This window comes from Actinoplanes sp. NPDC051343 (assembly GCF_044455125.1).
Classification (GTDB): Bacteria; Actinomycetota; Actinomycetes; order Mycobacteriales; family Micromonosporaceae; genus Actinoplanes.
Genome location: NZ_JBITEL010000025.1, coordinates 1 through 56,247 on the forward strand (window position 1 = coordinate 1; position 56,247 = coordinate 56,247).

Here is a 56,247-nt window from a genome sequence, read left to right on the forward strand (position 1 = left end):
GCCGGGGTGTGGGTGAGCGCCAGCCCGCAGATCATCGAGCGCATCGCGGTGGACTTGCCGCTCAGCGTCGAGCCGACGATCGCCACGTGCCCGGCGGCGCCGGCCAGCTGCAGCCACATCACGTCGCGCAGCTGTTCGCGGGGTTTGTCGACCAGCGCGATCGGCACCTGCAGCGAGCCGTGCAGCTCCGGGTTGGCGAAGGCGAGGCCGCGGTCCGCGTCGGCGACCACGGGCCCGAGCAGCTCGTCGAGCGTGGGCGACTGGCTCAGCGGGGGCAGCCACACCGGACGGGCCGGGGCGTCGACACCGCTCAGAAGCTCCGCGACCGTCTCGGCGATCGACCGGGTCTCCGCGCCGTCCTCCGCCGGTGCCGGCTGGAACGTGGTGGCGGCCAGCAGCCGGCGCAGGGGCTCGACGCCGGTCTTCAGATAGGCGTGACCGGGCGACCTCGGCAGCTCGTAGGCATCGGGGACGCCGAGGACCGCCCGCGACTCGAGCGCCGAGAACGTCCGCAGGCCGACCCGGTAGGAGAGGTGCGTGTCGAGGCCGCGCAGCCGGCCCTCCTCGAGCCGCTGGCTGGCCAGCAGCAGGTGCACGCCGAGCGACCGGCCGAGGCGTCCGATCTGGACGAACAGGTCGATGAAGTCGGGCTTGGCCGACAGCAGCTCGGAGAACTCGTCGCAGATGACCAGCAGCGACGGCAGCGGCGGAAGGGCCGCCCCGCCCAGCCGGGCCCGCTCGTATTCCCGTCGGCTGGGGTAGTTGCCGGCCCTGCGCAGCAGCTCCTGCCGCCGGATCAGCTCACCCTCGATGGCGTCCACCATGCGGTCGACCAGGCCGAGATCGCCGGCCAGGTTGGTGATCAGGGCCGTCACGTGGGGCAACGAGCTCAGCGCGGAGAAGGCGGCCCCGCCCTTGAAGTCGATCAGGATGAAGTTGAGCGTCGCGGAGTCGTGCATGAGCGCCAGCGAGGTCACCACGCTGCGCAGAAGCTCGGACTTCCCGGAGCCGGTCGCCCCCACGATCAGGCCGTGCGGACCCATGCCGTCCAGGGCCGACTCGTTCAGGTCGAGCACGACCGGCTGATCGCGAGGATCCATCCCGATCGGCACGCGCAGCCGTTCACCGGCCGGCACACCGGAGCGGTATCGCGCGACCACGTCGGCCGACAGCGTCCCCAGCCCGAGCAGGTCGAGAACCGACCGGGCGACGGTCAACGGCGCGGTCACGCGCGTGACCGCCGTTTCGGGCCGGGTCACCTCCGGCCAGGTGGGCCGGATCCGTTCGACCAGCTCGAGCGCCCCGTCGTCGAACTGCCCACCGGACAGGCCGTCGGCCTCCGGAGCACCGTTGTCCGGGCCGAGGTGCGGCAGCGCGACCAGGAACCGGCTGCCCCGGCGGATGGCCCAGCCGGGCAGATCATTCAGGGAGCGCTCCGCCAGGCGGGGGTCGACCCGGGACTCCTCGGCCGAGTCGAGGTTCAGCTCGATCTTGCAATGGATCAGCTCGGCCAGTTCGTTCGGCACCTCCCGCCAGCTGCGGGCCGTGACCACGACATGCACGGCATATTCGAGTCCCCGGCTCGCCAGCGACCGGATCCGCTGCAGATAGGGCTGGAAGTCGGGCAGCCGGTCGACGAAGAGGAAGATGTCGGGGTGCCGCTCGTCGGGACGCGTCTCGCGGAAGACCCGGAACCGCCCGGCCGAGTCGATGAAGTGCTCGGCGAAAATCCTCTTACGAGCCGTGACGATCTGGTCGATCTCGTCGAGGATGTCGCCGATCTGCTGTCCCTGATCGTCGCGCGCCATGCTGATCTCGAACGGCAGGCGGCGCAGCGAGCCGAGCTTGTTGCCGCCCGACTCCAGGAAGTAGAACCGGACCCCGGCGGGCGGGTTGGTCAGCGCCAGGCCGGCCACCAGCGTACGCAGCAGCGTGCTCTTGCCGCTGCCGATCTTTCCGACGACGAGGACATGGCCGTCCTGGTGGGCGAGATCGATCCACACCATGCCGGCCGCCTCGGTGCCCCGGAAGGCCTGCCCGATCGGCACGACCAGGCGCCCGGTGCCCCACCACTCGTCGGCGCGCAGGCCCTGCTCGACCGGCTGGCTGAGCCGGCCCAAAAGATCGCCCAGATAGACCCGCTGACCGGAACCGGCCGCCGCCTGCGCGTAGCCCTGCCGGACGTGGGCCAGGTGCACCTCGTCCTCGACGTAGCCGAACTGGGTCGGGGTCTGCGAGGGCGTCCGCCGGGGCACCTCCATGCGTACGTATTCCCAGAGGTCATGCGGCGTGATCCGGCCGATGCCACGCAGGTCGGCGGCGCCGGTGGCGAGCCCGCGCACCACGGCGTCGGTGAACGCCGACAGCTTCCGCGCCTGATCCTCGACCGGGCGTTCGCCGTCGTCGGCGCGCTCGACCGAGCTGGCCGCGGTGATCACGTACGTGCCGCGCCCCGCCCGCAACTCGTTACCGACGTCGACCTGCAGGTCGGCCTTGACCCGGCCGTCCGAGAAGGCGCCGCTGTAGCAGCAGTCGAGCAGGATCACCGTGCTCGACGCGTCCGACTCGTCGATCAGCTCCTTGACGAACGAGGCCGAGATCGAGGTGGCGGCCAGCAGTTCGAGGTCGGTGTTGCTGACCGCGAGATGCAACCGCCCGTTACGGTTGCGCACCCCGTGCCCGGAGAAGTAGAGCAGGACCAGGTCGCCGGGCTGGGCCGAACGGAAGACGCGTTCCATCGCGCGCTCGACCTCGGCCTTGGACTCGTTGAGGAGGATCTCGGCCGGGTCGAAGTTTCCGGTCTCCGGGTCACGCAGCAGCTCGCGCAGGATCTGAGCCTCGTGGCGCGGGGCGAACAGGCGCGTCAGCCGCGGATCCTGATATTGATCGTTGGCGACGATCAGGGCGAGCCGCCGGCTCATCGGTCGTCGTCCGGCCGGGCCAGCAGTTTGTCGATGTTGCGCACCACCTCGGCGACGTCGGCCGCGGCCGCACCGCTGACGATGACCTCGCGGTCGCCGTCGCGAAGCGTGATCTGCCGGGCCCCGCTGCGGGCCAGATAGGCGACGATGACGTCGCTGATCGCTTTGAGCCCGGCCGCCGACAACACCCCGGAGACGACCAGCGCTCCAATGTGCTGCACGGTGCCCGACTTGCCGCCGGCCGCCGGCGCCGTCTCGAGTGGAGTGACCGACAGGCCGCCGACCTGGCGCAGATCCCGTGCCAGCTGCCTGGTCGACTCGTCCTGCCGGCGGGCGTCCCCCGGGCCGTCGACGACAACGTCCATCCGGACCGACCGCATGTGACGCTCCCCTCCGTCGGCTTCGCACTCTAGCCAACGCGGTCGATGTGCGGGCCGATAGGCTGCCGCCATGGACAAGCGGGAATGGACCCTCGTCATGTGGTGCGGCGGCGACCGCACCACCACCCGCATCCGGCGGACCTGGGACGTTTGACTGCTCGGCTGGGGCATCGACTACGACCCGTTCGTCACCGGCGAGGTCCGTATCGACCACTTCCGAGTTGCCAAGCCGGACGGCACCGGCGGCTGCCAATGGGCCTGGTACGTCAAGACCTCAGCCCTGGCCCGACTCGGCATCGCCCCACCGGACGACCCGGCCTTCTGATCAAGAGGCAGTGGAGTTCCCCGATCCCGCCCTCGCCGACCTGACCCCGCACATGGTGGTGAACTGTTCCCTGTACGCCGTCACCGGTGAGGTGTGCTGGGCATGCGATGTCGGTCGGGGAATCGAACCCCTGCGCCTGCCCCCGGCGCGCCAGGAGTGCGCCGGATTGCCCGCCGGCGCTCGGGTCTGTGCACGCTGTCATGTCGGTTACCCGCTCCACTGTGTCCGTTGATCCGCGTCCCTTAATCCGCCAGGTCGGCCTCCCAGTTGGTGCGCTGGATCAGCGTGTCGACCTCGCGTAGCTGCCGGGCCAGGTCGTCGGCCTGGCGGCGCAGGTCGGCGACCGGCAGGGCCGGGATCATCCTCAGCTCGGAGCGCAGCTGGCGATAGCCGCGCTGGCCCTCGCCGGCCGCGGCATCGGCGGCCGCGGTCACGATGCTGTGCCGCAGGCGCAACACGTCCCGCCGCGCCAGGGCATCGGTCAGCGTGCCGCCGTCGACCGGGGTGGCGGCGTTGGTGCGGTTGATGCGGCGGATCAGCGACTCGAGCTCGCCGAGCACCTCACCCGCCTCGGCGAGCAGGGCGGCCGCGTCCTCGGCCGGCGTCTCGCCCTCCTGGTAACGCGCGCTGCCGGTGACCCGGGCGCGCAACTGCTCGGCCCGGCGGGAAGCATCCGCCCGCAGTGCGAGCGCCTCGGCAAGTTTCATGGCCCCGATTGTCGTCTGCCATGATCGGTCGCGCCGCTGATTTATCGGGCGGCGACGCCGTCGAGCGCAACGACCCCGGCCGGCGCCGCTCGACAGTCGCGGCGAGGCGCTGGATCAGCTTGCGCTGTTCTGAAGAGCCTGGCTTCGAAGGGCCCGGCGGTGGGCCCACGCGACGATCGGCAGCAGCAGGCCGAGCAGCTCATCGCCGTCCGGCGTCAGCGCGTAGCGGATCTGGACCGGGGTGCTCGGGATGACCGTCCGCTCGATCAGGCCCTGCGACTCCAGATCCCTGAGACGCTGGGCCAGGACCTTGTCGGAGATGCCGGCGACCGCCGCGCGGTACTCGGTGAAGCGGCGGGCGCCGTGCCGGGCCGCGTTCAGGATGGCGGCCGCCCACCGCTGGCCGACCAGGTCGGCGGCGTGCTGGACCGCGTTGCACGTGCCGGCGTCCTCGGTCGGCGGAATCTCGGAGAACCTCACTTACCCAAGGTTAGCGACTTTCTCGCGGTTTGCGTTTCGGGACCGTACGGCCGGAGAGTGGGACCCATGACCGACTACGGACACGACCTGCTCTTCGGCAGCTTCATCACCCCGGCGGCCGGGCAGGCCGAGGCGGTCGTGGCGCTCAGCCAGATCTCCGAGCGCGAGGGGCTCGACCTGGTCACCTTCCAGGACCACCCCTACCAGGCCGGCTTCCTCGACACGTGGACGCTCATGTCGTACGTGGCGGCGGCGACCGAGACGATCCGGATCAGCGCCAACGTGATCAACCTCCCGCTGCGGCCGCCGGTCGTGCTCGCCCGGAGCGCGGCCAGCCTCGACCTGCTCAGCGGCGGCCGGGTCGAGCTGGGGCTGGGCGCGGGCGCGTTCTGGGATGCCATCGAGGCGGTCGGCGGTCCGCGGCGCACCCGGGCCGAGTCGGTCGAGGCGCTCGACGAGGCGATCACGATCATCCGTGCGGTGTGGGACGACTCGGAGCGCGGGGGAGTGCGGGTCGCCGGGAAGCACTACCGGGTGGCCGGCGCGAAGCGCGGGCCGGCGCCGGCGCACGACATCGGGATCTGGCTCGGCGCCTACAAGCCGCGCATGCTGCGGCTGGTCGGGCGGGCCGCGGACGGCTGGCTGCCCAGCCTGCCCGGACTGAAGGGCGGCCGCGCCGAACTCGCCGCCGGCAACAAGATCATCGACGAGGCGGCGGAAGAGGCCGGCCGGTCGCCGGGGGCCGTGCGGCGGCTGCTCAACATCGGGGCCGACACCGAGCCGGAGGCGCTGGCCGAACTCGCCCTCGAACACGGGATCTCGGCGTTCATCCTGATGGCCGACGACTCCGCGACCATCCAGCGGCTCGGGTCGGAGATCGCGCCGGCGGTGCGGGAACTGGTGTCGAAAGAGCGCTCGGGGACGCGTACGCCGAAAGCGGAGGCTCCCCCGGAGCCGCAGCCGTCCGTCGATCTGGCGAAGCCGACGCCGAAGACCCGGGCGAGCAGGCTGTGGGACGAGGAGGCGAGGCCGGTCGCGCCGCCGGCGCCGACCGGTTTCCGGTACGCGCCGCACGGCCCCGAGATCGGCCGGCACCTGATCGACGTGCACGGCATGCTGCGCGACGAACTGCAACGCATCCACGACGTGATCGCGCAGGTGAAGAGCGGTGCGCTGTCGGTGGCGGGCGCCCGCTCGGCGCTCAACGAGACCGCGTTGCGGCAGAACAACTGGGAGCTGGGCGCGTTCTGCGCCAACTACTGCACCCGGATCACCCAGCACCACGGCCTCGAGGACGGCCAGATCTTCCCGCACCTGCGGCGCTCCGACCCCGGCCTGGTCCCGGTCATCGACCGGCTCCAGGAGGAGCACGTGATCATCCACGAGGTGGTCGAGGGCGTCGACCGGGCACTGATCGAACTGGTCCGCTCGGACGGCGACTTCACCGCCCTGCAGCAGGCGATGGACCTGCTCAGCGACACGTTGCTCTCGCACCTGTCGTACGAGGAGGAGCAGCTGGTCGAGCCGCTGGCCCGCTTCGGCTTCTATCCGGGCCAGGTCTGAGAGCGTTACCTGATGCGGCGGTGGCTGCGGGCGATCATCGCGTCGTACTCGTGGTGCTCCTCCAGCCAGCCGCTGAGGAACGGGCAGATCGGCACGACGGTGCGACCCTTGCTCCGGGCGTCGTCCATGGCGGCCCGGGCCAGCGTCGACCCGACGCCGTGATGCTCGAATTCGGGCTCCACCTTCGTGTGCGTGTACGCGATGATCGGCCCGGTCAGCTGATAGGTCAGCACCCCGGCCGGCGTCCCGTCCTCCGTCCGCGCCTCGAACCGCTCCCGCTCCGGCACGTCGACAACCGTGATCTCCACCCGGCTATCCAACCACTCCCGCGACCGGGCGATCGGGGCCGCCGTCGGAGGATATGTCGTACCGGCGGCATAGGGTCGTTCCGTGCTGGTGCGGATTATCGGAACCGACCTGCCGGGGCGCGGCCCGGGCCCCGAGGCGGGCCGGCTGCGCCTCGGCAACGTCCACGTCGGGGTGCAGCGCAAGGCCGAGGTGGTGTCCCGGGTGCCGGCGACCGCTGACGGTGCCCGCTGGGAGTTCGAGGTCACCAGCCGCGAGGTCGACGGGCTGCTCGACGTGGGCGGGCCGTGGGTGCACGGGCGGCCGGGGGCCCGCTTCCTCTACCTGAGCTGGGGCTCGGTCGACGGCGAGGCGTTCGCGATGTTCCGCCGGGCCAAGCTGCTGTTCGGCGACATCCCGACGGCGCTGCTCCGCCAGGCCCACGAGGGCGCGGGGGTGCTTGTCGCGTCGCTCGGCCTGACCGACCAGGACGGCGGGCCGATCTCTGCCCGCGTCCGCCCGCCCGCCGTCACGTGGACACTGCGGTGACGGCCGGTGCCGAGCTGGTCCGGGCGGGCACCCGGGTGCTGCACGGCTTCGTCGCCCGGGACGGGTCGATCAACCTGTGGGGCGAGACCGACACGGGCAGCGGTGCCAAGAGTCCGGCCCACCCGTTCGCGGTCGAGGCGTCCCGGTTGCCGGGCGGTGAGTCGCGCCGCCCGGCCACCCTCGTGCTGCCCTCGACCGGGGCCGGGCCGCTCCCGTCGCCGCTGCTCGGGCTGCCGCCGCGGCGGGGCAGGCCGCGGCTGCGGGCGTGGGAGGTGCCGGCGGTCACGGTGCCGTTCGTCGACGACGAGGTGGCCGACGAGTTCGACGGGCGGGTGGCGCCCTCGGTGGCCTGGCTGATCGAGCTGTGCGGCTTCGCGGCCGACCTGGTGCGGCGGGGGCGGGTGCTGCCGTCGGTCCGGCCGGGCGGGCCCTGGACCGGGCCGCGGCCGGGCGTCCCCGAAGGAGAGGCGCGGTCGGACGTCTCTGAAAGGGAGGCGCGGCCGGGCGTCCCCGAAGGAGAGGCGCGGTCGGACGTCTCTGAAAGGGAGGCGCGGCTGGGCGTCTCCGAAAGAGAGGCGCGGGCGGGCGTCGCCGAAAGATCTGCGCGGCCGGGTGGTGGGGGGAGAGGTGCCCGGTGGTCGGAGGCCCGATGGCGGCCGGTGGTCACCGGGCTGGACGCGGCGCATCACGGCGAGCTGCTCAAACGGCTGCCGGCCGCGGTGCGGGCCGAGCGGGCGCGGCCCGGTGACGTGGCGCTGCTGCCGCCGGAGGACGTTCTGCACGTGGCGCTGGAGCGGCTGGTCGACACGCTCGTGCGGATGCGGCTGGCCGAGACCGGCGCCGGGATCGGCGACGGGTGGCTTGCGGCGCTCGCCGGGGAGCCCGGCTTCGCGGCGGCGCCGGGGCTGGTCGAGGAGCTGACGGCGCGGCTCGACGCCTGGCACACCGACGCGGTGAGCGGGTCGGCGGTGCGGCTCTGCTTCCGGCTCAGCCACGTCGACGACCAGGGCGACGAGGAGCTGCCGGACGCCATCGACCCCGACCCCGACCCGGCGCGGATCGCGCCCCGCGATGCCTGGCTGCTCGAGTTCCTGCTGCAGGCGGTCGACGAGCCGAGCGCGCTGGTCACGGCCGCGGACATCTGGCAGGACCAGTACGCCCCGCTGCGCCGCTGGACCCGGCACCCGCAGGAGCGGCTGCTCGGGGGGCTCGGGCGGGCGGCCCGGCTGCACCCGGATCTCGACGCCGCTCTGAACGTGCCGCGGCCGGTCGACATGGTGCTCGACACCGAGGAGGCGCACCGGTTCCTCGCGCATGCGGCGGCGCTGGAGGAGGCGGGCTACGGCGTGCTGCTTCCGCGCTGGTGGCGGGAGCGGCGGGGGCTCGGGCTGTCGTTCGAGGTGCGCACCCGTGACCCGATCACCCCGGTGCTGCGCGACCAGACCGCCGATCTGCGATCGCTCGTCGACTACCGCTGGGGGCTCGCGCTGGGCGGCGACCCGCTCACCGAGTCCGAGCTGACCGACCTGGCCAAGGCCAAGGTGCCGCTGGTCCGGCTGCGGGGGCGGTGGGTCTACCTCGACGAGCAGCACCTCGAGGCCGGGCTGCGGTTCCTGGGCCGGGGCGGCGGGTCGATGACCGCGGGCGAGGCGCTGCGGACGGTCCGGCTGCTGCCGCCCGACAGCCTGCCGCTGCCGGTGACCGCCGCGGGCGGGGAGGGCTGGGTCGCCGACCTGCTGACCGGCGAGCTGGAGCAGCGGCTCGAGCTCCTCGATCAGCCGGAGGGCCTGGCCGGTGAGCTCCGCGCGTACCAGAAACGGGGTTTTTCGTGGTTGGCCTTCCTGGACGGGCTCGGGGTGGGTGCCTGTCTCGCCGACGACATGGGGCTCGGCAAGACGGTGCAGCTGCTGGCGCTGCTGCTGCATCGGCGTTCGGGGCCGGCGCTGCTGATCTGCCCGCTGTCGGTGCTCGGCAACTGGCAGCGGGAGGCGGCCCGGTTCGCGCCGTCGCTGAACGTCACCGTGCTGCACGGCTCCGACCGCCCGGCCCCGGCGTCGCTGGCCGGTGCCGACGTCGTCCTCACCACCTACACGACCGCGACGCTCGATGCCGACGAACTGGCCGCGGTCGACTGGGACCGGATCGTGCTCGACGAGGCCCAGCACGTCAAGAACGCCGCCTCGGCGGTGGCCAAGGCCGTCCGGCGCCTTCCGGCCCGCAGTCGCATCGCCTTGACGGGTACGCCTGTGGAAAATCGCCTGGCCGAACTGTGGTCGATCATGGACTTCCTCAATCCGGGGGTGCTGGCCGACGCGCACACGTTCCGGGCCCGGTTCGCGGTGCCGGTCGAGCGGTACGCCGACGAGGACGCGGCGGCCCGTCTGCGCCAGGCGACCCGGCCGTTCCTGCTGCGGCGGGTCAAGTCGGACCCGGCGGTGATCTCCGACCTGCCCGAGAAGCGCCTGGTCCGGCACCTGTGCGGGCTCACCGCCGAGCAGGCCAGCCTCTACCGGGCGGTGCTCGACGAGATGACGACCCGGCTCGGGGAGGGGCACGACAAGTGGTCGAAGGGCATCGTGCTGGCCGCGATGACCAAGCTGAAACAGGCGTGCGTGCATCCGGCGCTGCTGCTCGGCGACGGCTCGCCGCTGCCGGGGCGCTCGGGCAAGCTCGAACGCCTGGAGGAGATCGTCGACGGGGCGCTGGCGGCGGGGGAGAGCATCCTGTGTTTCACGCAGTTCGCGCGGTTCGGGACGATGCTCACCCCGCACCTGGCGGGGCGGTTCGGGGTGCCCGTGCGCTACCTGCACGGCGGCACGTCGCGGGCGGCGCGCGACGAGATGGTGGCCTCGTTCCAGGCCGACGACCGGCCGGGCATCTTCGTGCTGTCGTTGAAAGCCGGCGGGACCGGCATAAATCTGACCGCGGCCAACCACGTGGTGCACGTCGACCGCTGGTGGAACCCGGCCACCGAGGCCCAGGCGACCGACCGGGCCTACCGCATCGGCCAGCGTCGTGACGTGCAGGTGCATACGCTGGTCTGCCTCGGCACGCTCGAGGAACGCATCGACCGGCTCCTGCTCGACAAGGGTGTGCTCGCCGAGCGGGTGGTCGGCAACGGCGAGGGCTGGCTGACGACGCTCTCCACCACCGAACTGCACGACCTGCTCGTGCTGGAACCGGAGGCGATCGGTGACTGATCGTCTCGCCCTGGCCTTCCTGGGCACCTTCGAATCGCTGCGGATGGGGCCGACGTTCGCCCGCGGGCGCCGCGACGAGCGGGCCGGGCACGTCCGCAACCTGATGATCTCGGGCAGTCTGGTCGTCGCCCAGGTGCGCGGGCCGGACGATCCGGCGGCGTTCCGGGCGCGGATCGCGGTGCGGGCGTTCGGGGCGTCCGAATGGGCGCGGGTCGAGCAGGACCTGGCGGGGCAGGCGCGCTTCGCGGCCGACCTGCTGGCCGGGCGCATGCCGCCCGGAATCGGCGAGATCTTCGCCGAGGCACGACTGAGCCTGGTGCCGTTGTCGCTGGACGAGGTGGCGATGGACTGCACGTGCGAGCGGTGGCCGATGCCGTGCGTGCATCTCGCGGCGGCCTGTTACGCGCTGGCCCGGGCCTTCGAGGAGGATCCGTTCGCGGTTTTCGCCTGGCGGGGGCGCCCGCGGGACGAACTGTTGATGCACTTGCGGGAGTTGCGGAGTGCCTCGGCGCTGGAGTCCGCCGGCGCGGCCGTTCCCGGGGGCGCTCCGGCAGGCGGCCCCGATGAGGCGGCGGCCGGGGCTGATGAGCTTGACGTGGCGGCCTTCTGGGGGCTCGGCGGGCCCCCGGCGCTGGTGCCGACCGGGGCGCGGCCGGGGGCGGTCTCGCGGCCCGACGCGCTGCTCGATCAACTCGACCCTCCGCCGCTGGCGCACGACGGGCGCCCGATAGTCGACGTGCTTCGCCCCGCCTACCGGGCCCTGCCCGAAAGATGAGGAAGTCTGTTTTTCCACGATCGTGTTAGACGCCCGGGTACTGGCCAGTCACATAGAGTCACCATGTTTTCCTTCACGAGGCATTAACGCTTTGTCAAGAGAAGGTGTGACATGAACCGAATTACCCGGATGCTTACGATTACTGGCCTCGGCCTGGTCACGGGTGTCACGATCGGTGCCGGCCCCGCAATGGCGGCCACCAACACCGGACAGGGTGCGGTGAAGTCCTCGACCGCCGACGCGACGGCGAAGCCGGGCGACCGGGTGGCTGGCTACTACGACAGCCGCGACGAATGCCGCATGGCCGGCCGGATCGGCGACCGCCTCGGTCGCTGGGACGACTGGAACTGTTACCCGGCGGGCGGTGGCTGGCACCACGGCGACTGGGTGCTGGTCGTCGACTACAGCTGGCACCACGGTGGCTTCCCGTTCGACGACCACCACCACGGCGGTTCCCCGTTCGACGACCATCACCATCATCACGGCGGCGGAGGCCCCTTCCACAGTCAGCACCAGGGGATGAACGGCGCCGACAAGGTGGGCGCCGGCAACAACGTCGGCATGCCGTCGGCGAAGCCGTGATCCGTCCCGGCCGCTGACGTACAGCGCCTCGGCGGCCTCGACCGATCGAACGGGCCATACCCGCGAGGGGTGGCCCGTTCCGGCATGTTGACTTTCCGGAGGTGACTTTCCGTCGGTAAATGGGCAATGCAGGACGGTGCACGTCTCCGTGGTGGACCAGCCCGATGACTCCGTCGTCGTGGTGGTCCGCGGCAACCTCGACATCGACAGCGCGCCGGTTCTCACCACCGCGCTCGACCAGGTGCTGAACGCGCCCGCTCCGCGGGTGGTGGTCGACCTGTCCGGCGTCGAGTTCTGCGACTCGACCGGGCTGAGCGCGTTCGTGGTCGGGCACAACCGGGCGGTCGCGCTCGGTGGATGGCTGAGGCTGGCCGCGCCGGGCGAGTTCCTCTCCCGGCTGCTCGACACAGTCGGGCTGACGCCGGCGGTGCCGGTCTACGGTGACGTCGCCGATGCGCTGGTCGACCGGGGCCCGTACTAATCTTCCCGGCGTGCTCATCCTGCTGCCGCCGTCCGAGGGCAAGACGCCCGCCGTCACCGGTGACCCGGTCGACCCCGCCGCTCTGTGGCTGCCCGAACTGGCCACCGCGCGCAAGCGTGTGCTCACCCGGCTCGTGACGCTCTGCAAGCGGACCAGCGCGCGGTCGGTGGCCGAGTCGCTGCGTACGCTCGGGCTGACCGAGGGGCAGCGGTCGGAGATCACCCGAAACGGTGGCCTGGGCTCGGCGCCGGCGGCGCCGGCCTGGAAGATCTACACCGGAGTTCTGTACGAGGCGTTGGACGCAGCCGGCCTTTCCCCGGCGGCGCGCGCGTGGCTCGGCGACCGGGCGGTCGTGTTCTCGGGGCTGTGGGGCGTCCTGCGCCTGGACGATCGCATTCCCGCCTACCGGTGCGCGATCGGCTCGACGCTCGCTGCACCGGTCGGCGGGCTCACCGCGTACTGGAAAAGGGCGCTGAAAGCGCCCCTCGATCGCGCCGCCGGTGACCAGCCGGTTCTTGATTTTCGCTCGGGTTCCTACGCGGCGATGTGGACGCCGCCCGCCGCGACCTCGGCGAGCGTGCGGGTGCTGCACGAGCGAACGGTCGGTGGCCGCACCCGGCGTTCGGTGGTCAGCCACTTCAACAAAGCGACGAAGGGCCGCATCGTGCGGTCCCTGGCCGAGGCCCGGGCGACGCCCGCGACCGTCGATGAGCTGGTCATGGCCCTGCGAGATCTGAAACTGACAGTCGAAGAGCAGCCCGCGGTGCCCGGACGGCCCCGGCAGCTCGACGTGGTGGTGACCGAGCTCTGACCGAACTGCCGAGGGGCCTCCTCGGCCGTCCGGATCGTCACGCAATCCGCTCTTCTCCGTCACTGTTTGAGGTGAGATCGTTTATCCCTCACGCACAGCTGCGGAGTTGCTTCAAGCTGTACGCCCCCTGTAAACAACACATCCGCCAGGGCTATGTTCTTCCGCCAGAGAACGACCGGGGAGGGTCGGTTGTCCACGACCGGCAATGGTCGCCTGCCCATCCGCAAACGCATCACCGGGCACCGTGCGGCCCCGCGCACCACCGGCACCCGCCGGCGCGACGACGACGGTCTCCCGCCGCCCGACGAGGGTCGCCGGTGGAACGAGACGCTGTCGTCGGCCGCCGTGATCCTGGCCGGTGTGCTGGTCGTGGTCGGGTTCGGCTTCGCGGCCAGCCGGGCGATGAGCACGCACAGCGACGCGCCCAACGTCGCGGTGCCCGAGGCGCCCGCGCTCGGCGAGGTGACGCTGCCCTCGTCCTCGGTCAGCCAGGGCCTGATCCCGCTGACCAGCCCGTCGCCGTCGCCGTCGACCTCCTCGCCGTCGCCCACGCCGACCACCAGGGCGCCCGACCCCGGCGCGCTCACGATCACCACCGGCGCGGTGCCGGGCACGGTCAACCTGTCGGCCGAGGGCGGCCGTGACTGGGTGCACTGGGGTGAGCAGAGCACGTTCTCGCTCGAGCGCGACAAGAAGGGCGGCTTCGCCATCCTCGAGGGCGCGCCGACCGCGCCCCGGTTCCGGCACGCGCTGAGCCCGCAACAGTTCACCTGGACCGGCGGCGACCCGGTCGACCACACCGAGGGCACCACGACCGGCATCCGCACCTGCGGCAAGGGCAACGGCTTCAGCATCACCGCACCGGCCGGTGACACCACACGCACCTTGAAGCTGTACGTCGGCATCATCTCGGGCAAGGGCCGCCTGTCGGCTCAGCTCACCACCGGCAGCGCGACCAGGTCGGCAACGCTGGAGCAGAAGGACGGCACATTCCACACCGCCGTTTTCACGCTGCGCTACCGGGCACCCAAGGACGGCAAAATCACGCTGCGCTGGAACACCGACGCCGCGTTCGGGACGGGATGCGGCGGGGTGGCGCTTCAGGCGGCCACCCTGCGGTGAAAGGGGATCGAGTGTTCGCGGGCTGGGGTTCGTGGGTTGCCCGCTTCCGGTGGCCGGTGCTGATCGTCGCGCTTGTCGCGGTGCTGTCGGCCGGCCTCTGGGGGCTCGGCGTTTTCGGGCAGCTCACTGAGGGCGGATACAACGACCCGCACAGCGAGTCGAGCCGCGCCGCGGCGATCGTGCAACAGGCACTCGGCACCCAGAGCGGCGACGTGGTCGCGATCTACACCCCGACCCAGGGCAAGATGGGTGACGCGGCGCTGACCAAGGCGGTCAAGGCCCGGCTGGCCGCGCTGCCCAAGGCCGACGTCAAAGCGGTCTCCTCCTACTGGCAGGCCAGGTCGGTGTCGTTCGCCGCGAAGGACAAGAAGAGCGCGGTCGCCGTGATCACGCTCGCCGGGCCGGACGACGGGGCCAAGCTCGACCAGTTCCGCGACATCAAGGACGCGTTCACGGTGCCCGGCGCGACGGTGCAACTGGCCGGCGGCGTGCCGCTCAACGACGCCTCGTCCACCCGCTCCACGTCCGACCTGGGCAAGGCCGAGCTGATCTCGCTGCCGATCACGCTGATCCTGCTGCTGTTCATCTTCGGCTCACTCGTCGCGGCCGCGCTGCCGGTGCTGGTCGGCGGCCTGGCGGTGCTCGGCTCGTTCGGCATCCTGCACCTGATCGCCGGCGGCACCCAGGTCAACTCGTTCGCGGTCAACGTGGCCAGCCTGCTCGGCCTGGGCATGGCGATCGACTACGGCCTGTTCATGGTCGGCCGGTTCCGCGAGGAACTGTCGTCCGGCCGCTCACCGGCCGAAGCGGTGAGCCGCACCATGGGAACGGCCGGCCGCACCGTGCTGTTCTCGGCGACGCTGCTGATGATCGCGCTGGCGGGTCTGCTGCTCTTCCCGCAGAGCTTCCTGAAGTCGCTGGCCTACGGCGGTCTGTCGGCGGTCGGGCTCGCCCTCGTGCTCTCGCTGACGCTGCTCCCGGCGCTGCTGGCGATCATCGGGCGCGGCGTCGACAAACTGCCGATCCGCCTGCCCCTGTTCCGCGGCGAGAATTTCTGGGGGCGCGCCGGCGCCGCGGTGCTTCGCAAGCCGCTGCTGGTCGCCCTGCCGATCCTCGCCGTGCTGGTCCTGCTCGCCTCGCCCGCGCTGGGCGTGCACTTCGGCGACAACGACGAGCGGATCCTGCCCCCCGACGACCCCTCGCGCGTCGCGGTCGAGACGCTCAAGACCTCGTACCCGCAGTTCACCAACAACGGCATCCAGATCGTGCTGCAGGACACCCAGGACGTGGGGCCGTTCGCCGCCGCGGTCCGCTCGATCGACGGCATCGACCAGCTCAGCCCGACCATCAGGACGGCTTCCGGCGCGATCATGACCGCCACGCTGAAGGACACCGACCCCTACAGCGCGTCGGCCCGCGACGCGGTCGAGACGATCCGCGACCTGCCGGTGCCGCCCGGCGCCACCCTTCTGATCGGCGGCACGACGGCCCGCAACCAGGACAGCCTGCAGGCCACCGCGGCCAAACTGCCCCTGATGATCGGCCTGCTCGCCGGGGCCACGCTGATCCTGATGTTCCTCGCCTTCGGCTCGATCCTGCTGCCGATCAAAGCGGTGCTGATGAGCGGCATCAGCCTCAGCGCCACCTTCGGCATCCTCGTGTGGATCTTCGTCGACGGCCACCTGTCCGGCCTCCTGAACATCACGCCCGCACCCTTGGAAGTCGGCACGGTCATCCTCATGGCGGCGGTCGTCTTCGGCCTCTCCACCGACTACGAGGTGTTCCTGCTCAGCCGCATGGTCGAGGCCCGAACCCGGGGCGCGTCCACGGCCGAGGCGGTCACCACCGGCCTGGCCCGCACCGGCCGCGTGATCAGCGCGGCCGCCCTGCTGCTGATCGTGGTGACCGGTGCGTTCGCGCTGTCCGCGGTCACCAGCATGCGGTTCGTCGGCATCGGCATGATCGTCGCCCTGCTCCTGGACGCCACGATCGTCCGCATGCTGCTCGTACCAGCCGTCCTCGGCCTCCTCGGCGACGCGGCCTGGTGGGCACCCGGGCCGCTGCGGCGGCTCCAGCAGCGAGCCGGGCTCGCCGAGTACGCGGGTGAAGAAGCACCCGCCCCCACCGGCCGCCACGCGGCACCGGACGACACGGTGGTCTTCGCCCTGCCGGCGGCACCCGCGCGGCGTCCGCTGCCGGTGCCGGAACTGCTGCACCGCGACGACGACATCCAGGAATGGCCCGGGCTGCTGGCGGCCCTCCCACTCCCGGCCGACACGGTGATCTTCCCCCGCTATTCCGACGGCACCGACAAGCAGAGCACCGTACGGATCGAGCTGGAGGCGGCGGGGGTCTCGGCCGAGGACGCGGCGGCAGCCGAAACGGTCGACGCCGAACTCGTCGATGACGGGCCGGCGCCTGAAGACCTCGAGGCCACGGGCATCCTGACGCTCGAGTCGGCCCAGGCCGACGACACCGCCGACGACATGGCTGACGATATCGCCGAGGCTGAGCTGCTGCCGGAGCCGGCGGGTGGAAATGCCTCGGGTGACGACGTGGCGGCGGGAGCGGCTGATCCCCTCGATGTTTCTGCAACCGCTGCGGCTGAGGAGCCGGTCGGCATTCCGGGGACGGTCCCGGTGGACGAGCCGGTCGAGCTTTCCGGAGCGGGTGCTGTGAGGGAGCGGACCCTCGTCGCGGAATTTGTTGACGGGGCGTCCGGGGCGTCCGGATCCGGCGTTGCCGGCGAGGCGGGTCCGGTTTCCGAACCTGAGGCCGTTGGGGTCTCCGTAGCGACCCCCGTCGACGAGCCGGTCGGGGTTTCGGGGACGGCCGCCGACGACGAGCCGCTTGGGGTTTCCGGAGCGGGCGTTTTTGAGGAGCCGGTTCGGGTCGCAGCAACTGGCGTGATGGACGAGCCGGTTGGGGACTCGGGCGCCGGCGCTGTTGGTGAGCCCGTCGGGGTGTTCGGAGCGGGCGCCGTCGAGGAGCCGGTTGGGGGCTCGACCGGCGCGGCGGACGAGGCGGTCGGGGCTTCCGGAACGGATGCCGATGGCGCGCGGGTTGAGGTCGGAGCCGGGGCCGATGGCGAGCCGGCTGGGGCTTTCGGAACGGACGTTTTTGAGGAGGAGTCGGTCGGGGCTTCTGGGGCCGACTCGGTCGGCGAGGTGGTTGGAGCCTCGGGGGCGGACGCCGTTGGGGCGGTCGATCGTGGCGAACTGCTGGAGGCGGCTGGGGTCGGCGGGGTCCTGGGGGAGGCTGCGGGCGACGAGGCTGCATCGGAACGGGACGCCGAGGCTGGTGTTGGCGCCGAGGCCGAGCCGGAAGGCTCGTCCGATACGCCGCTGTTTGCGGGGGCCGGGAACGAGTCCTATGCGGCGCTGTTCCCGGAGCTGTTCAACCCGGCGCCGGAGCCGGCGGCCAACCGCCTTCCCGACTGGTCGTCGACGTCAGACGAGGCGTTTTTCGCGCCGGCCGCGCCTGATCCGTTCCTCTACCGGACGGAGGTGCCGGCGGAGGAGGACGAACGCTACGTGACCGTGGTCCCGGCTGAGGAGGCGCCTGCCGTTCCCAGCCTGGGCGAGCGTCTGGCGGCCGAAGGGTTCGGCACCCTGTCCGCGGGCGTGGCCCCGGCCGAGGAGCCGTCGTCCCGGCCGTTCTCCTCGTTTGCTGCGGAAGCCGGGCCGCTCGCGGAAGCCGGGCCGCTCGCGGAAGCCGGGCCGCTCGCGTCGTCGACCGAACCGCTGCCGCCGACTGCCTCCGAGTCGGTGTTGCCCGCTAGCTCGGGCCTGCCGGCGACGCCGGCCGTGGAGCCGGCCGTGGAGCCGGCCGTGGAGCCGGAGTCAGTGCTGGCGGAGACTGCGGCCGAGTCGCCGGCATATTCGGTATCCGTGCCGTCCGTCCGGCCGGTGGCGGCAGGTTCGATCGAGTCGGCTCCCGGGCCGATCGTGGAGCCGGCGCCGTTGCCGCGGCGCACGCCCGCGGTCGCCCAGGCGGCCGACGAGCCGGCGGCCCCGCCGTTCGCCCCGCCGACTCCGGCGCCGTCGACTCCGGCGCCGTTCGGTGAGACGCTGCCGCGGCGTACCCCGGCCGCCGCCTCGCAGGACCGGTCGCCGGAGCCCGTGGCCAGGCGTGACTCGCCCGCTGCCGATTCGCCGACAATCGAGCCGGAGGCCCGGAGGCCGGTATTCGAGGCGCCCGCATTCGAGCCGTCACTGGTCCCGGTGTTCGATCCGGCCTCGGTGACGAACGCCGCACCCGCGCCGGTGAGCGAGGAGCGCCGGCGGCCGGCCGATCTGAGTGAGGTCGCCGCGGCCTGGCGTGAGGTCATCGAGCAACGCTCGGCGCCCGACCGCCCGTCGGATCTGGCCGGCTACGTCGGGCAGTCGCCGCGCCGTGCCGGCGAGCCCGGGCAGCCGCCGAAGCCGGGCGCCCGGCCGACCGATCTCGGTAGCTACACCGCGGAGGGGCGGCAGGCGGAGGGGTACGGGCAGACCTGGCAGCAGGAGACCTGGCGCCGGCCCGAGCATCTCGGTGACGAGCCGCCGGAGCCGCCCCGCCGGCCGGCGACGCTGGCCGACCACGTGCCGGCTCAGCGTCGCCCGGAGGACGCGCCGACGCGGGACCTTTCCGGGTACGGCGAGCAGGTCGAAAGTTAGTGACGGAACGCGGCCGGATCGACGTCGGCGATGGTCTCGGTGAACGTCCAGAGATGGCCTGCCAGGTCCCTCGCCTCGTATTGGCGCTCGCCGTACTCGAAGTCGGTCGGCTCCATCACGATCGAAGCGCCCGCCGCCCGGGCGCGCGCGAAGTGCGCCCGGGCGTCCTCGACCCGCACCATGACCGACGCGACGACCTGATCCGGTACCGGTGGTGACCGGTGGCTGCCCGTGTCGGCGACGATCAGGTCGCCGTCGCCGAACCGCATCTGGGACCGGTGGTTCTCGCCGACGCGTACCCGCTCCTCGAAGCCGAACGCGGCAGTGAGCCACGCCACCGCGGCCCGCACGTCGGGGTAGGTCAGAACCGGGATGACCGTGGCGATGGGTGCCGAACGATTAATCCGCATGGCAGACCATGTAACCAGCCCAAGTACAGTCTTGGGGCGATGGAGAACCGAATCGACCCCGACAAGCTCGCCGAGTGCCTGGCCGTCATCCGAGCGGCCGAGGCCCTCCCGCCCGAGCATCCCGACGCCGTTGCGGTGCGGCGGGCCACCGCGGGCCTGTTCAAGACGGTCAAGTTGCAGCGGCGGCGGGACCGCCGCGACGCGATCCTGGCCGCCGACAACGAGGTCACCGCGGCCACCGCGACCGGCGCTCCCGGCCGCATCGACGACGAGACGGCCGGCATCCCGTTGAGCAGCAGCACCGCCGGAGCGAGTGCCGGTGTGCTGCGGCAGCCGCGCGGCTGTTACGTCTGCAAACAGCGCTACACGCAGGTCGACGCGTTCTATCACCAGCTGTGCCCGGCGTGCGCGGCCGAGAACCACCAGCGCCGCGACGCCCGCACCGACCTGACCGGGCGGCGGGCCCTGCTCACCGGCGGCCGTGCCAAAATCGGTATGTACATCGCGTTGCGTCTGCTCCGCGACGGCGCCGACCTGACCATCACGACCCGGTTCCCGCACGACGCCGTCCGCCGGTTCACCGCGATGCCGGACAGCGCCGACTGGCTGCACCGGCTGCGGGTGGTCGGCCTCGATCTGCGCGATCCCGCGCAGGTCAGCGGCCTCGCCGACGCGGTCGCGGCCCGGGGCCCGCTCGACATCCTGATCAACAATGCGGCCCAGACCGTACGCCGCTCGCCCGGCTCGTACGCCGCGATCGCGGCCGCCGAGAAGGAGGCGCTGCCCGGCGGCCCGCTGCCCGAGCTGGAATACTTCGGCACCGCCGGTGCGTCGCCGGCCGCCGCCCTGACGACCGGGGCGCCGCACCTCACCCCGCAGCAGATCACCGAGATGGCTCTGACCGCCCGGTCGATCGCGATCGACGCCGGCGGCCTGGTGCCGGACACCGCGCCCACCAACAGCTGGAGCGACCGGGTGCACGAGGTCGACCCGCTCGAGCTGCTCGAGGTGCAGCTCTGCAACGTGACCGCGCCGTTCATCCTGGTCAGCCGCCTGCGCGACGCGATGCGCCGGTCGACGTTCGCCCGGCGCTACGTCGTCAACGTCTCGGCCATGGAGGGCATCTTCAAGCGTGGCTACAAGGGCGCCGGCCACCCGCACACCAACATGGCCAAGGCCGCGCTCAACATGCTGACCCGCACCAGCGCGGTCGACATGTTCGCCGACGGCATCCTGATGACCAGCGTCGACACCGGCTGGATCACCGACGAGCGCCCGCATCCGACCAAGATGCGCCTGCACGAGGAGGGCTTCCACGCCCCGCTCGACCTGGTCGACGGCGCGGCCCGGGTCTACGACCCGATCGTCCGGGGCGAGCAGGGCGAGGACGTGTACGGCTGCTTCCTGAAGGACTACCGGCCCGTCGACTGGTGACCGGGCGGGGCATGATGGACCGATGATCGGGACCTTGCGTGCGGTGGCGCTCGACGCGCCCGACCCCCGGCGGCTCGCCGCGTTCTACACGGCGCTCGGCGGCTGGACCGAGCGGTCGGCCGAGGACGAGTGGGTGGTCGTCGAGGCGCCGGAGGGCTGGCGCATCGCCTTCCAGCTCAGCCCCGACCACGTCGCGCCGCGCTGGCCTGATCCGGCCTATCCGCAGCAGGCACACCTCGACCTGCGGGTGCCCGACCTGGAGGCCGGGTGGGAACGCGCCGCCGGACTGGGCGCCACGCTGCTGCGAAAGAACGAGGCGTGGTACACGGTGGCCGACCCGGCCGGCCACCCGTTCGACCTGTGCCGGTTCCCGGGGCAGCAGCAGACGACGTTGATGGGCGTGATGCTCGACTGCCCGGACGCCCGGCAGCTCAGCGCCTTCTACGCCGAACTGCTCGGCAAGCCCGTCACCTTCGAAGGCGACGGCGTGGCGATGATCGGCGAGGACGGGGCCCAGCCGATCATGTTTCAGCAGATCGCCGACTACCGGGCGCCGCGCTGGCCCGACCCGGCCTACCCGCAGCAGATCCACATCGACGTCACGGTCGGCGACGTCGACGCCGCCGGGACGGCGGTGCTCGAGCTGGGCGCGACCTCGCTCAACTCCAGCGGGGACAACTGGCGGGTCTACGCCGACCCGGCCGGCAAACCGTTCTGCCTCTGCTGGGACTGAAGCATCTCGGTGAGGGTCTCATAGTCCCGGTCGGGTGCGGTCGGCCGCCAGCGCAGCACGACCACGATCAGCATCGCGAACATGATCACCTCGCTCAGGGCCAGGGCGAGATAAGCCCCGAGGCGCTGGTCGGCGGCCAGGCTGTGCACCCACGGAAGGGCCAGGGCGGAGTAGAGGTTCGCGCTCGCCGGCCCGTCGCCGATCCGGTGCCCGCTGCCCGCGATCGCCGCCGCCAGCACCACGTCGAACGGCATCGCGACCAGCAGAAGTCCGAGACGGATCAGGCTCGGTGCGGGCTCCGGGGTCGGGTCGGCGCCCACGACCGTCCACGCGAACAGGTAGCCGATGACCAGGAACACCAGGTCCATCCCCAGGTGGGCCCAGTGGAAGCGCACGGTCAGGTCGTAGGCGTCGGTGAAGTAGAGCAGGAACGGTGCCGCCACGAACAGCAGCGTCACCACGACCGGTCTCGTGAACGCCCGCCGGCCGGCCGCCCACCGCAGCCACTCGCGTGGCCCGGGCGGATCACCCGGTTTCAGCGCCTCCGCGGCCAGCGTCAGCGGCGCGCCGAGTGCCAGCAGCATCGGCGCGAGCATGCCGACCAGCATGTGGTCCACCGCCTCGAGGCTGAACATCGCGGGCGCATATCGCCCCAGGCCGGATGACGTCGCCGCCAGAAGAACCGCACAACCGGCGAGCCAGGCGACGGTCCGGCTCCGCGGCCACGGCCGCCTGCGCCGGCGCAGGCCGATGACGTACGCCGCGGCGAGCGCGAGACCCAGCGGCACGAACAGCGGCTCGAACCGCCAGTCGACGAGCAGCCGCACCACGGTCGGCGGCCCGGCCAGGTCATAGCCGAGCAGCGACTGCTCCCCGGTCACGGCGTCGATCAGGAACTTCGGCGCCGGCAGATCGGTCAGCCCCACCGACAACCCGAAGGCGGCGGCCAGGGCCGCCGCCTCGACGATCAGCAGCCGGCCGGGCGTCGCCAGCTTTTTCCGTACGCCGTACAGCACGACCATGACGCCCACCTTGACCAGCAGCAGCGCGCCGAACCAGGTGGTGAACCAGCTCGTGCCCGGGGCCAGCACAGCCGCGTCGACCACGCCCGAGAACACGACGACGGCCCAGCAGACCGTCGACAGCCGGGCGTAGCGGCGGAACGCGGCCGGCCGGTCGTCGCCGAGCCCGCGGGCCCGGATCAGCGCGATCAACGTGCCCAGCCAGATCACGGCGGCCGGGATGTGCAGGGCGATCGCGGCGGTGGCGATGTCATGCCCGGTGTCCGACGCGGAGTGACCGGCGGTGATCACCGGCAGCAGGGCGAGGACCGCCGTCGCGCTGAGGACCGGGGTGGTGCGCCAGTGCAGTGTGCGCCGGGCGGCGACGGCCAGGAACGCCGCGAGCACGGCCGTGATCAGCCAGGCCTTCGGGCCGGGCAGCGTCCAGGTCGCCACGGCCAGGCCGTGCACGTCGAGCATCCGGCGCAGCGGGAGCCCGGCGGTGGCCGCGATGTCGAACGGCCAGAGCACCAGCGCGGCGACCGCCCAGACGAGCGCGGCCCGCCCGGCCGTCCGCAGAGCCGCGAACGCCGACGGCGAGATCAGGCCCCGCTCCTGCCGCCGGGTGAAGAACGCGGCGAACACCAGCGCGCCCGTGCACACGGTGGCGGCGGCGTCCACGACCAGCCGCAGCAGCGGGGCGCCGATCCGGACCACGGCACCCGGGTCCTCGATGCTGAGCGACGCGTACGGGAACTTCCCGGCCACGACGCTCACCGTGAGGACGATCAGGGCGCTGCCCACGGCGTACGCGAAAAGCCGCCGTTGTTCGGAGATCACCCGGCGGATGGTACGTCGGCCGATGATTTACGCACCGCCCGGCGGTCTCTACTGTGAACGCTCGCGTTGGGGAGGACTCGTGATCGGACCCGAATCGCTGCGGTGGGTGCTGACGGTGGCCTTCGTGCTGGCCTCGGCTTACCACCTGGCCCGCATGCCGCGCACCGCCGGCGCCGGCCGCGTCTCCGAGGCGGCCCACCTCACGATGGGCGTCGCCATGGTCGCGATGATCTGGCCGTGGGGTGCCGTGGTCCCGCCCGCGGCGTGGGTGGGGGTGTTCACGGCGTCGACCGGCTGGTTCGTCGTGCGGGCACTCCGCTCGGCGGGCCGGCGGCTGGTGCTCGGCCTGTTCGCGAGTTCGATGGCGGCGTGCGCGTGGATGGGCGCGACGACGCCGGCCCAGGCGTCCACCGCCCACGGCATGCCGATGCCGGTGGAGGGCGCCCACCTGACCACGGCCGGGCTGGTCAGCGGGCTGCTCGGTGGCTACCTGGTGGTCGCGGCGCTCTGGTGGTTCGGTCGCGGCCTGCGCCTCGGCGGCCTGGCGACGACCCCGGCGGCGGGCCCGCGGCCACCGAGCTGGTCGGCCCTGTGTCACGGCCTGATGAGCGCCGGCATGGGCCTCGCGCTGCTGGCCATGGCCTGATCGTTCCGGCCCTGATCCGGCGGCTTCGGGCGGCGCGGGCTTGGCCTGGCGGCTTCGGGCGGCGCTGGTTTGGCCTGGCGGCTTCGGGCGGCGCTGGTTTGGTCTGGATGCTTGGTGGGGCTGTCCTGGTCGGCGCCCTGTCGGATCAGCCCGCGGTCGGGTCTTTGTCCCGCGCGGCAACGGCCTCGTGCAGCAGGCGGCGGAGCTTCGCCGCGCGCGAGGGGTGGCGGTGGCCGACCCACGCGACGCGGCCGGCCAGGTGGGCCGCGAAGTCGGGGTGGCCGTCGCGGTTCGCCTCGGCGAGGCCGTGGGTGGCAGCGTCGTGGAGGATCGCGCGGAGACGGTCGTACTCGTCGCGGGGCGCCGCCGGGCGCGAGTTGACCACCAGGCCGGCCAGCCGCTGCCGCCCGGATCGGCGGCTGACGTGGGTCTTGTCGGGCCGGACCCGGAAGCCCTCCTCGGCGGCGATCTGCCCGACCCGGGCGGTCAGCCGGGCGGGTGCGCGTTCGCCGGAGAAGGCGAGATCGTCGGCGTAGCGGCCGTAGACCATGCCGTAGCCGCGGGCCAGGCCGTCCAGCCGCCGGTCGAGCCGGAAGGCACACAGGTTGGCCAGGGCCGGAGAGGTCGGCGCTCCCTGCGGAAGGTGCGGCGCGCGAAGCAGGGCGGCGAGGGCCGGATCCGGCGCGGCGCGCAGGACGTGAGCCGGGGTCCGGGTGGTGGTCAGGGCGGTCAGCGTGTGTGCGACCGGCTCGGGAAAGCCGGCGCCGCGGAACAGCCCGTAGATCCGGGCCGCGCTGATGCTGGAGAAGAACGCCCGCAGGTCCATGCTGACCACGACAGCCTTCCCGGCGTGCTCGGCGGCGAAGGTGTGCGCCCCGCGGCCGGTCACGAAGCCGTGCGCCCGATCGTGCACCGGCACCATCGCCAGGATCTGATCGAGCAGCCGCCGCTGGATCGCCCGCAGGCGGGGTTTCGGGGCTTCGATCAGCCGGTGCGGGCGCCAGTCGTAGCGGTAGTGCCGCAGCGCCTCGTCCCGCGCGTATCGGTTGATCTCCCGCCGGTCGGCGAACCAGTCCAGCGCGTCACCGTCCAGCCCGAGGAACTCGGCCAGCTCGGCGAGGTCTCCGATGGCCGGCGCGGACCACCGCATCCGTACGGCCCGCGTCGGAACCACGAGCCGCCGCCGGATGACGGCCCGCTCCACGAGCGCCGCCCTCCGCAGCCGGCCGTCCGCGTCGATCCAGTCCCCACCCGCCGGTTCGCCGGGCCGGGCATCGCGGCGGGCCGGCTCCGGCGGGCGGCGGGGCAGGCCCAGCAGGAACCGGCCCAGCTCGCGCGGCCGATCGGCCGGCCGGCGCGGATAGGCCCGCAGCACCTCGGAGACCAGCCGCCGCCGCCACCGCAGATTGCCGCCGGCCACCGCCCGGACGGCGTCGAGCATCGCCGGCCGGCGCCAGTCGGTAGTGAGCAGAGCGTCGGCCAGGGCGCCCGCGACCCGGGCCGCCGGTTGCCGGCGGGAGGCGAAGGCAGCGTGCCCCGACGATTCCCGGTCGTGCCTGCGCCGGACTGCGCGAAGCGCGGAAGCGCGCCGGCGATGCGCTGCGGTGGTCAATCGCTTGCCCTCGGGGGTACCCCGAAGAGACCCTCGACACGTCGGTGACGCGCGACGGTCAGCTCGGGACACGCTGCCATCCGAGCAGCATAGAGATTTCGGAGTGCTACTGGTGACCTTGCTGGCGCTGGCCTCGGCGGGTGCGGTGCCGTTCGCGGTCGCCGGCGGCCTGCTGCTCGCGCACGCGCCGCTCGGTGCACTCCAGCGTCTGCTCGGTGCGCTCCTGATCGGGGTCGTGGTCTGGCGGCGGCGCAACCCGCATCCCCGCAAGCCGTCCGACCCCAGCTTCGCCGGGCTCGGGGCGGCCTCCGGCCCGGGCTCGGCGCTTCTGGGCTCGGTCGGCCGCTGACCGGGCCGTTCTTACTGGCGTACGGCCTGACGCGCGCCGCCTGCATCGGCACCGAAGCGGCCGGCGCGCTCACGATGCACCTGTCGAAGATCGTGGCGTACGGCGCCGGCGACCTGCTCACCGGTCAGGTCCTGCGGTACGGTGCCGCACTGACACCGGCCACCCTGGCCGGGGTTCTGACCGGGCGGGAACTTTTCCGCCGCGCCCGGCGACTACTCGAAAACCTCTCTGATCAAGGAGCTCGACGGTATGGCGTTCTGGGCCCGTGCGGTGACGGCCATGGCGGTCGGGGTGCTCGCGGCCGGGCTGGCCGGCGGACCGGCGTTCGCCCACGTCGAGGTGGAGGCCGACAAGGCGCAGGCGGGGGCCCGCGACGTCACGCTGACCTTTCACGGCGAGGCCGAGTCGGGCAGCGCGGGCATCCGGTCCGAGCGGGTCGTGCTGCCGGCGGGCGTCGCCCCGGCCGGCGTACGGCTGGTGAAGGCGCCCCAAGGCTGGAAGTTCACGTCGGCCGCGGACGGGTTCACGGTGGCCGGGCCGGCGTTGAAGGTCGGCCAGGACGCCGAGTTCGCCGTCCGCCTGGCCCAGCTGCCGTCCGACGCGACCACGCTGTCCTTCAAGACGCTCGAGACCTACGGCGACGGCGAGGTCGACCGCTGGATCGAAATCCCGCAGGACGGCCAGCCCGAGCCCGACCACCCGGCCCCGACCATCAAGCTGAAGGCCGCCGCCAAGCCGGCCACGACGAGCCCGAGCGCGGCCGCGCCGACCAGTGCCGCCGCGTCGCCGGCCGCCTCGGTCCCGGCCGCGGCAAACACGGCCGAGGCCGCTGACTCCGACAAATCGGGTGTTGGGTGGTGGATCGCCCTGGCCGTCGTCGTGATCGCCGCCGTCACCGGCCTGCTGCTCTGGCGCCGCCGCTCGACGTCCGCACCCTGACGCCGTTCCTGCAATCCGCGCGGCACCAGAAGCAGCGACGGCTCCCGCCGGGCGAAAGGCAGCGACGGCTCGCGCCGGGCGAAAGGCAGCGACGGCTCCCGCCGGGCGAAAGGCTGCGACGGCTTGCGCCGGCCGGGAGGCGCTGACAGCGTGGGTGGGACGGGGACCGCCGCCGGCTTGTGCCGGATCGGGGGCGTCGCCGGCGCCCGGACGTGGAAAAGTAGGGCCCATCCGTGGCCGGGCGGGCGCCGAATCCCTCGCCGAACGACGTGACGGCGAAAGGCGGACCCCATGGCGGAGCGCGGCGCGAGCCGCCGGCCGGAGCACCTGAGGTCGGTGCCCGCACCGGACCCGGATGGCCCGGCCGACCCCGGTGACCTGCTGCGGGCCGTCGCCCGCGGCGACGAGAAATCGTTCGGCCACCTCTACGATCTGGTCGCGCCACGGGTGTACGGCCTGATCCGCCGGGTCCTGCGCGACCCGGCCCAGGCCGAAGAGGTGGCGCAGGAGGTGCTGGTGGAGGTGTGGCGTACGGCCGCCCGCTTCGATCCCGCGCGCGGTTCGGCGACGGCCTGGGTGTTCACGATCGCCCATCGCCGGGCGGTCGATCGGGTGCGGTCCGAGCAGGCGGCGGCCGAGCGGGTGCTGCGAGTCGGTGCGGCCTCGGTCGATACCCCGTACGACGCGGTGGCCGACGAGGTCTCCGGTCGCCTCGAGCGCCAGCAGGTGCGCAACTGTCTTGACGAGCTGACCGAGTTGCAGCGCCAGGCGGTCACTCTCGCCTACTACCAGGGCCACAGCTATCCGCAGGTCGCGGAGTTGCTCAACGCGCCGCTTCCGACGATCAAGACGAGGATGCGCGACGGTCTGATCCGCCTGCGCGACTGCCTGGGGGTGCCGGCATGAGCGACGACATTCACGCGCTGGTCGGCGCCTACGCCCTCGATGCGGTCGACGACCTCGAGCGGGCCGCCTTCGACAGGCATCTGCGCGGCTGCGGTGCCTGCCAGGTCGAGGTCACCGAGCTTCAGGAGACGGCCGCCCGTCTCGCCGACGGCACCTGGTCGGTTCCGCCGCCCGCGCTCCGCGACAACGTGCTGGCCGAGATCGCCACGACCCGCCAGGTGGCGCCGGTCGGGCCGGCCCGGCTCCGGCGGCCGGGTTCGCTGCGGCTTCGCCTGACGGCCGCGGCCGCCGCGGTGGTTGCGGCGGCGACGGCGGGCACGGCGGTGTTCGTGGTTCAGGAGGACCGCGTACGCCATGAGCGGGCGCTCGCCGAGGCCGCACGGTCCGGCAGTCCCCGGGTGGAGGCCATCCTCGCCTCGCCCGACCTGGTCGTACGCCAGGAGGAGCTGACCACCGGCGGCAAGGTGACCGTCGCGTCCTCGCGTCTGCAGGACGCCGGCGTGATCCTGCTGGCCGCCACCGGCGCGCCGGCCGACAACCGCGTCTTCGAGCTGTGGACGGTTCGCGGCGGGGCGGCGGTGCAGGCCGGCACCCTCGATGTCGGCCAGCGGCACATCGTCCAGGTCGTGGAGGGGCTGACCGGCTCGTCCGACGTCGGCGTCACCGTCGAGCGTGCCGGTGGTTCGGCCACGCCCACGCTGCCGATGGTCGGCGACGTGAAATTAACTTGAGGTCCGACCCATCCGCTCGACGGTTCGTCCCGAATCAAGGGTGAAAGTACCCAATGAGGAGGAACGAACCATGCGTGCAACCAAGCTCACCGCCGTGGCCGCCGCGACCATCTTTTCGATCTCGCTGGCGGCCTGCGGCAGCAACGACGACTCCTCGAGTTCGTCGGCCCCGAGCATGATGCCGACGACGATGGCGCCGTCCTCGATGGCGCCGTCGTCCGACGCGATGATGGCCAACTTCGGCGCCGGGTGTGCCGCGGTGCCGACCGACCCGTCCGACAAGGGCAGCTTCCAGTCGATGGCCCAGGTGCCGGTGGCCACGGCCGCGTCCGGCAACCCGCTGCTGTCGACCCTGGTCTCGGCGGTCAAGAAGGCCGGCCTGGTCGACTCTCTCAACTCGGCCCAGGGCATCACCGTCTTCGCGCCGACCAACGACGCGTTCAAGGCGATCCCGAAGGCGACGCTGGACAAGGTGCTGGCCGACAAGAAGACGCTGACGAGCATCCTGACCTACCACGTCGTACCGGAGAAGCTGACGCCGACCGACCTGGCCGGAACCCACAAGACCCTGCAGGGTGGCGAGCTGACGGTCAGCGGCAGCGGCCAGGACTTCAAGGTCGACGGCAAGGCGTCGGTGATCTGCGGCAACGTGCAGACCGCGAACGCCAACGTCTACATCATCGACTCCGTCCTGATGCCGAAGAGCTGATGGCTCACCTGCTGAAAGCCGCCGCCGCGGGCGTGCTGGCGGCGGCCTGCGGTGTCGCGGCGGCGGAACTCTTCGCCGCCGCGACCCGGCCCGGCGCCGCCCCGCTGATCGCGGTCGGCGGGGCGATCATCGACGCGACGCCGACCCCGGTCAAGGAGTTCGCCGTACGCGAGCTGGGCACCAACGACAAACCCGCCCTCCTGACCGGCATCGGCGTGGCTCTGGTCCTGTTCGCCGCGGCGGTCGGCGTCGGGGCGGCGTGGCGCCGGCTGGTGCTCCCGGCCGGCGTGGCCGCGCTGGGCGCCGCCGGGGCCGGGGCGGCCCTGTCCCGCCCGGCGGCAACCTGGTTCGACGCCGTCCCGGCGGTGCTCGCGGCGCTGATCGCGGGCGTCGTCCTGCACTGGCTGCTCCGCCGCCTGCCGAGGCAGGCCGCAGCCGGTCGGCGCCCGAAATCCTCTCCGCGGCCGGCGGTCGTGGATCACGGGCTTCTAGCGCAGGCAGCTGAAGACCAGCGGCCCTTGCTGATGGCAGCGGAACCGCGCCGGTCCGCCCCGAAGGCAACGGGAAAAACGCAGCGACCCGCGCAGCCGCCGGACGACACGCGGCCGGGTGAGACGCGGGCGGGCGGCGAGATGTCGCCGGTGAATGCGGCGTCGCCGGCGGTGGCCGACGGAGGGTCTTCTCCGATGAAAGGGCCGGATCGGCGGGCGTTTCTGCGGGCGGCGGCCCTCGTGGCCGCCGGGGCGGTCGTGGCCGAGGCCGGCGCCCAAGCTGTCACCCGGGCGCGGAGCGGCGCGGCCGGGCGGAACCGGGCCGCGATCAAGCTGCCGGCCCCGAAGGACCCGGCCCGGCCGCTGCCCGGCGGGATCGGGCCCGGCTTCACCACTCCCGCGAACACCTTCTACCGGGTCGACACGGCGCTGACCGTCCCGCGGATCGATCCCTCGAGCTGGCGGCTCAAGATCCACGGCATGGTCGGCAAGGAGGCGACCCTGTCGCTCGACGACCTGCTCAAGCGGCCCCTGATCGAACGCGACATCACCCTCAACTGTGTCTCCAACGAGGTCGGCGGCCCCTACATCGGTACCGCCCGCTGGCTCGGCGTGCCGCTCGGTCCGCTGCTGCGCGAACTCGCTATCGACCCCCGCGCCGACCAGATCGTGGCCCGCTCGACCGAGGGCATGACGATCGGTACGCCGGTCACCACCGCTCTCGACGGCCGCGACACCATGCTGGTCGTCGGCATGAACGGCGCCCCTCTGCCGCTCGAGCACGGCTTCCCGGTGCGGATGCTGACCCCGGGACTCTACGGATATGCCGGTGCCTGCAAGTGGCTCGACGAGATCGAGGTGACCCGGTTCGACCGGTTCGACGCCTACTGGGTGAAGCGGGGCTGGGCCCGCGTCGGCACGGTGCGGACCGCCTCGCGCATCGACCGGCCGAAGCCGTTCGCCCGCCTGTCCGCGGGAGAGACCACGGTCGCCGGTGTCGCCTGGGCCCAGCGGCGGGGCATCAAGCAGGTCGAGGTCAGCATCGATGACGGTCCCTGGCAGCGCGCCGACCTGCTGCCCGTACCGTCCGTGGACACCTGGGTGCAGTGGCGTTACACCTGGCGGCCGGGCAAGGGCCCGCACTCGATCAGGGTCCGCGCGACCGACGGCACCGGGGCGGTGCAGACCGAGGCCCGGGCCACCCCGTTCCCCAGCGGCTCCACCGGCTGGCACACGATCACGGTGACGGCACTCTGATGGTCGTGGTGACGGTGTCCTCGTCGATGTCGGTGGTGCGGACGGTGAACTTGACCTGGTAGGTGCCGGGGAACGGGAACGTGATCGCCCCGGCCGCGTGGTTCCTGGGCACGAGCCCGAGCATCGGCTGGCTGACCGGCTGCAGATCCTCGTCGCCGAGCAGCTGCGAGGTGATCGTCCACTCCTCGGCCGGCAGCGGGGCGCCGGCCGCCGTGTAGAGGAAGGCGTGCACCGAGTTGTTGTCGCCCAGTTCGACCGGGAAGATGTTGAACTGCAGCGTGTACAGCCGGCCGGCGAGGGTCCCCGACACGCCCTGGTTGCGCACCGCGCCCTGCTCGACGGGCGTGGTCCGCGCCGGGTTGACCTGCACCAGCACCGCGCTCAGCCCGATCACCACCGCCGTGGCGAGCACCTCGGCGCCGACCGTCCAGCGCATCCGGCGGGCACCCGCCGACGGCACCTGGGCGCGCCGCACCATCCGCCGCGCATAGGAGGCGACCAGCAGCGTCCCGCCCAGCAGCACGATCTTGGCGATCAGCAGCTTGCCGTACTCCGTACGCCAGAGCAGGTCGAGCTTGCCGACCTGGACCACGGCCTGCACGGTTCCGCCCGCGATCAGCCAGACCACCGACAGCGCCGCCCAGCGCGACCACGCGGGCAGGAGCACGCCCAGCACCCGCGGGTGGGTGCCCCGCAACAGGAAGAGGGAGAGCGTCGCCAGCCCGCCGAGCCAGACCGACATGGCCGCGATGTGCACGACGTCCGACGCGACGATCGCCGGGGCCAGCGGTGCGACGCTCGGGTGCCCGGTCAGCGGCCACGTGACCAGCCCGCCCACCGCCAGCGCGAGCACGGTGAAACCGGCGAGGCGTGACGCGCTGCCCCGCAGCACCGGCGTGATCAGCCCGGCCACCAGAAGCAGCACCACAAGCCGGGCCATCAGGACAGCACCGAAGGAACTGGCCGCGACCTGCTGCAGCTCGACCGGGCTGACGTCCCAGAGGGCGGCCCCGCTGCTCGCCGGCGCCTGGGTCCAGAACGCCCCCAGCGTCGCGACCGCGATCAGCCCGAGGCCGCCGCGGGCCAGCACGATCGCCCCGCGGCGGGATCTCGACCGGGGCCACAGCAGGGCGAGGAACAACGCCGGGCCGACCGAGAGCACCAGACCGGCGTACCCCAGGAAATGCCAGACCGGCGTGGCCAGCGTGACCGACCGATGGGTCCTGGCGTCGGAGGCCTGCGGCGGCGTCGCCGAAGGCGCGCCGACCGAGAAGGTGACGGCGCCGCCGACCGGATGAGTGTCGGCCGAGATGACCCGGTAGCTGACCAGGTAGGTGCCGAGCGGCTTGGCCGCCTTGCGGACCGGGATGTGCAGTACGTCGCCGGTCACGCTCGGGGTGCCGGAGATCTTCTTGCCGTCCGGCGCCAATACGATGATCTTGCCCTCGACCACGCTCACGTGCTCGCTGAACGTAATGGTGATCTCGGTGGGGGAGTCGCCGATGGTGCTGCCCGGCGCCGGGTTGGAGCCGATCAACGCGGCGTGGGCGCTGGCCGGGCTCGCCGGGGCGAGCAGAGCTCCGAGCGCGATCAGCAAAAACAGCAGTACGCGCCCCTCTTGATGCCATTTCAGGCTTGGACGGGCTCGGGTCACACGGGGTAGTTCGGATAAGGAACGGGAAAGGTTCAAGTGCCGGCCGGATGCTGCGGGCATCCGGTATCTATACGCTCCACAGAGATCGTCGCCCCGAGGAGGTCCCCATGCCCGATCCCCGTGCCGGCCAGCCGGCCGAGCCCCGTGATCTGATCGACGTGCCCCGGGTCGTCTCGCGTTACTACACCGGGCACCCCGATCCGTCGGAGGTCGCCCAGCGCGTCGCCTTCGGCACGTCCGGCCATCGCGGGTCGAGCCTGCGCAACGCGTTCAACGAGGACCACATCGCGGCGACCAGCCAGGCGATCGTGGAATACCGGCGCGCGCAGGGCACCGACGGGCCGCTGTTCATGGGCCGGGACACGCACGCGCTGAGCGAGCCCGCGATGATCACCGCGCTGGAGGTGTTCGCGGCCAACGAGGTGACCACGCTGATCGACAGCCGGGACGGCTACACGCCTACGCCCGCGGTGTCGCACGCGATCCTCACGTACAACCGCGGCCGCGACAAAGGCCTCGCCGACGGCGTGGTCGTGACGCCCTCGCACAATCCGCCCGACGACGGCGGTTTCAAGTACAACCCGCCGGACGGCGGCCCGGCCGGGACGGACGCCACCAAATGGATCCAGGACCGGGCGAATCAGCTTATCGCTGACAAACTGCGAGGCGTGAAGCGCGCTCCGACGCGATCGTCGGAGCACATCAGCGGCTACGACTTCCTCGCCAACTACGTCGACGACCTCCCGGCCGTGATCGACGTCGACGCGATCCGTAACGCCGGGGTCCGGATCGGCGCCGACCCGCTCGGCGGGGCCAGCGTCGCCTACTGGGGCGCGATTGCCGAGCGGCACGGCCTCGACCTGACCGTGGTGAACCCGAACGTGGATCCGACCTGGCGGTTCATGACGCTCGACTGGGACGGCAAGATCCGCATGGACTGCAGCTCGCCGTACGCGATGGCGTCGCTGATCGCCCAGAAGGACCGTTTCCAGCTCGCCACCGGCAACGACGCCGACGCCGACCGGCACGGCATCGTCACCCCCGATGCCGGCCTGATGAACCCCAACCACTACCTGGCCGTCGCCATCCGATATCTGTTCGCCAACCGCCAGGACTGGCCGGGCGGCGCCGCGATCGGCAAGACCCTGGTCTCCTCCTCGATGATCGACCGGGTGGCGGCCGACCTGGGACGCGAGCTGCTCGAGGTGCCTGTGGGTTTCAAGTGGTTCGTGCCCGGCCTGCGCGACGGCTCGGTCGGCTTCGGCGGCGAGGAGAGCGCCGGAGCCTCGTTCCTGCGGCGCGACGGCGCCCCGTGGAGCACCGACAAGGACGGCATCCTGCTCGACCTGCTCGCCTCCGAGATCCTCGCGGTCACCGGCCGGTCACCGAGCGAGCACTACCGCGACCTCACGGCCAAGTTCGGCGAGCCCGCGTACGCCCGGATCGACGCGCCCGCCACCCGCGAGGAGAAGGCGATCCTGGGCAAACTGTCGCCCGAGCAGGTCACGGCCAAGGAACTGGACGGCGAGCCGATCACCCAGGTGCTGACCACCGCCCCGGGCAACGGCGCGGCGATCGGCGGCCTCAAGGTGACGACCGACTCCGGGTGGTTCGCCGCGCGGCCGTCCGGCACCGAGGACGTCTACAAGATCTACGCCGAGTCCTTCCGGGGCCCCGACCACCTCGCCAGGATCCAGGAGGAGGCGCGGGCCGTGGTGTCGGCCGCCCTGAAGGGCTGATCTTCTCAGCTCTCCCGGCTTCCGGCCGACAGGTATGCCGCAGACATACCGACTAGCCGGGAGCCGTAGGACGCCGATGAGTGAACGCGTGGTGGCCGGCGGCCGGACGGCGGGGCTGATCCCGCTGCTTGCCGCGGCGGTCACGACCCTGGCGGTCGTCGCCTGGCTGGCCGGCGGCCGGCCCGGCGGCACCCTGGTCGGCCTGCTCGGCGGACCGATCGCGCTGCTCGCCGGCACGGTCGCCTGCCAGCGGATCGGCTCGATGGTCATGCTCCCACGGCCGGTCCGAGGCTTCTGGCGGCGCTACTCCCACGCCGGCATCGTGCTGGTCATCGCCGCGGTCGTCGCGGTCGTGCGCCACAACGCCGACCCCGGCCTCTCGGTGTACGTGGCCGGCCCGGCCGTGCTCGGCGTGCTGATGGCGATGTCGGCCTACGGCTACCTTCCGTTCGGCCGGCGCGGCGTGGTCGCCTGGACCCGGCTGCTGATCGACGGGGCCACGGTCGCGGTCTGCGGTGCCCTGGTCTTCTGGTACGTCGTGCTGGATCTCGCCCCCGCGAACGTCGAGCTGGCGACCCGGATCGGCGCGGCCGCGGTCGCGGTCGCCGGGCTGCTCGCCCTGGTCGTGACCGGCGCCGCCGCGACCAGCGCCGAACGCGCGGTCGACCCGATCTCGCTGCGTATCCTGGCTGCCGGTCCGGCGATCGGGATCGCCGCCGCCACCGCGCTGGTCGCCGGGGGTGAGGCCGGCCGGATGTGGTTCTCCCCGCTCGCCCTTCCGCTCTCCGCACTGTCGATGGCCGCCGCCGCGTACCGCCAGCGGCGCATGCTCGGCCGCCCGGCGGCCGTCCGGTCCCGGCGCAGCCGCGCCACCCATTCGATGCCGTTCCTGGCGGTCGCCGCCACGATCGGCCTGGTCGTCACCGTCTCGCTCGAACAGATGACCGGCCGCCAGCGCGGCGTGATCATCGGCGCGGTGCTGATCGCCTTCCTGGTCGTCGCCCGCCAGCTGCTCGGCCTGCGCGAGAACAAGCGCCTGGTCGAAAGCATGCGCACGCAGCAGACCGAGCTCGAGCGGCTCGCGATGACCGACCCGCTGACCGGGCTGGCCAACCGCACCCGGTTCGGCAACGTGCTGGCCGAGCGGCTCGACGCACACCAGCCGGTGACCGTGCTCCTGATCGACATCGACGACTTCAAGACGATCAACGACACGATGGGCCCGGCCCTCGGCGACCAGCTGCTCTACCAGGTCGCCCAGCGGCTGCGGAACAACAGCGCGGTCCGCGAGCTGCCGGCCCGCCTGGGCGGCGACGAGTTCGCGGTGCTGCTCTCGGTCGACGAGATCGCCGCCGCCGAGGGCGCGGCCTCGCGGCTGCAGCAGGCGCTGGCCGAGCCGTTCACCGTCGGCGAGCACCACCTGCTCGCCAACGCCAGCGTCGGCGTCGCGATCGCCGGCCAGGGCGACGGCGCCGACGAGGTGCTCCGCAACGCCGACATCGCCATGTACGCGGCCAAGGAGGCCGGCAAGGCGGCCTGGGTCCGGTTCGAGCCCCGCATGCGCCAGGAGGTCGTCAACCACGCCCGCCTCGGCAGCGAACTCCACAACGCGATCATCCGGCACGAGCTGTTCCTGCTCTACCAACCGGTCTTCGACATCGTCACCGGCCGTCTGCACGGCGTGGAGGCACTGGTCCGCTGGAAGCACCCGGTCCGCGGCCTCGTCTCGCCGGGCGACTTCATCCCGGTCGCCGAACGCTCCGGGCTGATCGTGCCGCTCGGCGCCTGGGTGCTCCGCGAGGCGTGCTCGCAGCTGGCCGCCTGGCAGGCCGAACACGGCGACGGCGCGATCGCCGCGATCAACGTGAACGTGGCGGTACGCCAGCTGCGTGAGCCCGGTTTCGTCGACGAGGTGGCGGCGGTGCTGTCGGAGACCGGCCTGCTGCCCCGCAACATCGTCCTCGAGGTCACCGAGTCGTCGGTCGCCGACGGTCGCCAGGTCCGCGAGACGCTGCAGGCGTTGCACGAGATGGGCGTACGGCTGGCGCTGGACGACTTCGGCACCGGGCACTCGTCGCTCAGCCTGCTGCGGGCGTTCCCGGTCGACGTGCTGAAGCTCGACAAGTCGTTCGTCGACGGCATCGCCGACGGCGAGGACCGCGGCCGCCTGGCGGTGGCGGCGGCGGTGGCCCAGCTGGCCGAGTACCTCCAGCTGTCGGCGGTCGCCGAGGGCATCGAGAGCGAGGCCCAGCTGGAGCGCCTGCGCGACATGGGCTACCGGCTCGGCCAGGGCTTCTTCATGGCCAGGCCGCTCCCGGCCGAGGAGGCCGGCGCCCTGATGGCAGCGCCGACCCCCGTCCGCAGCTAGGTCAGGCGTCTACTTCGTTGCGCTCGTCGGTGGCCCACATCGTGTGGAAGGCGCCTTCCTTGTCCACCCGGTGGTAGGTGTGCGCTCCGAAGAAGTCGCGCTGGCCCTGGATCAGCGCGGCCGGCAGGCGCTTGGCCCGCAGACCGTCGTAGTACGCCAGCGCCGATGCGAACCCCGGCGCCGGGATGCCCTGCGCCGCCGCGGTCGCCACGACCCGGCGCCACGCGTCCTGGGCACCGCTCACCGCGTCCAGGAAGTAGTCGTCGACCAGCAGCGTGGCCAGCGACGGCGACTTGTCGTACGCCTGCTTGATGTAGTCGAGGAACTTGGCCCGGATGATGCAGCCGGCCCGCCAGATCTTGGCCATCGCACCCGGGTCGATCTCCCAGCCGTACTCCGCCGAGGCGGCCTGGATCTGCTGGAAGCCCTGCGCGTACGCCACGATCTTGGAAGCGAACAGCGCCTGCTCGACGTCGTCCTGCAGGTTGCCCTCGTGCGAACCGGCCCCCGCCGACGGGCCCGGGAGTCCGGCGTCGGCCGCCGCCTTGCGCACGTCCGCCCCGCCCGATAGCGCGCGGGCGAAGACCGACTCGGCGATGCCGCTGACCGGGACTCCGAGGTCGAGGGCGGCCTGCACGGTCCACCGGCCGGTGCCCTTCTGCTCGGCCTGGTCGAGCACGATGTCGACGAACGGCTGGCCGGTCGCGGCGTCGGTCTGCTTGAGCACCTCGGCCGTGATCTCGATCAGGTACGACCCGAGGCGGCCTTCGTTCCACCCCCGGAACACGTCGGCGATCTCGGCCGGTGAGTGGCCGCCGACCTGGCGCAGCAGGTCGTACGCCTCGGCGATGAGCTGCATGTCGGCGTACTCGATGCCGTTGTGCACCATCTTGACGAAGTGGCCGGCCCCGTCCGGGCCGACGTGCACGCAGCACGTCTCGCCGTCGTCGGCCTTGGCCGCGATGTCCTCCAGGAGCGGTCCCAGCGCCTGGTACGACTCCTTCGACCCGCCCGGCATGATCGACGGGCCGTGCAGCGCGCCCTCCTCGCCGCCCGACACGCCGGTGCCGACGAAGTGCAGGCCGCGCTCGCGCAGGGCCGCCTCCCGCCGCCGGGTGTCCAGGTAGTGGGCGTTGCCGGCGTCGATGAGCATGTCGCCCTCTTCGAGCAGGGGCGCGAACTCGTCGATCACCGCGTCGGTGGGGCCGCCCGCCTTGACCATGATGATCACGCGGCGTGGCCGCTCGAGGCTGGCCACGAAGTCCTCGGCCGTCTCGGCCGGCAGGAAGGTTCCCTCGTGCCCGTAGGAGTCCACCAGCTCCTTGGTCCGGCCGTACGAGCGGTTGTGCACGGCGACCGTGTGACCGTGCCGGGCGAAGTTGCGCGCGAGGTTGCGCCCCATCACCGCAAGACCGGTGACTCCGATCTGCGCCTTCTCGGACATGAGAGTGACGTCCTTCCTGACTCTGCGGACCTGTGTCCGGTCGAACTGTGCCTTTCATTCTTACGGGATCCTGATGATCACGGTTCGATCTCTCAACCCGCGGACCAATCAGCCGATGTGCGTCGGAGTGAAGAACGGACGGAGATGGTTCGTGGCCGTGACCGGCCTCGCCACCGTCGCGCACCCGTTTCTCTCCTCGGACGCCCGGGCTCTGACCTATTTCGTCTCGGCCGCGCTCAATCTCCCGCCCATCTTCCTCGTGCTGCGCCGGGCGCCGCGCGGGGCCCGGGCCCCGTGGGCGCTCCTGCTCGCCGCCATGACGGTCCTTTCGGCAGGTAACGCGGTCAACGTGGTCGGCGGGACGGCCCTGTCGGGGACGGCCGAGATGTGCGTCACGATCGGCCACGGCTGCCTGCTCGCGGCCGCGATCGCCCTGGTGCTGCTGCGCGGCCGCAACGACATCGGCGGCATCCTCGACCTCTCGGTGGCCGCGGTCGCGGTCGGCGGCCTCGCCTGGACCACGCTGCTCTACCCGAGGCTGCGGGAGCTCGGCGCGGCCACCGGCGACCAGACGGCGATCCTGGTCAGCATCCTGGTGCTGGCCGGCGTGCTCGGGGCCCTGCTGCGGCTCTGGCTGACCGACCGGCGTCAGCCGACCATCGGCTGGTTCCTGACCGCGCTGGTGCTCGCCCTGATCGCCAACACCCTCCTCGCCCGCCTTCAGGGCAACATCGTCACCGGTCGCGGCGGCGCCATCGAAGTGATCTTCATGGTCGCGTACGCCGGCGTCGGCCTGGCCGTGCTGTCGCCGAAGGTCGACGAGCTCATGCGTCCCGGCCCGGCCCCGGCCGACCAGCTCACCATCGGCCGCCTGATCTTCCTCGGGCTGGCCCTGCTCGCCGACCCGGTGGCGGGCGGCGTCCGGCAGATGCTCGGCCTGCCGGCCGACGGCCCGCTGCTGACCATCGGCAGCCTGCTCGTCACACCGCTGGTGATGATCCGGGTCGGCCGGCTGGCCCGGCAGCGCCAGCAGGCCGAGCACCGGCTGCGCCACCAGGCCACCCACGACCAGCTCACCGGCCTGCCCAACCGGGCGGAACTGCTGGTCCGCCTCACCTCGGCGCTGCGGGCCGAGCGCGGCGGCGAACCCGCCGTGGTCCTGCTCTTCTGCGACCTCAACGGCTTCAAACAGGTGAACGACCGGCTCGGCCACGAGGCCGGCGACCAGCTGCTGGCCGAGGTCTCGGCCCGGCTGGGTGCCGGCCTGCGGTCCGGCGACACCGTGGCCCGGTACGGCGGGGACGAGTTCCTGGTCCTCGCGTCCGCACCGGGCGAGCAGGCCGAGACCGCCGACCGCCTCACCCGGCACGTCGGGAACGCTCTGGCCGCGCCGTTCCTGCTGGCCGGCGAGCGGGTCACGGTCGGCGCCAGCATCGGTGCCGTGGTCTCCGACGGCCGGCTCGGACCGGACGAACTGATCTCCCACGCCGACCGCGCCATGTATGGGGCAAAGCAGCAACATCGGTCGGGGGTGCGCACCGGTTAAGATCCGGGCGGCGTACTCTTCCAGCCATGCCGAAAGGACCCGGGCCGAGATGAGGCGCGGCGAGATCTGGACCATCGGCAACCGCACCGACCTTCGCTACCGCGTGCTCGTGCTCTCCGGCGACATGTTCAACGATCGCAAGAACGCGGCACCCTTCTGCGCACCGATCGTCCGCCAGCGCGGCGCCACCGAGTTGCCGCCGTTCGCGGTGGCCCTCAGCGAGCAGGATCCGATAACCGGCGTCGTCGTGGTCAACCGCATGCGCCGCCTGCCCGCCGGGATCGGCGCCGAGCGGCTCGGCATGGTGACCGGCGCCAGCATGGTCCGTCTCACCGAGGCCATGCGCGACCTGTTCGAGATCTGAGAGATCGCAAAACCCTCGACGCACTCCATCGGCTGACGCCCTGCCGGGTGACCTGTGTGGCACGTCACCGCAGGTCCGGGACCGGCCCGGATGATCGGCTGATGCGGCTCCGCCGGTCCGCGGCGTAAGCAGGAACCGCATCCGGCTTGGGGAGGAACGAACGGTGAACGGCGTCTACGCGGAGGCGGTCGGCTATCTACGCCCGGCCGCCGGTGAAGCCGGCCGCAGCACGATCGACCGGGCGGTCGGTCTGCTGGCCGGCCGGGCCCGCTGCCGGGTTTCCGAGGCCCACCGCCACCTGCTGCGAACGGCGGCCGACCGGCGCCAGGAGGTGGTCGACGTCGCCGCGTCGGTGCTCCGGCTGCTCGACACCGCCGACCCGGCCGGCCGGCCCGAATCCCTGCCGCGGCTGGTCGATTCCGCGCTCGACGGCACGCCCCCGGTCCCGCCGATCGCCCCGATCCGGCGGTTCGAGCCGTGGGTGGCCATGGTGCAGCGGGTCGTCGACGTCGTGCCCGGCATGACGGCCTTCTTCGTGCCCGAACGTGACGACCGCGGCGCCCTGTCCGACCTGATCTGGGCCGCCGCCAGCCCGGAGGCGATCGCGGTCAACGGCCTGCCTGCCAGCCGGCTGCTCGGCACCCGGGTCAGCGGCCTGCCCGGCGTCGTCGGCAGCGAGCGCTGGACCGCCTACCAGTCCGTCCTCGACTCGGGCAGCCCGGCCGAGGTCGCCCCGTTCCGGGCCGGCGACGCCGTGTTCTCGGTGCGGGCGCACCGGCTCGGCCAGGGCCTGGTCGTCAACTGGACCCGGCGCGACACCGAACCGTCCGGGGCGTCCGAGCGGCTCGCCCGCACCGAACGCCTCGGCAACCTCGGCTGGGGTGAGTGGGACCTGGTCAGCGGCGAGATCTACTGGTCGCCGCAGCTCTACCGGATCTACCAGCGCGACCCGGTGCTCGGCCCGCACTCCCGCGAGGAGGCCGACGCGATCGCGGTGGCCGACGACGAGTCGCTGCGAACGGCCGCGTTGCAGGCCTTCGAGCGTCACGAGACGATCGACATCACGACGCGGGTGCGGGTCGGCGGGCGGATCAAGCACCTGCGTACGGTGGCCGACGCCGTCCGCGACGCGGCCGGCCATCCGCTGCGGGTTTATGGCATCGTCCAGGACGTCACCGATTCGGAGGCCGGCGCCCAGCGCCTGGCCGAGGTCGAGCGTCAGCTCGACGAGCAGCGCCGCACCCTCGACGCCGAGCACAAGATGGCAGGCGAGCTGCAACGCATCATCCTGCCGCTGCCCGACGGCCCGATCGAACTGCCGGGTATCAAGGTCGCGGTCCGCTACCTGCCGGCCGGCCAGGAGGGCCTGGTCGGCGGCGACTGGTACCACGCGGCCGAACTGCGCGACGGCTCGGTGCTGCTGGCGATCGGCGACGTGGCCGGCCACGGCACGCCCGCGGCCACGACGATGGCCCAGCTCAGGCACGCGGTGCGGGCCCTCTCGGTGACGACCGGCGATCCGGGCGCGCTGCTCGGCCACCTCAACCACCTGGTCTGCGACCTCGAGCGGGAAACCCCGGAACTGTCGGCCACGGCGGTCATCGCCCGCTTCGATCCGGTACGCCGTGAGCTGCTCTGGGCCCAGGCCGGCCACCCGCCTCCGCTGCTCAGCCGGCGGGGCCGCACCGCGCCGTTGCACCGGCCCGCGGGCCCGCTGCTCGGCGTGGTCGAGAACGCGGTCTACCCGACCGCCCGCCTCGACTTCCACCCCGGCGACCTGCTCCTGCTCTACACCGACGGCCTGGTCGAACACCGCCGCCGAGGCCTCGACGACGGCCTGGCGAGCGTGATCGCCGCGGTCGACGACGCCGTCCGGGCGTCGCCCGAGCAGCCCCTCGGCCAGGTGGTGGCCCGCCTCCGCCAGGCCAACCCGGACGACGACACGTGCATCCTGGCCGTCCGCCCGACCACCGGCGAGACCCGCGACCTGCGCACCCACCTGAGGCGCCGCTGACCGCTCCGGACGTCCGCGTCCCGGCGCCGGTGATCGCTCCGGGCGTCCACCTCCCGGCGCCGGTGATCGCTCCGGGCGTCCACCTCCCGGCGCCGCTGACCGAAAAGGACGATCCGCCGGCGCGGCCGGATCGCCGGCCGCCTCTCCGCGCCATCGTCGGCATGACGGAGCGTCAGCGAGCAGTGACATAAAGCCAGCTCGTCGCGGGAGGCGAGGCGGCCGTCGGTGCGAATTCCCGCCTTCCGCGACAAGCGCGTTTCCCGCGGTTTTCCGATCAGCCGACCGGTCCGCCCACGGTTTCATCATTTCGAGGTTCGCCGAAGTACGGCTTCGCTCGTCCGGAGTTTCCCGAGCTGACAACGCTGTCGAGCGGTGCCAGTAGTAGTTCGCAGCTGCGTCCTTGTTCTGGCCTGGCGGCCGAACAAAGCTCAGCGGTGGCCGGGACTTCCGGCCCATGGAGGCCAGTCACAGCGAGGCGAGGGTTGATGACCGCCGCAACGATGCAGACGGTGCCGCCGGATCCCACCGGCGCCGCCACGCCGACCGAGTTCGCCCATCGCCTGAAGGCGCTGATGGCAGCTCGCCGACGCTCACTCGACAGCGTCGCACGCCGCAGTCGCGATGCGGGCACACCGATATCGCGGGCGACCGTCCACAACCTCATCAGCGCGGCCGGGGGCGTCCCCCGCCGCGACACGCTGGTCGGATTCCTACGGGGGTGCGGGGTCCCACCCCGCGAGCAGATCCGCTGGCTGACCAAGTTCGACGAGGTCTACCCCGACGGCCGCCGCGGCCGAGCGGCCTCACCCGCCCGCAGCTGCCCGGCCTAGGTCCGGTCCGGCCGATCACGAGGGAGCCAGGCACCAGATGGCCCCCCGCCGCAGCCCCCCGTGATCGGCATGACCGGCCCTTGTGGACCGACCAGCCCGCTGTCGGCGGCCGGCTCGTCCCTTGTGTTCAGTCGTGGTCAGGCCCGATGCTCGGGAAGAACCTTGCTCAACATCGCAAGGTAGCTGTCATGAGCCAGGGACAGTTCGCCGAGCGCATCTACGGTGAACCACGCGATGGCATCGTGTTCGTCTGGCGCAACGTTGACCGGAGACCCGTTCCACGCTTCAATCAGCCAGATCTGCATGTCGAACGTGGCGCCACGAACTTCTCGCAGGGGCGGACCCGATGGCGCCGCGACGTCGACGCCCAGCTCCTCGCGGAGCTCGCGAGCAAGTGCCGCGGCGGGCAGTTCCCCGGGCTCGACGTGCCCACCGGGCAGGTCCCAGACGTCCGGATACCAACGGCGCCCGGGAGATCGGTGACATAGCAGCACCCGGTCGCCGTCCCGCAACAGGCCCGTGACGATGCGGGCCCTGGGAGAGCCTTCCGCAAAGATCGACACAGGCGCATTATGCACCGGCCGTAGGCCGACACCGTGCCGTGCCGGACGGGCGGCCGCTGTCCGTCGTGACCATGGCGTTGTGCCGTCAACCGGCCTGCGGCGACATAGGTTCGGTTTGTGTCACTGACCTGATTCGATTCGTGGAACGGACCGGGCCGGGGCTGCGGCGTCCGGGGGCCGGGCCGTCAACGCGGTCGCAGGGGTCGCCTTCGGCTCGCTAACCTCAGGCGGTGATCACGCTGACGCCGGTGCTGGAGCGATGGGCCGCCGACTGCCCGTTCTGGCCGGCGGAGCAGACCGACTTCCATATCGCGGTTCCGGGTAGGCCGACGTCGCAGCAGGTGGGGACGGTGATCTGGGCGTTGATCGGGCGCAGCGCGACCGCCGATGACCTGTCGATCATCGCGACGAACGCCGCAGAGGCGATCGAAAGGTTTTTGACCTGCGACGACGAGGACTTCGCGCCGGGCGGGTTGCGGTTAGGCGACGACGACGTCGTCATCGACCCCGGATGCTGCGTCGGCCTCGACGAATGGCGCGACTGGCTGCGCGTGATCGGCGGTGAGGTGATCGATCTGGGCCATGACCCCGACCCGCTGGTCGAGCACCGAGGGTCGGTGGTCCGTGTGTGGAAGAACGGCGGTCAACTTCCTGCAGGGTCAATCCCCGACCCGGACGAACCACACATCGACATCCCGCCCCACGCCCTGCCGCAGCTTCTGGGTGCGGTTCAGCAGGATCTCCTTGGTTTCTTGAGCGCCCTGCATCCATGGGTGCAGGGCATCCGCGCCGATCTGGCGTATCCCCTGGCCACGGCCGTGGACCGGCGCCTGCAGATCAGAGCGCCTCTGGGCATCTGACGGGACTGGACCGACCGGCAATGACAGAGAACCCGGTCCAGCCAGATGTCGTAGCCGGTGGGCCCGAAGTCGCGAACATCCAGAGCGGCGGCAAGGGTTCGGAGCAAGCGCGCCAGGTACTGCGGCCTGGCCGCCGGCCAGGTGGATGGCGGCCATCGCCGCACCAGGGCCCAGACGGCCGGTCAAGTGTCGGTCTGCATGACCGGCACGATTCAGGCCGCTCGTGATGCGGTGATCGCTTCCGCGATCGCCGCGTCGAACCCGGTGCTCCAGGAGGCGCTGTTCTCCGCCTCCCAGAGCGCGTTCTGCAGGATCCGGGCCAGCGTCCAGCCGGCGGCGCGCTGTCGGTCGAGGCCGAGGATCCCGGTCATCAGGTCGAACCGGCGACGCACGGCGCGCGGTACGTTACCGGTGGCGACCACGTCGTCCCAGCGGTTGTGCAGGGCGGCGAGCAGGTCGAACCCAGGATCGCCGACCAGGGGCTTGGGGTCGATGGCCAGCCAGCGACCGGGGTCGTCGACGGTGGCCAGGACGTTGTAGAAGTGCAGGTCCCAGTGCAGCAGGCAGTCGCCGGGCTCGTCGACGACATCTCTGACGGCGGCGGCGCAGGAGCCGATGAGGCGCCGCTGGTCTTCGCCCGGGACAAGCGCGAGCGCCTGCGGGACACGGTCGAGCATCGCCGTGGCGATGTCGCCGAGGTGGCGGATTCCGGGTGGGGGCGGCACCGCGTGCAGGCCGGCCATCAGTTCGGTGAGGATCCGCAGAGCTTCCATGTCGTCCGGGATCGCCGACAGGTCGCGGTCGGCGTCGAGGCGGGCGAGCAGCATCGAACCGGTGGCGGGGTCGTATTCGAGCAGGGGAACGGCGCCGTGGCCGTGCCAGGCGGCCAGGGCGGCCGGCTCACCAACAGTTTCGTCGTTGACCGGTTGCAGCTTCAGCACCGCGGGCGTGTCGTCGGCGCGCCGTACCGGGAGCACGAGTGCGACCGCGCCGAACCGTGCCGGCCCGTCGGGGCTGAGGTTCCATCGGTGCAGGCCGGCCGCGGCGAGGTCGGGCAGGGCGGCGATCCAGGCGCGGCCGGCCGCGCCGAAGAACCGTTCGTGCCACTCGGCCAGCTCCCGGGGAACGTCCATACGGAGTTCGTAGCACAGGGCCGCTGGCCCAGGGGTTCGCGGGCGGCCGGATGCGGTCGGCGGTATATGCTGCCGGGCCTCGGGCGCCGCGGGAGCAACCCGTGATGAAACGGGGAGTTCATGTCGTCATACCGAAGCGGGTTGCTGCCGGTCGTCCTCACTGCCACCGCACTCCTCTCGGCGGGCTGCCAGGGCGACCAGCGGACCGCGGGCGGCGCCGCGGGCGCGACGCCTGCCGCGGGCGCGACACCTGCCGCGGGCGCGACGCCTGCCGCCGGCGGGAATTGCCGGTTCGTTTCGGCCGCGGAGATGGCACAGGCGGTCGGCGTGGCCGCCGTGAAGCCGGTGGAAACCGCGGGCGGCTGTTCCTATCTGCTCGATCCGGCCGACGTCATGCCGTCTCTGGATCCCGCCGCCGCGACCTTCCCGCCGCTGCCTCCGTCGATCGATTTCTCCTTCTACACCGACCAGGTGGCGATCAATGCCTTCGCCGAGGATCTCAAGAACCCCGGAGAACAGCCGGTCTCCGATCTGGACGCGCCCGCGCGCTGGCTCGACGACGACGGCGAGCAGTTGCACCAGTTGACGGTGCGGACTTCTCGTGGAGTGGTACGCATCAACGTCATGCCGCCCGGCCCGCCGCAGCACCTGCGCACCGATGACCGTGTAGCGCTGGCCAAACAGATCTACACGATCGCGCGGCCGAGGCTCACCTGAGAACCGGCGACGTAGACGCGGAGCGGGCGCTGCAGGGTGGTGATGTCGGTCGTCGGGTCGCCGGGGACCAGCAGGAGGTCGGCGTCGTGGCCGGGGCGGATGCGGCCCTTGCGGCCGTCGGCCCGGCACGCCTCGGCTGCCCGGGCGGTGGCCGCGGTCAGGGCGTCGGTCGGGGTCAGCCCGCTCACCGCGTACTCCTCAAGCGTGCGCGGCAGGATGCCGTGCGGCTTCGCCGGGCCGAGACCGGCGTCGGAGCCGGCGATGATTTTGACCCCGGCTCGATGCAACCGGGTGACGCCGTCCTGGAGGATAGCCTGGGTGAGGCCGGCGCGTTCGGCCATGGCGAGCACCTCCGGCGGCACGACGACTGCCGGGTCGGAGCCGAGCGTCGGGCAGACCGCGATGCCGGAGGCGGCCAGGGCGTCGGCCAGTTCGTCGTCGATGTGTGCACCGGTCGGGGTGACCGACGTGCAGTGCTCGATGGCGTCCACGCCGGCCCGCAGTGCCTGCCGGACCGCGGCGTGGGCGTGCGCGTGCGCGGTGATCGGCAGGCCGTGGGCGTGCGCCTCCTCGACCGCCGCGGCCAGTTCCTCGTCGGTGAACTGGGTGCCCGCCGTGTCGGTGCCGGGCGTGAAGACGCCGCCACTCGCCATGATCTTCACGACGTCGGCGCCCTGGGCGGCCCGCTCGCGGACCGCCCCGCGGATCTGTGCCGGGCCGCGCACCTCGCCGCCGAGGAACCACGTGTGCCCGCCGGGGCTGGTCAGGGGCGCGCCGGCGGCGAGGACGTTCGGCCCGCGCCGGGACAGCACGGCGCCTCGCATGTCGCCCAGGTCGCGTACGGTCGTGACCCCGGCCTGTTGATGCCGGCGCAGCGAGGCCGTGATCGTCGGGCCCAGCTCGTCGGGCTTGGCCTCGGCGAGCCGGTCGAGCGCGCCCGGCCCGGCGTCCGAGCACAGGTGCACGTGGCAGTCGATGAGCCCGGGCAGCAGGGTCCCGTCGATCAGTTCCAGGTCGGCGGGGTGATCGCCGAGCCGCACCTCGCTGATGCGGCTGCCGTCGGCGACCACGACGCCGCCGTCGCGGTGCAGCCGTTCCCCGTCGAAGATCCGCGCCACCCGGAACGTCGCCACGTGTCCTCCTCGGTCGGTTGTCAACCCAGCGTGAGATCGCGGAGGGCCCGGTCCAGGGTCGTGAACACGGCGTCCGAGCCTCCCTGCCAGTGCGGCGCCGGGTCGGGCTGACCGGGCGCGGGCGCGTAGAGCCACCAGATGTTCTGCCAGGGGTCGATCATCCGGCCGAGGGTCACCTCGCCGTAGAACGGGGTCGGCGACGTGACCGTACGCGCACCCCGGTCGCCGGCCCGTCCCAGCACGGTGGCCACGTCCCGCACCCACACCTGCAGCAGCGCCGGCCGCGCCGGCCAGCCGTCCTGCCGGTCGGCGACCATCAGATCGACCGTGCCGAGGCGCAGCTGGGCGTGGATCAGCTTGCCGTCCGGCATCGGCGCCCGCGCCGACGCGTTCTCCACGACGTCGAACACGCCGGCCACGAAGTCGACGAAGCCGGCCGCGTCGTCGACGATCACGAACGGGTTGACGGCCGCGCTGCCGGTGGGCACGTCCTGGTCCGGAAGAAGAATCATGGTCCAAGCGTCGCAACCTATCCGGTCAGTTTCCGGCCGTTGTCGAGTCTTCGTTTGCACCTCCGCGTCGCCGCAGGAGGCACAGTGGATCTCGAGTGACCAGGCGACGCGGTCGCCGACGACGGTCTGCCCGGCCGAGGCCGTCGCCGGGGCGCCGCAACGCTCGCAGAGGTGCGCCCGATCGGGGTCGCGCTGCTGCGACAGAATCAACGAGAACGCCGGCGGTGAGGAGGGCCACGCCCGATGATAAGAAAAATCGACTGTGTCATGGTGCCCGTGGGTGACCTCGAAGAAGCGGCCGCCTTCTATTCGCGGGTTTTCGATCTGCGCCGGCTCTGGCAGGACGAATCGTCGGTCGCTCTGTGCCTGCCGGAGACCGACGCCGAGATCGTGCTGCACACGATGGAGCTACCCTCCGACGTCAACGTGCATTACCTGGTCGATGATGTGCCCACGGCCGTCGCTACGTACAGCGCTCGCGGTGCGGTCGTCCGGACGGCGCCGTTCGATATTGGCGTGGGACGATGTGCGGTGCTCGAGGACCCGTACGGAAATCCGGTGTGCCTGCTGGATCTGTCGAAGAAACCGAGGGGGTAGCGTGCCCGTCGACGAGGGCCCGACGCTGCGGCGCCGGCGACTGGGCGCGGAGCTCCGCCGCTGCCGGGAGGCGGCCGGCATGACGCAGGAGCAGGTGTCGCGCCGGTTCGAGTGGCACTCGGCCAAGGTCAACCGCATCGAGACGGCCCGGGTCTCGGTCACGCCCCGCGACGTACGCGATCTGCTCGATCTGTACGAGGTCGGCGACGACCACTACCGCGAGGAATTGCTCAATCTGGCCCGGGCGTCGCGCGAGAAGGCGTGGTGGTCGGAATACCGCGATGTGGTCCGGCCGGGCAGCTACATCGCGATGGAATCCGAGGCATCGGCGGTGCTCAATTGGGAACCCGATGTCGTCCCGGGCCTGCTGCAGACCGAGGCCTACATGCGGGCGCTGTTCTCGGTTCATCCCGAGGGGGACGCGGAACGCTCGGTCGCCATTCGCCGGGAACGGCAGCGGCGCCTCACCGGCGACGATCCGGTCGAGTTGTCGGCGCTCATCGACGAGTCGGTGATCCACCGGTCGATCGGTGGCCCGCACGTCATGTCCGAACAGCTCCGCCATTTGATCACGGTGGCCGAGCTGCCGGCGGTCAGCTTGCGCCTTCTTCCGTACGCGGCGGGCGAGCACCCTCTGCTGGGCGCGTCGATGGCCATTCTCTGCTTTCGCGACGCCCCCGAACTGGATGTCGTCTACGCGGAGGACTTCGGCCAGCAGCACTACATCAAGAACCCGGACGAGGTGCGCCATTGGCACGAGGGATTCGACCGCCTGAGCGGGTCCTGCCTCGACGAGTGCGAGACGACCGCCCTGATCAAGTCGCAGCTGTCAGGCTAGGCGCGTCGCGGTCAGGGCGGCGGCCAGCAGCAGGCCGAGCCCGTTGGTCGCCCAGTGGAGTGCGGCCGCCGCGAGCAGGCTTCCGCTCCGCCGCCGCAGCTCGCACAGCAGCAGCCCGGCCAGCGCGGTGAACGCCACCGCCCCGAGCACCGGCCAGATCGGCGACGCCCCGAGCACCGTGCCGACGGCCTGATTGGCCTGCCCGAGCCGCAGCGACGGCAGAATGTGCCACATCCCGAACAGCACCGACGACGTGATGCTGGCCCAGGCCGCCCCGCGATGCTTGCGCACCAGACCGAGCAGCACGCCGCGGAACGCGACCTCTTCCAGCAGCACGGTCCCGATCGGCACGATGATGAAGGCGGTCAGCAGCGCCGCCCCGAGGTGCAGGTGGTAACGCACGTCGTGGAAGGCCGGCCGGGTCAACGGCAACGCGATGCCGATCCCGTAGATGACTGCGACGGCGAGCACGGCCCCCACCGCGTACTTCAGGCCGGGGAGCAGCGTGCGGCGCGACAGGCCGAGGTCGTGCCAGCTGAGCCCGGCGTGCCGGGCGAGGAGCACCAGAGCGAGAGCCACCAACGGCCCGGCGACCAGGCCGGTGTGCCGGGGCCCGTATTTGTCGGCCACGTTCACCGCGGCCAGGACCACCAGCACAGCGCCGAAAACGAGGAAGAGGCGTCGTCGCGAGATAGGCATCGCCGGGCAACGCTACCCGTCGGCCGCTGGGGGAGTCCGCCGAAGTGCGACACAACACCCACCGGGCGAGGAATCCGGAATCGCCTCAAAGCCTGGCGAATGGGCCGCCATCCCGCCGACGAACGCCCTTGCGATCCCGCAGATTAGTGATCCGTGCCGGGCGGCCAGCGCATGGAACGGGCAGTTGCGCAGGCGGATGAGGCTGTCCGAAGTGTCGGGATCGAACCCGAGCGCCGCGAGATCGTCGACCGTTTGCGTGCCGCCCTGCCGGTAGGCCACCTCGTCCGGCGGCCGATGGGACAGGTAGGCGGATGCCAGCACGTCGGCGATCAGATCGTCCCGGCGGGCCGGGATGGTGATCGCCACATCCGCGGACGCCTCGTAGACCTTGGGCGTGCGCCCGCGCCCGCGGGGACCGGCCGGCGCCTCGTAACGCGCACCCAGCAGCCCTGCCTCGACCAGCTTCTCCAGGTGGAACGCCGCCAGCCCGCGGGACAGTCCGGTCGCCGACGCCGCCTCCTCGCGGCCGACCGGATGGTCCTGCCGCCGCACGTACTCGAACAGGGCGCGCCGGGACGGATCGACAAGCGTCGCGACGACATCCCAGCGGTCCGGCATCCGTCGACATTATCACCAACGGACGCTATTGAAATTAGAACTATCGCCGGGGCAGGATGACGGGGTCGGAGCCGACCGGAGGAGCCCAGATGACCATCCAGGCCGAGCGCATCACCCACGAGCAGGCCGTTCGCGATCCCGGCGCGGCCGAGCGCGCGGCCGCGGCATTCCTCACCGCGCTGGGGCTGGACATCACGTCCGCGTCCCTCGCCGAGACGCCGGCCCGCATGGCGCGGGCCTACGCCGAACTGCTCACCCCGCGTGACTTCGCGCTGACCACGTTCGACAACGACGAGGGTTACGACGAACTGGTCCTCGCCCGCTCGATCCCGATCCGTTCGGTCTGCGAGCACCACCTGCTGCCGTTCGTCGGCGTCGCCCACATCGGCTACCTGCCCGGCGAGCGCATCCTCGGGCTCTCCAAGCTGGCCCGGGTCGTCGAGCTGTTCGCTCACCGGGCGCAGGTGCAGGAGCGGCTGACCAAGCAGATCGCCGACTGGCTCGAGAAGCACCTGGCCCCGCGTGGCGTCGGCGTGGTGATCGAGGCGGAGCACATGTGCATGACGTTGCGCGGCGTGCAAGCCGTCGGTTCCCGCACGGTGACCAGCACGATGCTGGGCACTCTGCGCCACGACGCCCGTTCTCGCGCCGAGTTCCTGGCCGCCGCCGCGGTCGGGCCGAAATGAGAGAGAGGATTTCTCCGATGTCAGCCGACCGCACGTTCGTCATCGTCGGCGCCGGCCTGGCCGGCGCCAAGGCCGCGGAAACCCTGCGAAGCGAGGGCTTCGAGGGCAAGGTCCTGCTCATCGGGTCGGAGACCGAGCGACCGTACGAGCGTCCGCCGCTCTCCAAGGGCCTGCTGCTCGGCACGGCGAGCCGGGACGACCCGTTCGTCCACGAGGAGTCCTGGTACGCCGGCCACGACGTCGACCTGCGTACCGGCGTGACGGTCACCGAGATCGACCCGGCTGCACACACTCTGCGCACCGGCGACGGCGAGACCATCGGCTACGACAAGCTGCTGCTGACGACCGGTGCCACCCCGCGCACGATCGCGGTGCAGGGCGTCGAGCGGGCGCTCACCTTGCGGACGTACGCCGACTCCGACCGCATCTCCCAGCAGGTGCGCGAGGGCACCAGGCTGGCCGTGATCGGCGCCGGCTGGATCGGCCTCGAGGTCGCCGCGGCCGCCCGCGAGCGCGGCGCCCAGGTCACGATCGTCGAGTCGGCCTCCCTGCCGTTGCAGCGCGTGCTCGGCGACCGGATGGCGTCCGTCTTCGCGAAGATCCATCAGGAGCACGGCGTGAACTTCCGCTTCGACGCCCGGATCGAGGAGATCACGGCCGACTCCGTACGCCTGGCCGGCGGCGAACAGGTCGAGGCCGACGAGGTGATCCTGGCCGTCGGCGTCGCGCCGAACGTCGGCCTCGCCGCCGACGCCGGGCTCGCGGTCGACAACGGGGTGCTCGTCGACTCGCACCTGCGCACCAGCGACCCCGACATCTTCGCGGCCGGCGACATCGCCGCGGTCGACCACCCGCTGCTGCACACCCGCGTACGCGTCGAGCACTGGGCCAACGCGCTCAACGGCGGCCCGGTCGCCGCCCGGTCGATGCTCGGCCAGGACGCGGCGCAGGACTTCCTGCCCTACTTCTTCACCGACCAGTACGACCTGGGCATGGAGTACGCGGGCTGGGTCGCCCCGGACGCCAAGCCCGAGGTGGTCGTCCGCGGCGACCTGGACCGGCGCGAGTTCATCGCGTTCTGGACCCAGGACGGCAAGGTGCTGGCCGGCATGAACGTCAACGTCTGGGACGTCAACGACCAGATCCAGGACCTGATCCGGGCCGGCCTGGCCGGCCGGACCGTCGACGCGGCCCGGCTGGCCGACCCCGACGTCCCGCTGGCCGACCTGCGGTGAGCGACGCACTCGATCGCCTGCGGCGGTGGGAGGACTCCGGCGCGACCTGGCGGATCGTCGTCCGCCGGCCGGACGACGTCGAGATCGCCCTGCTCACCTGCGACGCCGGTGAGCAGGTCGACCGCATCGTCACCGCCGACCGCGAGGTCCTCGACTACGTCGACCGCGCGGCCGGCGACGACTGACCGACGAAGGTCGCGCCGATCACGGCTTTGGCAACGGCGGGCGGCTCCGAGGTGCCCATGTGGAGCGGGTTCACCGAGTAGACGAGCCGCCGGGACAGGTCGCGGGTCGACGCCATCGCATTGTTGTAGCCCGGGCGGTCGCCGCTCTTCGCCCAGATCGTGACTCCGTTGAACACCGTCCTCGTGAACGGCGCCCCGATCGACGCGCGGTCCTTCGTCGACCCGAACAGCGGCACGTCCGGAACCGTGAACATCTCCTCCAACTGCGCGGCCGGCAGCAGCCGCCCGCCGAACAACGCCACCAGCAGCCGGTCGAGATCCGGCGCGGTCGAGATCATCGACGCGGCCGACCACTGCAGCGACGGATTCGCCGCGCTGATATCGACCCAGCCGTCGTCGGTCGCCTCGTAACCGTGCACATGCGGCCCCGGAATGCGCGGGTCGTCGGCCGGCGTGCTGGTGCCGGTCAAATGCAGCGGGTCGATGATGCGCCGATGCACCTCGGACGCCCAGCTGTGCCCGGTCACGCGCTCCACCAGCAGCCCGAGCATCAGGTAGTCGATGTCGGCGTATCGCTGGGCGGTTCCGGGCGGGAAGCTCGGCAACTGCGACGTGTCGAGGTGGTCGCGGTGCCCGACAAGATCGAACCGGTGCTCCAGGAACCATTCCGGATCCTTGGTGTCGACATCGAACTTACTGTTCAGGCCGCTGGTGAAGTCGAGCAGATCGCGCACCGGAATGTCCGGGTAGCGCGGCGGGAAATCGTGCGGCAGATAGCGCTCGATCGGCCGGTCGAGGTCGATCCGCTTTTCGGCCATCAGCTGCAGCACCACGACCGCTGTAAATACTTTGGTGATCGAGCCGATGCGGAACCGGCTGTCCGGCCGGGGCGGCGCGGCATTGCGGAGCGAGGTGGTGCCCGACGTGCCGGCCCATTCGCCGGCCGGACCTCTGATCTGCACCAGTGCGGCGCTGACCTGGTCATCCGGAAGTCCCGTGATGATGCCGGCGAGCTTGTCGCCGTCGAGCGCGGGAAGGCCCTCCGCGGCCTCGGCGCGGGCCGGGCCCGGCGAGGCGGCCACCGCAATCGCGGCGGCCAGAGCAACAGCAATCGTACGGGTAGAGACCGTCATCAAATCAGTCTGCGTCCACTGTGTCCGCTCCCGCCACCCCGCTCCGCCCGCTTGCGCGACCCGGCAACAATGACCTCCTTCGTCAGGAGGTCACCTTTCGTGGACAGTCAGGCCGAGGACATCCGGGCGGTTTACCACCTCACGATGGCGTTCAACGGCACCCAGGCGGTGCGGGCGATCGCCATGATGTCGGTCGCGGAGCATCTCGCCGACGGCCCGTTGCCGGCCGGGGAGATCGCCCGGCGGGAGCAGTGCGACCCGCGCGCCACCCGTCGGCTGCTGCGGGCCGGGGTCGCGCTCGGGCTGCTCGGCTACGACGCGGACACGACCGAGTTCCGGTCGACGCCCGCCCTGCAGGTGCTGCACAAGGACAACGACAGCTCGCTGAAGTACTACGCGCAGTCCGCCGGCATCCCCGCGCTCTGGTACCCGGCGGCGCGGCTGCCCGAGGCGGTGCGCACCGGCAAGCCGCAGGCCGAGGAGGCGGTCGGCATGTCGCTGTTCGAATACCTCCGGCGGCACCCCGACCAGGCTCGCGAGTTCGGCATGGGCATGAGCGGCGTCTCCGCACCGGTGATCCGGCTGGCCGCCGACCACATCGAGCCGGGCGCCGCCCGTACGGTCGTGGACGTGGGCGGCGCCGAGGGTGCGTTCGCCGCCGAACTGCTCGCCCGCCACGCCCGGCTGACGGGCACCGTGCTCGAACTTGCTCCGATGGCCCCGCGAGTCGCCGCCGAGGCGGAGCGGCGCGGCCTCGCGGGGCGGCTCGGCGCCGAGGTGGGTGACTTCTTCACCGCCGTGCCGCCGGGCGACCTCTATCTGCTCAAGTTCGTCCTGCACAACTGGGACGACGAGGAGTGCGTCCGCATCCTGTCGACCATCCGGGCCGCCATGCCGGCCGGCGCGCGGCTGTTCGTCGTCGAGATGGTGGCGGATGACGACCGCATTCCGGTCGGGCTGGCCTACATGGACCTCGCGATGCTGGCCGGGCTCGGCGGCGAGGAGCGCACGCTCACCGAGTACGACCGGCTCTTCGAACGCGCTGGCCTGGAACGTACCGGCACCCGGGAGCTCCTCGAGCCCTACGCCTGCCTGGAGGTGCAGGCTCGGTCTACTGATCCGGATCCCACTCGATGAGCTGCTCGAAGATGCGGCGGTCGCCGTCGAGCTTCAAGGAATCCAGCGGAACGCGACCGTAGAGGAGCAGGACCAGCTCACTGGCCGTGCCCCAGACGGAAGCGTCGGCCGGGCCGGGCTCGGTGAGGCGGGTGACCCGGCCGCCGCCGGCGGAGAGGCGGAGGCGCCAGGAGTGGCCCTCGGTGGCGTGGTAGTCCAGGCAGGGTCTCCACCAGCTCCCGGGTCGAGGCGGCCATCCGGGCCAGCAGGGCCTCCCGCTCCGGGGGCGCAGCCGGACCGTCCGATGCGGAACTGGCCCGGGCGTCCGGCCCGGCGGTGACGGTGGCCGTCCAGGCGCGGCCTCCCTCGCCGAGGTGCTGCATCAGGTCGAACAGCGTCCAGCCCGGGCAACTGGGCACCGGCGCGTCAAGGCTGGGTGCGGAGGCGACCACGGCCGAAGGCGACCGATCGTTCGTCGATCAGGCGCAACAGATCGGTGAAGTCCATCGCGGTTGTCTATCACGATGCGCCGGATAAATTGGATGCCGGGCGTGCCTCGGGGCTGGGAAGATGCCGCCGTGCCGAGAAAACCCGACGTCTCCTGCGTGTTCGTCTGCCACGACCGCGACGGCCGCATCCTGCTGGCCCGCCGCTCGCCCGGCGCCCGCGACGAACCGGGCGCCTGGGACTGCGGCGCCGGCGCGATCGAGTTCGGCGAGACCTTCGAGGAGGCGGTGACCCGCGAGGTAACCGAGGAATACTCGGCCGTCCCGCTCTCGATCGACCTCCGCGGCGTCCGCAACGTGCTGCGCGACGACCCGCCGTCGCACTGGGTCGCGGTGGTCTTCTCGGTACGTGTCGACCCCGCGGCCGTACGCATCGGCGAGCCCCACAAGTTCGACGACCTGGGCTGGTTCACCCCGTCCGACCTGCCGTCGCCGCTCCATTCGCAGCTACCGGCCACGCTTGCCCTGGCCCGCCCGTCGTGACCCGGTCCGCGCGTCGTGACCGTTGACCTGGTGGTCCGCTTCCCGGTCGACGACGCCGTGCTGAGCGCCCTGCACGCCCGCGGCTTCGGCGGCGATCCGGCCTCGGCCGACCCGTGGGCCGAGCGCCTCGAGCGGCACGCGCTGACCTGGGTCGGCGCCTTCGACCGGGGAGCGCTGACCGGTTTCGTCCAGGTCGTGTGGGACGGCGGCGCCCACGCCTTCCTCCTCGACACGGTGGTCGACCCGGACGCCCAGGGCCGGGGCATCGGCAGCGCCCTGGTCGCGGCCGCCGTCGCCGAGGCCCGCGCCGCCGGCTGCGAGTGGCTGCACGTCGACTTCGAAGACCATCTGACCGGCTTCTACCTCGACCGCAACGG

Annotated in this window: 52 protein-coding genes (1 of these 52 only partly in view); 34 read left to right on the forward strand and 18 right to left on the reverse strand. The window is 72.0% G+C overall.

The features are described 5' to 3' along the window. From ACIA5C_RS46105 to ACIA5C_RS46120, 4 genes are all read right to left on the reverse strand, one after another. The coding region (locus ACIA5C_RS46105; RefSeq protein WP_396067210.1) for an FtsK/SpoIIIE domain-containing protein at nt 1-2,921 on the reverse strand (2,921 nt) is incomplete at its 3' end. Then, nucleotides 2,918-3,301 (reverse strand): hypothetical protein, encoded by a 384-nt coding sequence (locus ACIA5C_RS46110; protein ID WP_396067212.1) that lies wholly within the window; start codon nt 3,299-3,301, stop codon nt 2,918-2,920. The genes ACIA5C_RS46105 and ACIA5C_RS46110, both read right to left, overlap by 4 nt. A 567-nt stretch (nt 3,302-3,868) precedes the next feature. Further along, nucleotides 3,869-4,333 (reverse strand): DIP1984 family protein, encoded by a 465-nt coding sequence (locus ACIA5C_RS46115; RefSeq protein WP_396067214.1) that lies wholly within the window; start codon nt 4,331-4,333, stop codon nt 3,869-3,871. A 114-nt stretch (nt 4,334-4,447) separates the two neighbouring features. Further along, nucleotides 4,448-4,813, reverse strand: a complete 366-nt coding sequence (locus ACIA5C_RS46120) for a winged helix-turn-helix transcriptional regulator (RefSeq protein WP_396067216.1) — start codon at nt 4,811-4,813, stop codon at nt 4,448-4,450. 66 nt (nt 4,814-4,879) lie between these two features. On the opposite strand from ACIA5C_RS46120, the gene ACIA5C_RS46125 reads away from it, so the two are divergent. Further along, entirely contained in the window at nt 4,880-6,376 is a 1,497-nt protein-coding gene (locus tag ACIA5C_RS46125; RefSeq protein ID WP_396067218.1) for an LLM class flavin-dependent oxidoreductase, read from the forward strand. Nucleotides 6,377-6,381: 5 nt separating this feature from the next. On the opposite strand, the gene ACIA5C_RS46130 is transcribed toward ACIA5C_RS46125, so the two are convergent. Beyond that, nucleotides 6,382-6,684 carry a GNAT family N-acetyltransferase gene (locus ACIA5C_RS46130; RefSeq protein ID WP_396067220.1) on the reverse strand — a complete coding sequence of 101 codons (303 nt, stop codon included), beginning with the start codon at nt 6,682-6,684 and terminating at the stop codon, nt 6,382-6,384. Between the two features lie 82 nt (nt 6,685-6,766). Between ACIA5C_RS46130 and ACIA5C_RS46135 the strand changes: the two genes are divergently transcribed. From ACIA5C_RS46135 to ACIA5C_RS46170, 8 genes are all read left to right on the forward strand, one after another. Continuing rightward, a complete protein-coding gene (locus ACIA5C_RS46135; protein WP_396067222.1) occupies nt 6,767-7,210 on the forward strand; it encodes a DUF5990 family protein in 444 nt (147 codons plus the stop codon). Further along, a complete protein-coding gene (locus ACIA5C_RS46140) occupies nt 7,207-10,410 on the forward strand; it encodes a DEAD/DEAH box helicase (RefSeq protein WP_396067224.1) in 3,204 nt (1,067 codons plus the stop codon). Before ACIA5C_RS46135 ends, ACIA5C_RS46140 begins: the two co-directional genes overlap by 4 nt. Beyond that, nucleotides 10,403-11,185, forward strand: a complete 783-nt coding sequence (locus ACIA5C_RS46145; protein ID WP_396067226.1) for a hypothetical protein — start codon at nt 10,403-10,405, stop codon at nt 11,183-11,185. Before ACIA5C_RS46140 ends, ACIA5C_RS46145 begins: the two co-directional genes overlap by 8 nt. A gap of 129 nt (nt 11,186-11,314) precedes the next feature. Continuing rightward, nucleotides 11,315-11,767: a hypothetical protein gene (locus tag ACIA5C_RS46150; protein WP_396067228.1), complete on the forward strand. Its 453-nt coding sequence runs from the start codon at nt 11,315-11,317 to the stop codon at nt 11,765-11,767. Nucleotides 11,768-11,918: 151 nt separating this feature from the next. Further along, nucleotides 11,919-12,248 carry an STAS domain-containing protein gene (locus tag ACIA5C_RS46155; RefSeq protein ID WP_396067231.1) on the forward strand — a complete coding sequence of 110 codons (330 nt, stop codon included), beginning with the start codon at nt 11,919-11,921 and terminating at the stop codon, nt 12,246-12,248. Between the two features lie 10 nt (nt 12,249-12,258). Continuing rightward, nucleotides 12,259-13,059, forward strand: coding sequence for a YaaA family protein (locus ACIA5C_RS46160; protein ID WP_396067233.1), 801 nt, complete (start codon nt 12,259-12,261; stop codon nt 13,057-13,059). A gap of 189 nt (nt 13,060-13,248) precedes the next feature. Further along, entirely contained in the window at nt 13,249-14,181 is a 933-nt protein-coding gene (locus ACIA5C_RS46165; protein WP_396067235.1) for a hypothetical protein, read from the forward strand. A gap of 11 nt (nt 14,182-14,192) precedes the next feature. Continuing rightward, the gene (locus ACIA5C_RS46170; RefSeq protein WP_396067238.1) at nt 14,193-18,839 is read left to right on the forward strand and encodes an MMPL family transporter; all 4,647 of its coding nucleotides are present in this window, start codon (nt 14,193-14,195) and stop codon (nt 18,837-18,839) included. On the opposite strand, the gene ACIA5C_RS46175 is transcribed toward ACIA5C_RS46170, so the two are convergent. After that, nucleotides 18,836-19,249 (reverse strand): VOC family protein, encoded by a 414-nt coding sequence (locus tag ACIA5C_RS46175; protein ID WP_396067240.1) that lies wholly within the window; start codon nt 19,247-19,249, stop codon nt 18,836-18,838. The two genes, ACIA5C_RS46170 and ACIA5C_RS46175, sit on opposite strands and share 4 nt — an antisense overlap. A 39-nt stretch (nt 19,250-19,288) precedes the next feature. On the opposite strand from ACIA5C_RS46175, the gene ACIA5C_RS46180 reads away from it, so the two are divergent. Both ACIA5C_RS46180 and ACIA5C_RS46185 read left to right on the forward strand, forming a co-directional pair. Next, complete coding sequence (locus ACIA5C_RS46180; RefSeq protein ID WP_396067242.1) at nt 19,289-20,683, forward strand: SDR family NAD(P)-dependent oxidoreductase; 1,395 nt, start codon at nt 19,289-19,291, stop codon at nt 20,681-20,683. Nucleotides 20,684-20,705: 22 nt separating this feature from the next. Then, nucleotides 20,706-21,416 (forward strand): VOC family protein, encoded by a 711-nt coding sequence (locus ACIA5C_RS46185; protein WP_396067244.1) that lies wholly within the window; start codon nt 20,706-20,708, stop codon nt 21,414-21,416. Here ACIA5C_RS46185 and ACIA5C_RS46190 read toward each other — a convergent pair. Continuing rightward, nucleotides 21,371-23,257, reverse strand: a complete 1,887-nt coding sequence (locus ACIA5C_RS46190; RefSeq protein WP_396067246.1) for a cytochrome c oxidase assembly protein — start codon at nt 23,255-23,257, stop codon at nt 21,371-21,373. The two genes, ACIA5C_RS46185 and ACIA5C_RS46190, sit on opposite strands and share 46 nt — an antisense overlap. Nucleotides 23,258-23,336: 79 nt before the next feature. On the opposite strand from ACIA5C_RS46190, the gene ACIA5C_RS46195 reads away from it, so the two are divergent. Beyond that, nucleotides 23,337-23,903, forward strand: coding sequence for a DUF5134 domain-containing protein (locus tag ACIA5C_RS46195; protein ID WP_396067248.1), 567 nt, complete (start codon nt 23,337-23,339; stop codon nt 23,901-23,903). Nucleotides 23,904-24,048: 145 nt separating this feature from the next. Here ACIA5C_RS46195 and ACIA5C_RS46200 read toward each other — a convergent pair whose 3' ends face one another. Continuing rightward, nucleotides 24,049-25,515, reverse strand: coding sequence for a reverse transcriptase family protein (locus ACIA5C_RS46200; protein WP_396067250.1), 1,467 nt, complete (start codon nt 25,513-25,515; stop codon nt 24,049-24,051). 103 nt (nt 25,516-25,618) lie between these two features. Here ACIA5C_RS46200 and ACIA5C_RS46205 point away from each other — a divergent pair, with 103 nt between their 5' ends. From ACIA5C_RS46205 to ACIA5C_RS46230, 6 genes are all read left to right on the forward strand, one after another. Beyond that, complete coding sequence (locus ACIA5C_RS46205; protein WP_396067252.1) at nt 25,619-25,864, forward strand: hypothetical protein; 246 nt, start codon at nt 25,619-25,621, stop codon at nt 25,862-25,864. Nucleotides 25,865-26,113: 249 nt separating this feature from the next. Further along, nucleotides 26,114-26,803, forward strand: coding sequence for a DUF1775 domain-containing protein (locus ACIA5C_RS46210; protein ID WP_396067254.1), 690 nt, complete (start codon nt 26,114-26,116; stop codon nt 26,801-26,803). A 291-nt stretch (nt 26,804-27,094) separates the two neighbouring features. Then, nucleotides 27,095-27,709 (forward strand): sigma-70 family RNA polymerase sigma factor, encoded by a 615-nt coding sequence (locus tag ACIA5C_RS46215; RefSeq protein ID WP_396067257.1) that lies wholly within the window; start codon nt 27,095-27,097, stop codon nt 27,707-27,709. Then, a complete protein-coding gene (locus ACIA5C_RS46220; protein WP_396067259.1) occupies nt 27,706-28,440 on the forward strand; it encodes an anti-sigma factor domain-containing protein in 735 nt (244 codons plus the stop codon). The genes ACIA5C_RS46215 and ACIA5C_RS46220 overlap by 4 nt, the downstream gene beginning before the upstream one ends. Nucleotides 28,441-28,510: 70 nt before the next feature. Next, nucleotides 28,511-29,149, forward strand: coding sequence for a fasciclin domain-containing protein (locus ACIA5C_RS46225; RefSeq protein ID WP_396067261.1), 639 nt, complete (start codon nt 28,511-28,513; stop codon nt 29,147-29,149). Beyond that, nucleotides 29,149-30,897, forward strand: a complete 1,749-nt coding sequence (locus ACIA5C_RS46230) for a molybdopterin-dependent oxidoreductase (protein WP_396067263.1) — start codon at nt 29,149-29,151, stop codon at nt 30,895-30,897. Before ACIA5C_RS46225 ends, ACIA5C_RS46230 begins: the two co-directional genes overlap by 1 nt. On the opposite strand, the gene ACIA5C_RS46235 is transcribed toward ACIA5C_RS46230, so the two are convergent. Beyond that, on the reverse strand, nt 30,878-32,494 hold the full coding sequence (locus tag ACIA5C_RS46235) for a copper resistance CopC/CopD family protein (RefSeq protein ID WP_396067265.1): 1,617 nt from the start codon (nt 32,492-32,494) through the stop codon (nt 30,878-30,880). The two genes, ACIA5C_RS46230 and ACIA5C_RS46235, sit on opposite strands and share 20 nt — an antisense overlap. 164 nt (nt 32,495-32,658) lie before the next feature. Here ACIA5C_RS46235 and pgm point away from each other — a divergent pair, with 164 nt between their 5' ends. Both pgm and ACIA5C_RS46245 read left to right on the forward strand, forming a co-directional pair. Continuing rightward, complete coding sequence (gene pgm, locus ACIA5C_RS46240) at nt 32,659-34,290, forward strand: phosphoglucomutase (alpha-D-glucose-1,6-bisphosphate-dependent) (protein ID WP_396067267.1); 1,632 nt, start codon at nt 32,659-32,661, stop codon at nt 34,288-34,290. Between the two features lie 76 nt (nt 34,291-34,366). Then, a complete protein-coding gene (locus tag ACIA5C_RS46245; RefSeq protein ID WP_396067269.1) occupies nt 34,367-36,658 on the forward strand; it encodes a putative bifunctional diguanylate cyclase/phosphodiesterase in 2,292 nt (763 codons plus the stop codon). Between the two features lies 1 nt (nt 36,659). Here ACIA5C_RS46245 and gndA read toward each other — a convergent pair whose 3' ends face one another. Next, nucleotides 36,660-38,102, reverse strand: a complete 1,443-nt coding sequence (gene gndA, locus ACIA5C_RS46250) for an NADP-dependent phosphogluconate dehydrogenase (protein WP_396067271.1) — start codon at nt 38,100-38,102, stop codon at nt 36,660-36,662. A gap of 151 nt (nt 38,103-38,253) precedes the next feature. On the opposite strand from gndA, the gene ACIA5C_RS46255 reads away from it, so the two are divergent. The 4 genes from ACIA5C_RS46255 (at nt 38,254) to ACIA5C_RS46270 (ending at nt 42,856) form a co-directional block, all read left to right on the forward strand. Further along, the gene (locus ACIA5C_RS46255) at nt 38,254-39,648 is read left to right on the forward strand and encodes a diguanylate cyclase domain-containing protein (protein WP_396067273.1); all 1,395 of its coding nucleotides are present in this window, start codon (nt 38,254-38,256) and stop codon (nt 39,646-39,648) included. A 49-nt stretch (nt 39,649-39,697) separates the two neighbouring features. Beyond that, complete coding sequence (locus ACIA5C_RS46260; protein WP_396067275.1) at nt 39,698-40,012, forward strand: type II toxin-antitoxin system PemK/MazF family toxin; 315 nt, start codon at nt 39,698-39,700, stop codon at nt 40,010-40,012. A 163-nt stretch (nt 40,013-40,175) separates the two neighbouring features. Next, nucleotides 40,176-42,026, forward strand: coding sequence for a SpoIIE family protein phosphatase (locus ACIA5C_RS46265; RefSeq protein ID WP_396067277.1), 1,851 nt, complete (start codon nt 40,176-40,178; stop codon nt 42,024-42,026). 485 nt (nt 42,027-42,511) lie between these two features. Further along, on the forward strand, nt 42,512-42,856 hold the full coding sequence (locus ACIA5C_RS46270; protein WP_396067279.1) for a helix-turn-helix domain-containing protein: 345 nt from the start codon (nt 42,512-42,514) through the stop codon (nt 42,854-42,856). Between the two features lie 137 nt (nt 42,857-42,993). On the opposite strand, the gene ACIA5C_RS46275 is transcribed toward ACIA5C_RS46270, so the two are convergent. Beyond that, on the reverse strand, nt 42,994-43,419 hold the full coding sequence (locus tag ACIA5C_RS46275; protein ID WP_396067281.1) for an NUDIX domain-containing protein: 426 nt from the start codon (nt 43,417-43,419) through the stop codon (nt 42,994-42,996). Nucleotides 43,420-43,649: 230 nt separating this feature from the next. Here ACIA5C_RS46275 and ACIA5C_RS46280 point away from each other — a divergent pair, with 230 nt between their 5' ends. Beyond that, the gene (locus ACIA5C_RS46280; RefSeq protein WP_396067283.1) at nt 43,650-44,279 is read left to right on the forward strand and encodes a hypothetical protein; all 630 of its coding nucleotides are present in this window, start codon (nt 43,650-43,652) and stop codon (nt 44,277-44,279) included. Nucleotides 44,280-44,491: 212 nt separating this feature from the next. Here ACIA5C_RS46280 and ACIA5C_RS46285 read toward each other — a convergent pair whose 3' ends face one another. Further along, entirely contained in the window at nt 44,492-45,412 is a 921-nt protein-coding gene (locus ACIA5C_RS46285) for an aminoglycoside phosphotransferase family protein (RefSeq protein WP_396067285.1), read from the reverse strand. 141 nt (nt 45,413-45,553) lie between these two features. On the opposite strand from ACIA5C_RS46285, the gene ACIA5C_RS46290 reads away from it, so the two are divergent. Further along, a complete protein-coding gene (locus tag ACIA5C_RS46290) occupies nt 45,554-46,129 on the forward strand; it encodes a hypothetical protein (RefSeq protein WP_396067287.1) in 576 nt (191 codons plus the stop codon). Here ACIA5C_RS46290 and ACIA5C_RS46295 read toward each other — a convergent pair. Both ACIA5C_RS46295 and ACIA5C_RS46300 read right to left on the reverse strand, forming a co-directional pair. Continuing rightward, the gene (locus tag ACIA5C_RS46295) at nt 46,099-47,262 is read right to left on the reverse strand and encodes an amidohydrolase family protein (RefSeq protein WP_396067290.1); all 1,164 of its coding nucleotides are present in this window, start codon (nt 47,260-47,262) and stop codon (nt 46,099-46,101) included. The two genes, ACIA5C_RS46290 and ACIA5C_RS46295, sit on opposite strands and share 31 nt — an antisense overlap. A gap of 20 nt (nt 47,263-47,282) precedes the next feature. Then, nucleotides 47,283-47,774 carry a glyoxalase gene (locus ACIA5C_RS46300; protein WP_396067292.1) on the reverse strand — a complete coding sequence of 164 codons (492 nt, stop codon included), beginning with the start codon at nt 47,772-47,774 and terminating at the stop codon, nt 47,283-47,285. 243 nt (nt 47,775-48,017) lie between these two features. On the opposite strand from ACIA5C_RS46300, the gene ACIA5C_RS46305 reads away from it, so the two are divergent. Together ACIA5C_RS46305 and ACIA5C_RS46310 are read left to right on the forward strand one after the other, a co-directional pair. Then, nucleotides 48,018-48,371, forward strand: a complete 354-nt coding sequence (locus ACIA5C_RS46305; RefSeq protein WP_396067294.1) for a VOC family protein — start codon at nt 48,018-48,020, stop codon at nt 48,369-48,371. A gap of 1 nt (nt 48,372) precedes the next feature. Next, entirely contained in the window at nt 48,373-49,209 is an 837-nt protein-coding gene (locus ACIA5C_RS46310; RefSeq protein ID WP_396067297.1) for a helix-turn-helix domain-containing protein, read from the forward strand. On the opposite strand, the gene ACIA5C_RS46315 is transcribed toward ACIA5C_RS46310, so the two are convergent. Both ACIA5C_RS46315 and ACIA5C_RS46320 read right to left on the reverse strand, forming a co-directional pair. Next, a complete protein-coding gene (locus ACIA5C_RS46315) occupies nt 49,201-49,908 on the reverse strand; it encodes a lysostaphin resistance A-like protein (RefSeq protein ID WP_396067299.1) in 708 nt (235 codons plus the stop codon). The genes ACIA5C_RS46310 and ACIA5C_RS46315 overlap by 9 nt on opposite strands. Nucleotides 49,909-49,920: 12 nt before the next feature. Next, nucleotides 49,921-50,526 (reverse strand): helix-turn-helix transcriptional regulator, encoded by a 606-nt coding sequence (locus ACIA5C_RS46320; RefSeq protein WP_396067301.1) that lies wholly within the window; start codon nt 50,524-50,526, stop codon nt 49,921-49,923. Nucleotides 50,527-50,615: 89 nt separating this feature from the next. Here ACIA5C_RS46320 and folE point away from each other — a divergent pair, with 89 nt between their 5' ends. Genes folE through ACIA5C_RS46335 form a run of 3 tightly spaced genes read left to right on the forward strand, consistent with a single transcriptional unit; the run spans nt 50,616 to nt 52,632 of the window. Next, nucleotides 50,616-51,212 carry a GTP cyclohydrolase I FolE gene (gene folE / locus ACIA5C_RS46325; protein ID WP_396067304.1) on the forward strand — a complete coding sequence of 199 codons (597 nt, stop codon included), beginning with the start codon at nt 50,616-50,618 and terminating at the stop codon, nt 51,210-51,212. 17 nt (nt 51,213-51,229) lie between these two features. After that, a complete protein-coding gene (locus ACIA5C_RS46330; RefSeq protein ID WP_396067308.1) occupies nt 51,230-52,447 on the forward strand; it encodes an NAD(P)/FAD-dependent oxidoreductase in 1,218 nt (405 codons plus the stop codon). Continuing rightward, nucleotides 52,444-52,632 carry a hypothetical protein gene (locus ACIA5C_RS46335; protein WP_396067311.1) on the forward strand — a complete coding sequence of 63 codons (189 nt, stop codon included), beginning with the start codon at nt 52,444-52,446 and terminating at the stop codon, nt 52,630-52,632. Before ACIA5C_RS46330 ends, ACIA5C_RS46335 begins: the two co-directional genes overlap by 4 nt. On the opposite strand, the gene ACIA5C_RS46340 is transcribed toward ACIA5C_RS46335, so the two are convergent. Next, nucleotides 52,602-53,765, reverse strand: coding sequence for a serine hydrolase domain-containing protein (locus ACIA5C_RS46340; protein WP_396067313.1), 1,164 nt, complete (start codon nt 53,763-53,765; stop codon nt 52,602-52,604). The two genes, ACIA5C_RS46335 and ACIA5C_RS46340, sit on opposite strands and share 31 nt — an antisense overlap. 99 nt (nt 53,766-53,864) lie before the next feature. On the opposite strand from ACIA5C_RS46340, the gene ACIA5C_RS46345 reads away from it, so the two are divergent. Next, on the forward strand, nt 53,865-54,902 hold the full coding sequence (locus ACIA5C_RS46345; RefSeq protein WP_396067315.1) for a methyltransferase: 1,038 nt from the start codon (nt 53,865-53,867) through the stop codon (nt 54,900-54,902). 77 nt (nt 54,903-54,979) lie between these two features. Here the strand turns inward: ACIA5C_RS46345 and ACIA5C_RS46350 are convergent, their stop codons facing one another. Then, the gene (locus tag ACIA5C_RS46350) at nt 54,980-55,264 is read right to left on the reverse strand and encodes a hypothetical protein (RefSeq protein WP_396067355.1); all 285 of its coding nucleotides are present in this window, start codon (nt 55,262-55,264) and stop codon (nt 54,980-54,982) included. A gap of 195 nt (nt 55,265-55,459) precedes the next feature. On the opposite strand from ACIA5C_RS46350, the gene ACIA5C_RS46355 reads away from it, so the two are divergent. Together ACIA5C_RS46355 and ACIA5C_RS46360 are read left to right on the forward strand one after the other, a co-directional pair. Then, a complete protein-coding gene (locus tag ACIA5C_RS46355) occupies nt 55,460-55,870 on the forward strand; it encodes an NUDIX domain-containing protein (RefSeq protein ID WP_396067317.1) in 411 nt (136 codons plus the stop codon). Nucleotides 55,871-55,885: 15 nt separating this feature from the next. Continuing rightward, nucleotides 55,886-56,247, forward strand: the 5' portion of a protein-coding gene (locus ACIA5C_RS46360; RefSeq protein ID WP_396067319.1) for a GNAT family N-acetyltransferase. It continues 70 nt past the right edge of the window; the window shows 362 of its 432 coding nt (coding positions 1-362); the start codon lies at nt 55,886-55,888; its stop codon lies beyond the right edge, outside the window.

What these genes read in the sequence shown, in the direction of transcription:
- ACIA5C_RS46175 (WP_396067240.1), bottom strand. Translation starts at nt 19,249, where the DNA reads ATGCGGATTAATCGTTCGGCACCCATCGCCACGGTCATCCCGGTTCTG.
- ACIA5C_RS46300 (WP_396067292.1), bottom strand. Translation starts at nt 47,774, where the DNA reads ATGATTCTTCTTCCGGACCAGGACGTGCCCACCGGCAGCGCGGCCGTC.
- ACIA5C_RS46315 (WP_396067299.1), bottom strand. Translation starts at nt 49,908, where the DNA reads ATGCCTATCTCGCGACGACGCCTCTTCCTCGTTTTCGGCGCTGTGCTG.
- ACIA5C_RS46215 (WP_396067257.1), top strand. Translation starts at nt 27,095, where the DNA reads ATGGCGGAGCGCGGCGCGAGCCGCCGGCCGGAGCACCTGAGGTCGGTG.
- ACIA5C_RS46270 (WP_396067279.1), top strand. Translation starts at nt 42,512, where the DNA reads ATGACCGCCGCAACGATGCAGACGGTGCCGCCGGATCCCACCGGCGCC.
- folE (WP_396067304.1), top strand. Translation starts at nt 50,616, where the DNA reads ATGACCATCCAGGCCGAGCGCATCACCCACGAGCAGGCCGTTCGCGAT.
- ACIA5C_RS46180 (WP_396067242.1), top strand. Translation starts at nt 19,289, where the DNA reads ATGGAGAACCGAATCGACCCCGACAAGCTCGCCGAGTGCCTGGCCGTC.
- ACIA5C_RS46210 (WP_396067254.1), top strand. Translation starts at nt 26,114, where the DNA reads ATGGCGTTCTGGGCCCGTGCGGTGACGGCCATGGCGGTCGGGGTGCTC.
- ACIA5C_RS46330 (WP_396067308.1), top strand. Translation starts at nt 51,230, where the DNA reads ATGTCAGCCGACCGCACGTTCGTCATCGTCGGCGCCGGCCTGGCCGGC.
- ACIA5C_RS46285 (WP_396067285.1), bottom strand. Translation starts at nt 45,412, where the DNA reads ATGGACGTTCCCCGGGAGCTGGCCGAGTGGCACGAACGGTTCTTCGGC.
- ACIA5C_RS46350 (WP_396067355.1), bottom strand. Translation starts at nt 55,264, where the DNA reads ATGCAGCACCTCGGCGAGGGAGGCCGCGCCTGGACGGCCACCGTCACC.
- ACIA5C_RS46150 (WP_396067228.1), top strand. Translation starts at nt 11,315, where the DNA reads ATGCTTACGATTACTGGCCTCGGCCTGGTCACGGGTGTCACGATCGGT.
- pgm (WP_396067267.1), top strand. Translation starts at nt 32,659, where the DNA reads ATGCCCGATCCCCGTGCCGGCCAGCCGGCCGAGCCCCGTGATCTGATC.
- gndA (WP_396067271.1), bottom strand. Translation starts at nt 38,102, where the DNA reads ATGTCCGAGAAGGCGCAGATCGGAGTCACCGGTCTTGCGGTGATGGGG.
- ACIA5C_RS46230 (WP_396067263.1), top strand. Translation starts at nt 29,149, where the DNA reads ATGGCTCACCTGCTGAAAGCCGCCGCCGCGGGCGTGCTGGCGGCGGCC.
- ACIA5C_RS46110 (WP_396067212.1), bottom strand. Translation starts at nt 3,301, where the DNA reads ATGCGGTCGGTCCGGATGGACGTTGTCGTCGACGGCCCGGGGGACGCC.
- ACIA5C_RS46220 (WP_396067259.1), top strand. Translation starts at nt 27,706, where the DNA reads ATGAGCGACGACATTCACGCGCTGGTCGGCGCCTACGCCCTCGATGCG.
- ACIA5C_RS46305 (WP_396067294.1), top strand. Translation starts at nt 48,018, where the DNA reads ATGATAAGAAAAATCGACTGTGTCATGGTGCCCGTGGGTGACCTCGAA.
- ACIA5C_RS46225 (WP_396067261.1), top strand. Translation starts at nt 28,511, where the DNA reads ATGCGTGCAACCAAGCTCACCGCCGTGGCCGCCGCGACCATCTTTTCG.
- ACIA5C_RS46125 (WP_396067218.1), top strand. Translation starts at nt 4,880, where the DNA reads ATGACCGACTACGGACACGACCTGCTCTTCGGCAGCTTCATCACCCCG.
- ACIA5C_RS46245 (WP_396067269.1), top strand. Translation starts at nt 34,367, where the DNA reads ATGAGTGAACGCGTGGTGGCCGGCGGCCGGACGGCGGGGCTGATCCCG.
- ACIA5C_RS46320 (WP_396067301.1), bottom strand. Translation starts at nt 50,526, where the DNA reads ATGCCGGACCGCTGGGATGTCGTCGCGACGCTTGTCGATCCGTCCCGG.
- ACIA5C_RS46185 (WP_396067244.1), top strand. Translation starts at nt 20,706, where the DNA reads ATGATCGGGACCTTGCGTGCGGTGGCGCTCGACGCGCCCGACCCCCGG.
- ACIA5C_RS46340 (WP_396067313.1), bottom strand. Translation starts at nt 53,765, where the DNA reads ATGACGGTCTCTACCCGTACGATTGCTGTTGCTCTGGCCGCCGCGATT.
- ACIA5C_RS46115 (WP_396067214.1), bottom strand. Translation starts at nt 4,333, where the DNA reads ATGAAACTTGCCGAGGCGCTCGCACTGCGGGCGGATGCTTCCCGCCGG.
- ACIA5C_RS46260 (WP_396067275.1), top strand. Translation starts at nt 39,698, where the DNA reads ATGAGGCGCGGCGAGATCTGGACCATCGGCAACCGCACCGACCTTCGC.